53 protein-coding genes and 2 pseudogenes (1 of these 55 cut by a window edge) are annotated in these 56,446 nt (G+C 68.4%); 22 read left to right on the top strand and 33 right to left on the bottom strand.

Annotation, left to right across the window (positions count from 1 at the left end):
• The 3 genes in view from ACFVJ3_RS39440 to ACFVJ3_RS39430 are tightly spaced (at most 12 nt apart) and all read left to right on the top strand, a layout consistent with a single transcriptional unit that may run on beyond the window.
• On the top strand, positions 1-653 hold the 3' portion of the coding sequence (locus ACFVJ3_RS39440; RefSeq protein ID WP_378457226.1) for an NADPH:quinone oxidoreductase family protein. It extends 319 nt beyond the left edge of the window; 653 of the gene's 972 nt are visible here — the last part of the coding sequence; its start codon lies off the left edge, out of view; its stop codon occupies positions 651-653.
• Between the two features lie 12 nt (positions 654-665).
• Positions 666-1,448: an enoyl-CoA hydratase gene (locus ACFVJ3_RS39435; protein ID WP_378457225.1), complete on the top strand. Its 783-nt coding sequence runs from the start codon at positions 666-668 to the stop codon at positions 1,446-1,448.
• Positions 1,449-1,457: 9 nt separating this feature from the next.
• Positions 1,458-3,017 (top strand): long-chain-fatty-acid--CoA ligase, encoded by a 1,560-nt coding sequence (locus tag ACFVJ3_RS39430; protein WP_378457224.1) that lies wholly within the window; start codon positions 1,458-1,460, stop codon positions 3,015-3,017.
• On the opposite strand, the gene ACFVJ3_RS39425 is transcribed toward ACFVJ3_RS39430, so the two are convergent.
• The 8 genes from ACFVJ3_RS39425 to ACFVJ3_RS39390 all read right to left on the bottom strand — a co-directional run bounded on the left by ACFVJ3_RS39425 (position 3,014) and on the right by ACFVJ3_RS39390 (position 12,137).
• Positions 3,014-3,955, bottom strand: a complete 942-nt coding sequence (locus ACFVJ3_RS39425) for an alpha/beta hydrolase (RefSeq protein ID WP_378457223.1) — start codon at positions 3,953-3,955, stop codon at positions 3,014-3,016. The two genes, ACFVJ3_RS39430 and ACFVJ3_RS39425, sit on opposite strands and share 4 nt — an antisense overlap.
• A gap of 104 nt (positions 3,956-4,059) precedes the next feature.
• Complete coding sequence (locus ACFVJ3_RS39420) at positions 4,060-4,503, bottom strand: SRPBCC family protein (RefSeq protein WP_378457230.1); 444 nt, start codon at positions 4,501-4,503, stop codon at positions 4,060-4,062.
• A gap of 2 nt (positions 4,504-4,505) precedes the next feature.
• On the bottom strand, positions 4,506-6,059 hold the full coding sequence (locus tag ACFVJ3_RS39415; protein ID WP_378457222.1) for a succinic semialdehyde dehydrogenase: 1,554 nt from the start codon (positions 6,057-6,059) through the stop codon (positions 4,506-4,508).
• Between the two features lie 79 nt (positions 6,060-6,138).
• Complete coding sequence (locus ACFVJ3_RS39410; RefSeq protein WP_378457221.1) at positions 6,139-6,534, bottom strand: low affinity iron permease family protein; 396 nt, start codon at positions 6,532-6,534, stop codon at positions 6,139-6,141.
• Positions 6,535-6,576: 42 nt separating this feature from the next.
• Positions 6,577-7,935: an L-serine ammonia-lyase gene (locus tag ACFVJ3_RS39405; RefSeq protein WP_378457220.1), complete on the bottom strand. Its 1,359-nt coding sequence runs from the start codon at positions 7,933-7,935 to the stop codon at positions 6,577-6,579.
• Positions 7,932-9,173 (bottom strand): amidohydrolase, encoded by a 1,242-nt coding sequence (locus ACFVJ3_RS39400; RefSeq protein WP_378457219.1) that lies wholly within the window; start codon positions 9,171-9,173, stop codon positions 7,932-7,934. Before ACFVJ3_RS39400 ends, ACFVJ3_RS39405 begins: the two co-directional genes overlap by 4 nt.
• Before the next feature lie 35 nt (positions 9,174-9,208).
• The gene (locus ACFVJ3_RS39395; RefSeq protein WP_378457218.1) at positions 9,209-10,636 is read right to left on the bottom strand and encodes an amidohydrolase; all 1,428 of its coding nucleotides are present in this window, start codon (positions 10,634-10,636) and stop codon (positions 9,209-9,211) included.
• 34 nt (positions 10,637-10,670) lie between these two features.
• Positions 10,671-12,137, bottom strand: coding sequence for an MFS transporter (locus tag ACFVJ3_RS39390; RefSeq protein WP_378457217.1), 1,467 nt, complete (start codon positions 12,135-12,137; stop codon positions 10,671-10,673).
• A gap of 102 nt (positions 12,138-12,239) precedes the next feature.
• Here ACFVJ3_RS39390 and ACFVJ3_RS39385 point away from each other — a divergent pair, with 102 nt between their 5' ends.
• Both ACFVJ3_RS39385 and ACFVJ3_RS39380 read left to right on the top strand, forming a co-directional pair.
• Positions 12,240-13,253, top strand: a complete 1,014-nt coding sequence (locus ACFVJ3_RS39385; RefSeq protein ID WP_378457216.1) for an Lrp/AsnC family transcriptional regulator — start codon at positions 12,240-12,242, stop codon at positions 13,251-13,253.
• Positions 13,254-13,345: 92 nt separating this feature from the next.
• Positions 13,346-13,726, top strand: coding sequence for a hemophore-related protein (locus ACFVJ3_RS39380; protein ID WP_378457215.1), 381 nt, complete (start codon positions 13,346-13,348; stop codon positions 13,724-13,726).
• 6 nt (positions 13,727-13,732) lie between these two features.
• On the opposite strand, the pseudogene ACFVJ3_RS39375 reads toward ACFVJ3_RS39380, so the two are convergent.
• The 8 genes and pseudogenes from ACFVJ3_RS39375 to ACFVJ3_RS39340 all read right to left on the bottom strand — a co-directional run bounded on the left by ACFVJ3_RS39375 (position 13,733) and on the right by ACFVJ3_RS39340 (position 22,535).
• Positions 13,733-14,712: pseudogene (locus ACFVJ3_RS39375) on the bottom strand (2-hydroxyacid dehydrogenase).
• The gene (gene gudD / locus ACFVJ3_RS39370; RefSeq protein WP_378457214.1) at positions 14,712-16,049 is read right to left on the bottom strand and encodes a glucarate dehydratase; all 1,338 of its coding nucleotides are present in this window, start codon (positions 16,047-16,049) and stop codon (positions 14,712-14,714) included. Before gudD ends, ACFVJ3_RS39375 begins: the two are co-directional and overlap by 1 nt.
• Positions 16,050-16,170: 121 nt before the next feature.
• Complete coding sequence (locus tag ACFVJ3_RS39365) at positions 16,171-16,887, bottom strand: sulfite exporter TauE/SafE family protein (protein ID WP_005256537.1); 717 nt, start codon at positions 16,885-16,887, stop codon at positions 16,171-16,173.
• Entirely contained in the window at positions 16,884-17,900 is a 1,017-nt protein-coding gene (locus tag ACFVJ3_RS39360) for an ABC transporter ATP-binding protein (protein WP_378457213.1), read from the bottom strand. Before ACFVJ3_RS39360 ends, ACFVJ3_RS39365 begins: the two co-directional genes overlap by 4 nt.
• Positions 17,893-18,921 (bottom strand): ABC transporter ATP-binding protein, encoded by a 1,029-nt coding sequence (locus ACFVJ3_RS39355; RefSeq protein WP_378457212.1) that lies wholly within the window; start codon positions 18,919-18,921, stop codon positions 17,893-17,895. The genes ACFVJ3_RS39360 and ACFVJ3_RS39355 overlap by 8 nt, the downstream gene beginning before the upstream one ends.
• Positions 18,918-19,946, bottom strand: coding sequence for an ABC transporter permease (locus ACFVJ3_RS39350; RefSeq protein WP_378457211.1), 1,029 nt, complete (start codon positions 19,944-19,946; stop codon positions 18,918-18,920). Before ACFVJ3_RS39350 ends, ACFVJ3_RS39355 begins: the two co-directional genes overlap by 4 nt.
• A gap of 12 nt (positions 19,947-19,958) precedes the next feature.
• Positions 19,959-20,885 carry an ABC transporter permease gene (locus ACFVJ3_RS39345; RefSeq protein WP_378457210.1) on the bottom strand — a complete coding sequence of 309 codons (927 nt, stop codon included), beginning with the start codon at positions 20,883-20,885 and terminating at the stop codon, positions 19,959-19,961.
• Positions 20,886-20,951: 66 nt separating this feature from the next.
• A complete protein-coding gene (locus ACFVJ3_RS39340; protein ID WP_378457209.1) occupies positions 20,952-22,535 on the bottom strand; it encodes an ABC transporter substrate-binding protein in 1,584 nt (527 codons plus the stop codon).
• 352 nt (positions 22,536-22,887) lie between these two features.
• On the opposite strand from ACFVJ3_RS39340, the gene ACFVJ3_RS39335 reads away from it, so the two are divergent.
• From ACFVJ3_RS39335 to ACFVJ3_RS39310, 6 genes are all read left to right on the top strand, one after another.
• Positions 22,888-23,892 carry a 2-hydroxyacid dehydrogenase gene (locus ACFVJ3_RS39335; protein ID WP_378457208.1) on the top strand — a complete coding sequence of 335 codons (1,005 nt, stop codon included), beginning with the start codon at positions 22,888-22,890 and terminating at the stop codon, positions 23,890-23,892.
• Positions 23,889-24,284: a universal stress protein gene (locus tag ACFVJ3_RS39330; RefSeq protein WP_378457207.1), complete on the top strand. Its 396-nt coding sequence runs from the start codon at positions 23,889-23,891 to the stop codon at positions 24,282-24,284. Before ACFVJ3_RS39335 ends, ACFVJ3_RS39330 begins: the two co-directional genes overlap by 4 nt.
• 85 nt (positions 24,285-24,369) lie before the next feature.
• Positions 24,370-25,266 carry a hypothetical protein gene (locus tag ACFVJ3_RS39325; protein ID WP_378457206.1) on the top strand — a complete coding sequence of 299 codons (897 nt, stop codon included), beginning with the start codon at positions 24,370-24,372 and terminating at the stop codon, positions 25,264-25,266.
• 50 nt (positions 25,267-25,316) lie between these two features.
• Positions 25,317-25,772 carry a hypothetical protein gene (locus ACFVJ3_RS39320; protein WP_378457205.1) on the top strand — a complete coding sequence of 152 codons (456 nt, stop codon included), beginning with the start codon at positions 25,317-25,319 and terminating at the stop codon, positions 25,770-25,772.
• Between the two features lie 169 nt (positions 25,773-25,941).
• A complete protein-coding gene (locus ACFVJ3_RS39315) occupies positions 25,942-27,015 on the top strand; it encodes an alkene reductase (protein ID WP_378457204.1) in 1,074 nt (357 codons plus the stop codon).
• Positions 27,016-27,381: 366 nt separating this feature from the next.
• A complete protein-coding gene (locus ACFVJ3_RS39310; protein WP_378457203.1) occupies positions 27,382-27,771 on the top strand; it encodes a hypothetical protein in 390 nt (129 codons plus the stop codon).
• A 28-nt stretch (positions 27,772-27,799) separates the two neighbouring features.
• On the opposite strand, the gene ACFVJ3_RS39305 is transcribed toward ACFVJ3_RS39310, so the two are convergent.
• Both ACFVJ3_RS39305 and ACFVJ3_RS39300 read right to left on the bottom strand, forming a co-directional pair.
• Positions 27,800-28,063 carry a hypothetical protein gene (locus ACFVJ3_RS39305; RefSeq protein ID WP_378457202.1) on the bottom strand — a complete coding sequence of 88 codons (264 nt, stop codon included), beginning with the start codon at positions 28,061-28,063 and terminating at the stop codon, positions 27,800-27,802.
• A 152-nt stretch (positions 28,064-28,215) separates the two neighbouring features.
• The gene (locus ACFVJ3_RS39300; RefSeq protein ID WP_378457201.1) at positions 28,216-28,812 is read right to left on the bottom strand and encodes a TetR/AcrR family transcriptional regulator; all 597 of its coding nucleotides are present in this window, start codon (positions 28,810-28,812) and stop codon (positions 28,216-28,218) included.
• 127 nt (positions 28,813-28,939) lie between these two features.
• On the opposite strand from ACFVJ3_RS39300, the gene ACFVJ3_RS39295 reads away from it, so the two are divergent.
• The 3 genes from ACFVJ3_RS39295 (at position 28,940) to ACFVJ3_RS39285 (ending at position 32,467) form a co-directional block, all read left to right on the top strand.
• A complete protein-coding gene (locus ACFVJ3_RS39295; protein ID WP_378457200.1) occupies positions 28,940-30,445 on the top strand; it encodes an APC family permease in 1,506 nt (501 codons plus the stop codon).
• Positions 30,446-30,449: 4 nt separating this feature from the next.
• On the top strand, positions 30,450-31,349 hold the full coding sequence (locus ACFVJ3_RS39290; protein ID WP_378457199.1) for a carbon-nitrogen hydrolase family protein: 900 nt from the start codon (positions 30,450-30,452) through the stop codon (positions 31,347-31,349).
• A 71-nt stretch (positions 31,350-31,420) separates the two neighbouring features.
• Positions 31,421-32,467: a diguanylate cyclase domain-containing protein gene (locus tag ACFVJ3_RS39285; protein WP_378457198.1), complete on the top strand. Its 1,047-nt coding sequence runs from the start codon at positions 31,421-31,423 to the stop codon at positions 32,465-32,467.
• Positions 32,468-32,500: 33 nt separating this feature from the next.
• Here the strand turns inward: ACFVJ3_RS39285 and ACFVJ3_RS39280 are convergent, their stop codons facing one another.
• Positions 32,501-33,475, bottom strand: a complete 975-nt coding sequence (locus ACFVJ3_RS39280) for an Lrp/AsnC family transcriptional regulator (protein ID WP_378457197.1) — start codon at positions 33,473-33,475, stop codon at positions 32,501-32,503.
• Between the two features lie 153 nt (positions 33,476-33,628).
• Between ACFVJ3_RS39280 and ACFVJ3_RS39275 the strand changes: the two genes are divergently transcribed.
• Together ACFVJ3_RS39275 and ACFVJ3_RS39270 are read left to right on the top strand one after the other, a co-directional pair.
• Positions 33,629-35,065 carry an MFS transporter gene (locus ACFVJ3_RS39275; RefSeq protein ID WP_378457196.1) on the top strand — a complete coding sequence of 479 codons (1,437 nt, stop codon included), beginning with the start codon at positions 33,629-33,631 and terminating at the stop codon, positions 35,063-35,065.
• 35 nt (positions 35,066-35,100) lie between these two features.
• A complete protein-coding gene (locus ACFVJ3_RS39270; RefSeq protein WP_378457195.1) occupies positions 35,101-36,318 on the top strand; it encodes a M20 family metallopeptidase in 1,218 nt (405 codons plus the stop codon).
• Here ACFVJ3_RS39270 and ACFVJ3_RS39265 read toward each other — a convergent pair.
• Positions 36,251-37,219, bottom strand: coding sequence for a DMT family transporter (locus tag ACFVJ3_RS39265; RefSeq protein WP_378457194.1), 969 nt, complete (start codon positions 37,217-37,219; stop codon positions 36,251-36,253). The two genes, ACFVJ3_RS39270 and ACFVJ3_RS39265, sit on opposite strands and share 68 nt — an antisense overlap.
• A gap of 74 nt (positions 37,220-37,293) precedes the next feature.
• Between ACFVJ3_RS39265 and ACFVJ3_RS39260 the strand changes: the two genes are divergently transcribed.
• Together ACFVJ3_RS39260 and ACFVJ3_RS39255 are read left to right on the top strand one after the other, a co-directional pair.
• On the top strand, positions 37,294-38,196 hold the full coding sequence (locus ACFVJ3_RS39260; protein WP_378457193.1) for a LysR family transcriptional regulator: 903 nt from the start codon (positions 37,294-37,296) through the stop codon (positions 38,194-38,196).
• A gap of 229 nt (positions 38,197-38,425) precedes the next feature.
• Positions 38,426-38,935, top strand: coding sequence for a hypothetical protein (locus ACFVJ3_RS39255; protein WP_378457229.1), 510 nt, complete (start codon positions 38,426-38,428; stop codon positions 38,933-38,935).
• Positions 38,936-38,961: 26 nt separating this feature from the next.
• Here ACFVJ3_RS39255 and ACFVJ3_RS39250 read toward each other — a convergent pair whose 3' ends face one another.
• The 11 genes and pseudogenes from ACFVJ3_RS39250 to ACFVJ3_RS39200 form a co-directional block, all read right to left on the bottom strand.
• The gene (locus ACFVJ3_RS39250; protein ID WP_378457192.1) at positions 38,962-39,918 is read right to left on the bottom strand and encodes a dioxygenase; all 957 of its coding nucleotides are present in this window, start codon (positions 39,916-39,918) and stop codon (positions 38,962-38,964) included.
• A 95-nt stretch (positions 39,919-40,013) separates the two neighbouring features.
• Positions 40,014-40,214, bottom strand: a complete 201-nt coding sequence (locus ACFVJ3_RS39245) for a hypothetical protein (protein WP_378457191.1) — start codon at positions 40,212-40,214, stop codon at positions 40,014-40,016.
• Between the two features lie 155 nt (positions 40,215-40,369).
• A complete protein-coding gene (locus ACFVJ3_RS39240) occupies positions 40,370-40,954 on the bottom strand; it encodes a hypothetical protein (protein WP_378457228.1) in 585 nt (194 codons plus the stop codon).
• 158 nt (positions 40,955-41,112) lie between these two features.
• The gene (locus tag ACFVJ3_RS39235; protein WP_378457190.1) at positions 41,113-42,246 is read right to left on the bottom strand and encodes a DUF3500 domain-containing protein; all 1,134 of its coding nucleotides are present in this window, start codon (positions 42,244-42,246) and stop codon (positions 41,113-41,115) included.
• Between the two features lie 54 nt (positions 42,247-42,300).
• Positions 42,301-43,935 (bottom strand): annotated as a pseudogene (locus ACFVJ3_RS39230) (FAD-dependent oxidoreductase).
• Positions 43,932-44,777, bottom strand: a complete 846-nt coding sequence (locus ACFVJ3_RS39225; protein WP_378457189.1) for a fumarylacetoacetate hydrolase family protein — start codon at positions 44,775-44,777, stop codon at positions 43,932-43,934. The pseudogene ACFVJ3_RS39230 and the gene ACFVJ3_RS39225 overlap by 4 nt, the downstream one beginning before the upstream one ends.
• A gap of 41 nt (positions 44,778-44,818) precedes the next feature.
• Complete coding sequence (locus ACFVJ3_RS39220) at positions 44,819-46,093, bottom strand: MFS transporter (RefSeq protein WP_378457188.1); 1,275 nt, start codon at positions 46,091-46,093, stop codon at positions 44,819-44,821.
• Between the two features lie 136 nt (positions 46,094-46,229).
• Positions 46,230-46,907, bottom strand: coding sequence for a FadR/GntR family transcriptional regulator (locus ACFVJ3_RS39215; protein ID WP_378457187.1), 678 nt, complete (start codon positions 46,905-46,907; stop codon positions 46,230-46,232).
• Between the two features lie 51 nt (positions 46,908-46,958).
• Positions 46,959-48,029, bottom strand: coding sequence for a quercetin 2,3-dioxygenase (locus tag ACFVJ3_RS39210; RefSeq protein ID WP_378457186.1), 1,071 nt, complete (start codon positions 48,027-48,029; stop codon positions 46,959-46,961).
• Positions 48,030-48,129: 100 nt separating this feature from the next.
• Entirely contained in the window at positions 48,130-48,969 is an 840-nt protein-coding gene (locus tag ACFVJ3_RS39205; protein WP_378457185.1) for an alpha/beta hydrolase fold domain-containing protein, read from the bottom strand.
• A 73-nt stretch (positions 48,970-49,042) separates the two neighbouring features.
• Entirely contained in the window at positions 49,043-49,717 is a 675-nt protein-coding gene (locus ACFVJ3_RS39200) for a TetR/AcrR family transcriptional regulator (protein ID WP_378457184.1), read from the bottom strand.
• 143 nt (positions 49,718-49,860) lie between these two features.
• Here ACFVJ3_RS39200 and ACFVJ3_RS39195 point away from each other — a divergent pair, with 143 nt between their 5' ends.
• A complete protein-coding gene (locus tag ACFVJ3_RS39195; protein ID WP_378457183.1) occupies positions 49,861-51,144 on the top strand; it encodes an MFS transporter in 1,284 nt (427 codons plus the stop codon).
• Positions 51,141-53,846 (top strand): family 78 glycoside hydrolase catalytic domain, encoded by a 2,706-nt coding sequence (locus ACFVJ3_RS39190; protein WP_378457182.1) that lies wholly within the window; start codon positions 51,141-51,143, stop codon positions 53,844-53,846. Before ACFVJ3_RS39195 ends, ACFVJ3_RS39190 begins: the two co-directional genes overlap by 4 nt.
• On the opposite strand, the gene ACFVJ3_RS39185 is transcribed toward ACFVJ3_RS39190, so the two are convergent.
• Together ACFVJ3_RS39185 and ACFVJ3_RS39180 are read right to left on the bottom strand one after the other, a co-directional pair.
• Positions 53,809-54,597, bottom strand: a complete 789-nt coding sequence (locus ACFVJ3_RS39185; protein WP_378457181.1) for a pirin family protein — start codon at positions 54,595-54,597, stop codon at positions 53,809-53,811. The two genes, ACFVJ3_RS39190 and ACFVJ3_RS39185, sit on opposite strands and share 38 nt — an antisense overlap.
• 52 nt (positions 54,598-54,649) lie before the next feature.
• Entirely contained in the window at positions 54,650-55,159 is a 510-nt protein-coding gene (locus ACFVJ3_RS39180; RefSeq protein WP_378457180.1) for a VOC family protein, read from the bottom strand.
• Positions 55,160-55,259: 100 nt separating this feature from the next.
• On the opposite strand from ACFVJ3_RS39180, the gene ACFVJ3_RS39175 reads away from it, so the two are divergent.
• Both ACFVJ3_RS39175 and ACFVJ3_RS39170 read left to right on the top strand, forming a co-directional pair.
• A complete protein-coding gene (locus tag ACFVJ3_RS39175) occupies positions 55,260-55,721 on the top strand; it encodes a MarR family winged helix-turn-helix transcriptional regulator (protein WP_378457179.1) in 462 nt (153 codons plus the stop codon).
• A 17-nt stretch (positions 55,722-55,738) separates the two neighbouring features.
• The gene (locus tag ACFVJ3_RS39170) at positions 55,739-56,215 is read left to right on the top strand and encodes a carboxymuconolactone decarboxylase family protein (RefSeq protein WP_378457178.1); all 477 of its coding nucleotides are present in this window, start codon (positions 55,739-55,741) and stop codon (positions 56,213-56,215) included.
• Positions 56,216-56,446 lie beyond the last annotated feature (231 nt).

Here is a 56,446-nt window from a genome sequence, read left to right as displayed (position 1 = left end):
CCGATTCGGTGTCGCTGGAGGCCGGCGCGGGCTTCCTGATGAACTACCTCACCGTGCACTTCGCCCTCGACGAGCGCGCCCGCTACCGGACCGGCGAGACCGTGCTGGTGCACGGCGCCGCAGGTGGTGTCGGGGTCGCCGCACTGCAGGTCGCGGCCGCGCTGGGGCTCGAGACCATCGCCGTGGTCAGCACCGAGGAGAAGGCCGGCATCGCGAAGGCCAACCGCGCCGATCACGTCGTCCTGCTGGACGGCTGGAAGGACCGGGTCCGCGACCTCACCGGAGGCCGCGGAGTCGACATCATCCTCGACCCGGTCGGCGGCGACCGTTTCACCGACAGCCTGCGCAGCCTCGCGCCCAACGGGCGACTGGTGGTCCTCGGCTTCACCGGCGGCGAGATCCCCACCGTCAAGGTCAATCGCCTTCTCCTGCGTAACATCTCCGTCCTCGGGGCCGGTTGGGGCGAATACGTGCGCACCAATCCCGGATACACGAGCAGGCAGTGGGCGACATTGGGCCCGCTCCTCGAATCGGGTGCGCTGCAGATCACCGAACCCACCGTCTACTCGTTCGAACACGCCGGCGACGCACTGCGGACGCTCGAAACCCGTTCCGCCACCGGCAAGATCGCCCTCTCCGTCCGTCCTTCCTGACAAAGGATCCTCATGAGCTCCGACATTCCCGGCGTGGACACGACCGTCGACAACGGCGTCCTCCGCGTCACTCTCAACCGCACCTCCCGCATGAACGCCGTCACCACCGAGACCCTCGACGCCGTCGCCGACGCTTTCGACAAGCACGCGGGCGACGCGCAGGTCCGGACCGCCGTCCTCACCGGCACCGGTCGCGCGTTCTGCACGGGTGCGGACCTGGGTGGCGAGAAGACGTCCGGTCCGCCGTCGGCCGCGACGATCGACGCCGCGAACCGCACGGCGGCCACGATCCGTGCGTTCCCCCGGCCCGTGATCGGCGCGGTCAACGGTCCCGCCGCCGGCGTCGGGGTCTCCCTCGCCCTGGCCTGCGACCTCACGATCGCCACCGCGTCGAGCTACTTCCTGCTCGCGTTCACGAAGGTCGGCCTGATGCCGGACGGTGGTGCCACCGCGCTCGTCGCCGCGTCGATCGGTCGCGCCCGCGCACTGAAGATGGCGCTTCTGGCCGAAAGACTGCCCGCTGCCGAGGCTCTCGCTGCCGGGTTGATCGCCGACGTGTACCCCGACGACGAGTTCGCCGCATCGATCGAGGCCCTCGCCCGACGTCTCGCCGACGGACCGTCGGAGGCCTTCCACTTCACCAAGGACGCCGTCAACGACGCCACCCTCACCGAACTGGACAACGCGTTCGCCCGCGAGCGCGCAGGCCAGCTCGACCTCCTCGCCGCCCCCGATTACAAGGAAGGCGTCGCGGCGTTCCTGGAGAAGCGTCCCGCCGTGTTCGGCCGAGGCTGAGGACCTACCTTGACAGCAACGTCGCACGCTCAGCCCTTCGCCTCCCGGCGCACGCACTGGGCCAATCATGTTGCCCGGCATGCCTTCGCGAAGCCCGATGCCGTGGCGCTCCGATACCGGGGGGCCTCGACCACCTGGCGTGAGCTCGAGGACCGCAGCGCGAGGACCGCCGCAGTCCTCGCTGCCCGCGGTGTCGGCCGCGGCGACCGTGTCGTGCTACTGCTGACCAACCGTCCCGAGTTCCTCGAGGTGATGCTGGCCGCCACTCGCCTGGGTGCGATCGCGGTCCCGGTGAACTTCCGGCTCAGTCCCGGCGAAGTGCGGTTCATCGTCGCCGACAGCGACGCCACCGTCGTGGTCGTCGAGGATTCACTCACCGGTCTCGCCGCGGAGGTCGACGACAGCGTGCCGGTCCTCGTTGTCGGCGACGCCCCCGACGACGTCTCACTCGAGACGCAGTTGCGCGCAGCCGACCCCGACGTCCCGATCGCGGACGTGGCGGAGGACTCCCCCGCCGCCATCATGTACACGTCCGGCACCACCGGGCGTCCGAAGGGCGCGGTGCTGTCGCACCTCAATCTGCAGGCGCAGGCGCTGACCCTCATCCGGGGATGGCGACTGTTCGACACCGAGTCCGAGGTCAACCTGGTCTCGTCCCCGCTGTTCCACATCGCAGCCCTCGGCAGCGTCGGGCCGTTCCTGCTGATCGGCGCCACCATCGTGATCCACCCGACCGGTGCGTTCGATGCGACCGAACTACTCGACGCGCTCGAGCGCGAGCGGGTGACCAGTGTGTTCATGGTGCCCACCCAGTGGCAGGCCATCCTCGACGACGCCGGCCCCGAGGGCCGGGATCTGGCCTTGCGGGTGTTGGGATGGGGCGCCGCGCCTGCCACCCCGACACTCCTCGACCGGCTGAACGCCGCATTCCCCGACGCCGAGATCGTGGCCTTCTTCGGGCAGACCGAGATGTCGCCGGTGACGTGCATGCTCGACTGCAAGGATGCCGTGCGCAAGATCGGCTCGGTCGGGAAGCCGATCGACACGGTCGCGATGCGCGTGGTCGACGAGGCGATGAACGACGTGCCGCAGGGCGAGATCGGTGAGATCGTCTACCGCGGACCGGGACTCATGGAGGGATACTGGCGCAACCCCGAGGCTACCGCGGACGCGTTCGACGGCGGCTGGTTCCACTCCGGCGATCTGGTGCGCGTGGATTCCGAGGGATTCGTGTACGTGGTGGACCGCAAGAAGGACATGATCATCTCGGGCGGGGAGAACATCTACTGCGCCGAGGTCGAGAATGCCCTCGCCGCTCACCCGGACATCGTCGACGTCGCCGTGATCGGGCGGGCCGACGAGCGGTGGGGCGAGGTTCCCGTCGCGGTCGTGGTCCCGCGGGCCGGGGCCGCGCCGGGGGTCGACGCCCTCGCGGACTGGCTCGACGGCCGGGTCGCCCGGTACAAGCGGCCCAGGTTCGTCGAGGTCCTCCCCCAATTGCCCCGCAACGCCAGCGGCAAGGTCGTCAAAGGTGTTCTGCGCGAACAGTTCGGCACCGTGGGCAGTTAGGGTGTGCGGAGGTGGCGGGCGAGGAATTCGGTCTCGTCCGCGACCACCCGCTCGAAGAGTTCGCCGAAGTAGGGGTCGAAATGACCGCCCGGATACACGTGCACCTCGGCGCCGGGGGTCTTGGCCGCGGCCTTCTGCGCACTGCGGGTGAAGGTGACGACGTCGTGGTCGGCGATGGCGAAGAAGACGGGGCAGGCGATCTTCGCGACCGTCGTCGTCGGCCGGTACAGCGCCGCCTGCAACGCCACCCGCCCCGGTGTTTCGTTGCGCCACGTCGAACCGGGCGGATCCATCCCGTGATATCCCGCCTCCGCGTCGGGTGTGGTCATCGCCGCGAACGAGCCCGGTGGCCCGACGACGGGAAACATGTACGGCGGCCGGTGTCGCACCTGCGCATACCGGTCCCGCAGGTAGGCGATCGCCATGCGGCCGAGGCCGGCCATGCCGAGCCGCGGAAGGTTCGTCAGACCGTCGACGTACGGAACCTGTGACACGACCGCGGCCACGCGCCGGTCCCGTGCGGCCGCCGTCAGGACGAGTCCGCCGGACAGTGACGTCCCCCAGAGCGCGACCCGGCTGGAGTCTATGTCCGGGCGGCTGCGCACGAACGCGACGGCGCTGTCCCAGTCGTCGAGTTGACTGTCGATGTCGAGCAGCTGGCGGGGTTCGCCCTCGCTGGCACCGAAGTAGCGGTAGTCGAATACCAGCGCCGTGACTCCCGCGGCCGCGAACCGCTCCGCGAACGCGTCGAGTCTCTGCTCGCGCACCCCGCTCCAGCCGTGGGCGAGCACCACACAGGGTGCTGCCGTGGGAGTTTCGGATCGGCGCCGGTACAGCCAGGCGGCGCAACGCTGTCCCCGCGAGGAGAACCACACGTCCTCGCGGCGGACGTCAGGGCACGACCGACCAGCTTCGACGGGTGTCGGCCGAGGATTCATGGGACGCGCCTCCGAGAGGTGTGGACAGCGTCCAGTCTCGGGCCCTGCGCGCGGCGGCGGAAGCCACCCTAGGGTGACGAATCGGCACCCCAGGGTGGAAGAGATCAGCGCTCGAGGGCGGCTTTCATGCGCTCGAGGGTCTGCCGCATCCCGTCCTGCATCAGCTGGTCGCGGTTGCTGCCCAGCACCTTCGATTTCTGCACCAGCCGCACCCACCATACGGGTGTCGCGTAGATCTCCCGGGTCTCGGTGACGAGTGTGCCGGCGCCGGACGGCTCGAGGTGATACGTCCAGCGCGCCTTCGGCTCGTCCGCCTCGAACGAGAATTTCTGGCCCGGAACGATATCCACGACGGTGCAGTGCGTCTTCCACCGCGCCGCCCCGTGCCGGTTGGCGCCGACGAACCGCGACCCGACCGTCGCCGGGGAACCGGACGTCCAGCGCGCCCCGGTGTTCTCGGGGCTGAACCGGCCCATGCCCGCCACGTCGGTCACCACGTCCCACACCATGCCGGGCGGGACGTCGATCTGGATGCTCGCGCTGTCCACGTCTAGCGGCCCGGAATCCACTGCAGCGCCTTCACGAAGGGCGGCATGATCTTGGCCCACACCTTCGGCGACAGTCCACGCGGACCGCCGAGGTTGAGGATGCGGGTGGTGGCGATGGTCTGCGGTTCGGTGTACTTGACGATCCCGTCGTCGCCGTGGCGGCGCCCGACGCCGGAGACTCCCATGCCGCCCATCGGCGCACCGGTGCTCCCCCATGCCGGGGCGTAACCCTCGTCGACGTTGACGGTTCCGGCGTGGATCCGTGCGGCTATGGCCTCGCCCTCCGCCTTGGTTCCCGCCCACACGCTGGCGTTCAGGCCGTACTCCGTGTCGTTGGCGCGTTCGATCGCCTCGTCCACGTCGGCGACGGGGTAGATCGAGACCAGCGGTCCGAACGTCTCGTCGCGGTAGCACTCGGCGTCCTCGGGAACACCGGTCAGGACGGTCGGCTCGTAGAACAGGGGTCCGAGGTCGGGGCGCGCCTTGCCGCCGGCGACTATGGTGGCGCCCTTGACGACGGCGTCGTCGACGTGGCTGGACACGGCCTTGACCTGCGCCTCGGACACGAGGCTGCCCATTTCGATGCCGAAGTCGTAGCCGGCGCCGAGCTTCATGTTGCGGACGCGCTCCCCGAACATCCGGGTGAACTCGGGTGCGATGGACTCCTCCACGTAGATCCGCTCGATCGAGATGCACAGCTGCCCGGAGTTGGAGTAGCAGGCGCGGACGGCGGCGTCGGTGACCTCACGGAGGTTCGCGCCGGCGGTGACGATCATCGGGTTCTTGCCACCGAGTTCGGCGGAGAAGCCGATGAGACGGCGACCGGCCTGCTCGGCGAGGAGCTGACCCGTGGCCGAGGACCCGGTGAACATCAGGTACTCGGTGTTCTCCACGAGGGCGGTGCCGACCACCGAGCCCGGCCCGGGGACAACGGCGAACAGGTCACGCGGCAGGCCCGCCTGATACAGCAGGTCGACGCAGGCCAGGGCGCAGTACGGGGTCTGGCTGTCGGGCTTGAGGACGACGGCGTTGCCGGCGAGCAGCGCGGCGACGGCGTCGGACACCGCGAGGGTCATGGGGTAGTTCCACGGCGAGATGACGCCGACGACGCCCTTCGGCTGGTACCGCACGACCGTCTTGGTGAGGCCGGGCAGCATGCCGGAGATGCGGCGGGGACGCAGCAGCTTGGGGGCGACACGCGCGTAGTGGCGGGCGGTCATCGAGATGTCGAGGACCTCCTCCTGCGCCGCTGCGCGGGACTTGCCCGTCTCGGCCTGAGCCATGTCCATCAGGGCGTCGCGGTTCTCGAGCACCAGGTCGCGGTAGCGGTGGAAGATCGCGGCGCGTTCCGTGACGGGACGCTTGGCCCATTCCTTCTGCGCCACCCGGGCACGTGCGATCGCGTCCTGGGCGTCCTGAGCGGTACCGACCGGGACGGTGGCCAGTTCCTTACCCGTGAACGCCTCGACGACGGACCGCGTCGGGCGATCCGCCGCATCCGGGATGGCGATGAGGTCGGCGAGCCGCGCGAACGTGGCGGCGGACGGAACAGGCATTTCGTACCCCTACTGGTTAGTAGTTTTTGCGGTTACACATAACTTACCTGTTCGGTGGGCTGTGTCACAGGGGCCGGTGTCAATGCCGTTCCTCGAGCCCGATGGCCTCGCGCAACTTCTTCTCCGCCTCATTCAGGTCGGGATCCTCGCGGGCGGAGGATTCGAGCAGCGCCGCGAGCGCCTCGGCGATCACGTTCAGCTTCTCCTGGAGCGCCTCGGTGGCACGACGGTTGGCGTTCTCGAGCAACACGACGAGCAGCAGGGTGAACACCGCACCCACGGTATGGATGGCGATCTGCCATTCGTGGAGGTCCTTCCACAGGGGAATGCTGACCACCCACAACGCGACAACTCCCGCGCACACCCCGAAGAAGGGCGCCTGGCTGACCTTCACCTCGATCTGTGCGACAAACCTGTCGAACAGCGAACGGTGATCACCCTGGCGACGACGTGCAGCCTTCGCGCTGCGCTCCATGTACGGAGTCTAGGCGCAGGTCACACCTCCGAGGCGCCCCTTTCAGCAGATCACGACGTTGAGCGCGAGACCTCCTGTCGACGTCTCCTTGTACTTGTCGGACATGTCGCGGCCCGTCTGCCGCATCGTCTCGATGACGGTGTCGAGGGAGACGACGTGGCCGCCGTCGCTGTTCGACGCCATCCGGGCCGCGCTCAGTGCGGTGACCGCCGCGATCCCGTTCCGCTCGATGCAGGGAATCTGCACCAGCCCGCCGACCGGGTCGCAGGTCAGGCCGAGGTGGTGTTCCATCGCGATCTCGGCGGCGTACTCGACCTGCGCCGGCCTGCCGCCGAGCACCGCGCACAGCGCCCCGGCCGCCATGGCGCACGCCGAACCGACCTCACCCTGACAGCCGGCCTCCGCGCCCGAGATGGAGGCGTTCGCCTTGACCAGTGATCCGATCACGGTGGCGGTGAGCAGGAACGCCCGCATGTCGGCGTTGCCGCCGGCGAGGAACTGCTCGTAGTACCGCCCGACGGCCGGGACGATTCCCGCGGCCCCGTTCGTCGGCGCCGTGACGACACGCCCGCCCGCGGCGTTCTCCTCGTTGACGGCCATCGCGTACGTCTGCAGCCAGTCGATCGCCTCGTGGCCTCCGGAGCCGGCTGCGCCGAGTCTCCGGTACAGACCGGGGGCCCGCCGCACGACGTCCAGTCCACCGGGAAGCCGGCCCTCGGTGGACACGCCGGCGTCGATGCACGCCACCATGGCCGACCAGATGCGGTCGACCGCCTCCGGCACACGATCGGCACCGATCAGCGCGGCCTCGTTCGCTTCGGCGACATCGGCGATGCTCATCCCGGTCGACTCGCAGATCCCCAGCAATTCTCCGGCGGTCGTGAAGGGGAACGGCACCGGCCGGTCGTCGACATACGACGGTGCCGCGTCCTCGGGGACGACGAACCCACCGCCGACCGAGTAGTACACCCGGTCGGCGACGGTGGAACGGTCGCCGTCGAGAGCTCGCAGGCGCAGAGCGTTGGTGTGCAACGGCATTCGGGTGAGCGGCGCCAGCACCACGTCCTCGGTGCACATCACAACCGGGTGCGTCCCGCCGAGGGCGACGGTGGCGCCGTCGCCGAGCTTCCGCCATGCGCCCCGAACGTCGTCGGGGTCGCATGTCTCCGGCCGGGCGCCGGTCAGCCCGGCGACGACGGCATCGGGGGTTCCGTGACCGATGCCGGTCGCCGCCAGGGCGCCGTAGAGAACGCACTCGACCCGGTCGACCCGGTCGAGCCGACCGGCCGCGTGCAGCCCGTCCACGAAGTCCGCCGCCGCGCGCATCGGACCGACGGTGTGTGAGCTGCTGGGCCCGATCCCGAGGGAGAAGAGCTCGGTCAGGGATATGTAAGCACTCACGCCCAGTTCGCCGTCCGGGTGGACCCCTCCGGCCGTTCCGCCTGCAGGCGCAGCAACTCGCCACGGACCTCGGCGTCCAGAGCGACGTCGAGGACCGTCCACGCCAGCGCCGTCGCACCGTCGAGGATCGCAGCATCGGCCGCGGGACTGGCAGCGGCGTCGGCGAAGTCGGCGTTGTGGGGGATCGCGGTGCTGCCCAGTACCGCGATCGCGGGATGGATGGACGGCACGACCTGCGACACGTTGCCCATGTCGCTGGAGCCTCCGCCGAGTGAGGCGGACGTCAGTTCGCGACCGGTGGCCCGCAGGTTCTCGTCCCAGATCGCCGCGAGCGCCGGGTTCTGGACCATCGGCGCATACGGCGGCTCCGTGGCCGCGTACGTCCACTCGCATCCGGTGGCGAGTGCTCCCGCCTCGAAGCAGGCGAGCACACGCTCTTTCACCTCGCGCCACTCACCGATCTCCGGCGCCCGCACCTCGACCTGCACGACTGTCCTGGCCGGAATGATGTTGGTGACGTCGCCCCCGTGCGAGACGAATGCGTTGACGCGTGTCTTTGCCCGGAACTGCTGGCGGACCAGTCCGATGGCGTTCAGCGCGATCGTCGCCGCGGCACCGGCGTTGATCCCGTGCTCGGGCGCGCCCGCGGCATGCGCGGCGCGGCCGGTGAACGTGACCTCGAACCGGTCGACCGCCTGCATCCACAGCGAGGCACAGGGCATGTCGGTCCCCGACGCACCGTGGACCATCAGGGACAATGCCGCATCCTCCCACGCACCGGCTTCGAGCATCGGGATCTTGCCGCCGCCGTGCTCCTCGGCCGGTGTGCCCAGCAGTGTGATCCGGAGACCGGCGTCGTCGGCGACCGCCGCGAGCGCGAGGGCCGCGCCGACCCCGGCGGCCGCGATCATGTTGTGGCCACATGCGTGCCCGACTTCGGGCAGCGCGTCGTATTCGGCGCAGATCACGACGGTGAGGTCGCCGGTCCCATAGACCGCTTCGACGGCCGTGTCGAGTCCGTAGACGCCGACGGTGGTGTCGAAGCCCGCTTTCCGGAGTGCGTCCCCGACGAGAGCGGCGGCGCGGTGCTCCTCGAACGCGATCTCGGGGGTGTCGTGAATGCGGTGGCTGAGTTCGAGCAGTTCCTTCTCGCGATTCCGGACTACCTGTGCTGCAGTGTCCTTCAGTGCTGCTGCGCGCGTCGCGGTGGTGTCGCCGACGGGGGTGGCGAGCGTCATGTGCGGGTTCCTTCCAGGTGGTTTCGAATGGGCGGTCAGACGGTGCCGCGCAGCGGCGGGGCGACGACCCCGTCGGGAAGCGGTGAGTCGTACGGGGTCTCGGAGGTGCGGGAGGTGAACTCCTTGCGCGCCGACGCCAGCAGCTCGGCGTCCGTCAGGAGGTCCGCCGCGGTCGCGGCCATGATCTTTGCGGCGTGGATCATCCCCTTGTGTGCGGCGGGAAGCTTGCCCTGGGCGACCATCTGCCACGAGTGGGCGGCAGTGCCGACGGCGACGCACGCCGTGGCGCACTGTACGAGGGGTGTCACCCAGCTGACGTCGCCGAGGTCGCTGGAGCCGGTCATCGTCGGCCGTGATGTCCGCGCGTCGAACGTGACGATGTCGGTGTGCAGAGCGCTTCCGTCGCCCTCGAACTCACCGCCGAGAGTGCTCGCCGTGCGTCCCGATGCCGGCACGGTGACGAACGCCGACGCGGACTCGAGGTCGGTGGCGTCGAAGGGAACCGGTCCGAGCTCGCGGAGCCGCTCCTGCATCGAATCCTCGAGGACGACGTTGGGCAGGATGTCCGAGCATCCGCCGTCGATCTCGATCTCGACCGTGGTCTCGGTCATCAGCGCGGCGCCCTCGGCGATTTTCGTCACGCGGGCGAACAGTTCGCGCATGCCGGCCACGTCCGGCGACCGCACCAGGTAGTACGCCTCGGCGCTCGCCTGGACCACGTTGGGTGAGCGACCGCCGGTGTCGAGGATCGCGTAATGGATCCGGCAGTCCGACGGCATGTGTTCACGCAGGAAGTTCGTGCCGACGTTCATCAGCTCGAGCGCGTCGAGAGCGCTGCGACCGCGCTCGGGGGACACACCGGCGTGCGACGCGATACCGGTGAAGCGGACGTAGGCCTGGACGTAGGCGAGCGTCCGAATCCGTTGCACGGTGGTCGTGTCACCGGGGTGCCACGACACGGCGGCGTCGACGTCGGCGAACGCACCCTCCTTCACCATGAACGTCTTTCCGGCGGCGGCCTCCTCTGCGGGGCAGCCGTAGTAACGGACGGTTCCGGGGAGGCCGTTCGCGTCGAGGTACCGCTTGACCGCGGTCGCGGCCAGGAGCGAACCACCACCGAGAAGGTGATGTCCGCATCCCTGCCCGTTCCCGGTCTCGTTGCCGGGCTCCGGTTCCGGCGTGGCACTTCCCGATTTCTGACTCAGCCCGGCGAGTGCGTCGTACTCGCCGACGATCGCGATCACCGGCGCGCCGCTTCCGGCTTCGGCGCTGAACGCGGTCGGGATATCGGCCACCGCCCGGGTGACCGTGAAACCCTCGGCCTCCGCGACGGCGATCTGCGCATCGACGGAAGCGTGTTCTTCCCAACGCAGTTCGGGGTCGTCCCAGATCGCATCGCTCAATGCGGCGTACTGTGCGCCGAGTTCGTCGATGGTGCCGAGGAGGTATGGATCGACAGACACTTCGATGTCCTTTCGTTCGGTGTTTCCAGGGATGTCAGGCGTGCACTTGCTCGTCGTCGGCAAGTGGGGTCTTGTCGTTTTCGGTGACGGTCGCCGGCGAGCGGAGTTTCAGTGCCAGAAGAGCTGTGAGGGCGCACAGTGCCGCACAGACGGCCCACACCACGTGATAGGCGCCCACGGAGGGGATCTGTTTGGCGCTGCCGGTGAGCGCGGGAGTGATCATCGACGACATCACGAGGGCGAACACGGCGCCGGCCACGGCTCCCGACGCGGTTCGGGACGTGTTGTAGAGGCCGGATGCGATGCCGACCGAATCCGGTGGGGCCTGCTGCACGATGACGGCGGGCAGTACTCCGACCACCACACCGCCACCCAGTCCCGCGACGACGAGCCACAGCGCAAACAGCGCGGCGTCACCCGGGACGACGATCATCAGGATGTAGGACGCCGCCGAGAGGACCGCACCCAGTGCGAGCGATCCGGCCACGGTGAGGGCGGAACGGGCGAGCCGGTCGCTCATGGACGCACCGACGAACATCGCGAGCGCGAACAGCGCCAGGATCAGCCCGGTCATCGAGGCGGTGACGCCCAGCCCGTAGCCGTTGGTTTCCGGCGTGGCCCGGAGGAAGAGGGCGCTGGGGGTCTGGACACCGAACAGTTGGGCGCCGAACAGCATTGCCATCAACATGGGCACGCGCATTCCTCGTCCGACCACGTCGAGGTCCACGAGAGGATGCCGGACCCGTCGTTCCACGAACACCCACACGACGAGAACGACGGCCCCGACCCCGATGGCCGTCCACGTCAGGACGCTCGTCCAGCCCCAGGTGCCGGCGTTGGAGACACCGCCGAGCACCCCGAGCAGACCCACCGTCAGCAGGACCGCGCCGGTCCAGTCGACGGTGCCCGTCTTGCGCACCGTCGTCTCCGGGACGAGGAAGTACACCACCGCAAGGCAGATCGTCATGAGGACGGCGGGCACGAGCAGCACGACGCTCACGTCGCCGATCACCGAGTCGAGGAGGAATCCCGAGAGCAGGCCGCCGACGGCGGCACCCAGTGTCAGCGACCCGACGAGTCGCCCGATGCTCCGGCCCGCAGTGGCCGGGTTGCGGTCCCGCACGATCGCGAACTCGAGCGGAAGGAACGCCGCGAGCGGCGCCTGCAACGCCCGGCCAACGAGCAGCAATTCGAACGACGGTGCGAACGCGACGAGGAACGAACCGAGCGCAACGGACGCGGTCGCGACGACGAGAAGCCGTTTGTGCCCGAAGAGGTCACCGAGTTTGGCGATCAGCGGGACGCAGGCGGCCGTTCCCAGCAGATACATTGCGCTCACCCAGTTCAAGGCGGCGGACGACGCGTCGAAACGTTCGCCGATGGCGGGCAGCAGCGGGGAGAACCACCCCTGCAACAGGCCGCTGGCGAACTCCATGACCACGAGGAATCCGACCGCTGCCGTGGCAGCGTCGCTTCCCTGGAGGTGGCGCGAAGAACTCATGTGGACTCCAAGAGGATCAGCGGACAGTGACTGATGGAAGAGTGACCCGATGTGAATTCCGTCGTGTAAAATTGCAGCTTTCTCGGCACAAGAGGACGAATCATGCAGGATTACGAGCCAGATGATGTCGACTTCGGTCTCATGCATGCACTGCAGATCGAGCCGCGGGCATCCTGGAAGGCGCTCGCACCGATCCTGGCCGTCGACCCCGTGACGTTGTCGCGGCGGTACCAGCGGCTCCGCGACACCGGTCTGATCTGGATCACCGGCTACGACGCCGGGACGCCGGGACGCGGCGCGCTGATCGAAATCGAATGCGCACCGGGACAATCCGTCGCAACTGCGCAGGCGATGTCGGAAGATCCGATGGTCGCCGGCGTCGACTTCACGGCGGGCGGCCGCGACCTCCTGCTCACGCTGATGGCGCAGGATTCGGCGGACACGTCGCGGTTCCTGCTCCATCGGCTCGGGGAGTATCCGGCGATCCGGCGAGCCCGGACCCACCTCATCACCGAGGTGCTCTTCGAGGCCGGGAACTGGCGGCTGCGCACGCTGTCCGCGGCGCAGGCCGGCCGGGTTCCCGGCGCCCGGCCGCCCCGCCCCCGGGCCGCGCGGACGGTCTCACCCGACCTGAAACGCGTGATCCATTACGAACTCGGCATCGACGGCCGCGCGCCCACCACGGCGATCGCCGAACGCGCCGGCGTCAGCAATCAGCGCATCACCGACGCGATCGCGACGATGCGGCGAGACGGATCCCTCCTGCTGCGCACCGACATTGCCCGGACCTACTCCGAATGGCCGATCTACGCCTGGTACTTCATGCAGGTTCCCGCGCCGCTGATCGAACGGCTGAGGACGTCGCTGGGCCGGATCGAGGAAGTGCGGCTGGCGGTACTCGTGGCCAGCGAATACAACCTGATCATGGCCGTCTGGTTGCGCACCCTCAACGACGTGCACCGGTTCGAACTGCTTCTCGAGAAGCTCCTGCCCGGGTCGCGGGTGGCGGACCGGTCGGTGGTCATGCAGATCGGGAAACACCTGGGGCACATCCTGGACGACCGCGGACGGGCCACGGGTCCCGTGGTTTCCATGATCTCCCCCGCCGGGACGTGACCGGGCCGCGATTCTCAGACGGTCCTCAGAAAAGTCACAACTCGGGCCCCTATCGTTGCCCCGGCAAACCAACCGACATGGGAGGACTCGTCATGAACGTTTCACGAGCACGTCTGCAATTCGGTATCGCCGCCGTCGGCGCGATCTCCGCCGCCCTCGTGATCCCGGGCATCGCTTCCGCTGATCCGGCCGACTCCGACTCCGCCCGCCTCGTGAACTCCACCTGCAGCTTCGCGCAGATCGATGCGGCGATGCACGACGTGACTCCGCAGCTCGCCGCACGCCTGGACCAGGCACCCGAGCGCAAGGCTCAGCTGGCGGACTTCTTCTCGAAGACCCCGGCCGACCGCCAGGCCGTTCTCGACGCGCACCCGCAGCTGAAGAGCCGACTGGACACCGTCCCGACCGAGGGACCGGCCGTCGAGTGGCGCGCAAAAGCCCTGACGATCGCCGAGACCTGCGGTAACTACTGACGCACGCTAGGCGGGGCGGACGGTGCGCAGGACCGTCTGCCCTGTGTCCAGCCGGCGGATGTTGTCGGTGATGTCGCGAACACGGCCGACGAACGTGTGGTCGGTGACGCCGGACGAGTGCGGGGTCATCAGGACGTTCGGCAGGTCGCGGAACGGCAGCGCGCTCGGGGCGCCGCGACCGCCGGCATCGGGGTAGGAGTACCACACGTCGATCGCCGCGGCCGCGATCCGGTGCGACGCCAGCGCGTCGTACAGCGGTTGTTCCTGGACGAGCGGGCCGCGCCCGACGTTGATCAGGATGCCGTCGGCGCCGAGCGCGTCGAGTTCCGCGCCGCCGATCATCTGCGGGTGTGATCGTTCAGGGGCGCGGACACCACCACCACGTCGGACTCCGTCAGGAGCCGGAGCAACGACGTGTTGTCTCCCGCCCAAGCGAGGCCTTCCGCGGCGGCGTCGAGACTTCCCCGCCCGGTCACGGCGCAGCCCTCGGCACCGAACGCGCGCAGCAGGTTCCACGACCGCCGGCCGATGTGACCGAAGCCGACGAATCCGACCCGCGCGCCCCGCATCGACCGGGACTGCGCGATCGCGTCGTCGTAGACCGACGTGGCCCACACGTCGCCGCGGAGGGCGCGATCGTGTCGGAGGAATCCGCGTCGCAGCATCAGCGCCGCCGACACGATGTACTCGGCGATGGAATCCTCGTGGTGAAAGGTGTTGGCCACCAGAGTGTCGGCAGGGAGGGCGTCGAATTCGACCTTGTCGGTGCCCGCGCCGGCCACGTGCAGCAGGCGCAGCTTCGGTGCTGCGGCCGCCATCGCGGCGGTGAACCGGCCGCCCACGTACACGTCGGCGTCGGCCAGATCGGCGACGATCTCCGGTTCGTCGAACGTCCGATGCCACGACACCGTCGCACCGGACGGCAGCCCCGACTCGAACAATTCGCGATGCGGCAGCAGGTTCCGGTCGCCGACGACGATCTTCATCAGGCGCGCACCAGCGCGGGCCGCTTGCTGTCGAACGTCCAGTTCGGCACCAGGAACTGCATGCCGATCGAATCGTCGCGGGCGCCGAGCCCCTTCTGCAGATACAGCTCGTGGGCGGCCTCGACGCGGTCCATGTCGAGTTCCACCCCGAGGCCGGGGGTCGACGGCACCGTGAGGTAGCCGCCTTCGATCTCGTACGGGTCCTTGGTGATCCGCTGACCGTCCTGCCAGATCCAGTGGGTGTCGATGGCGGTGATGTCGCCAGGAGCCGCGGCCGCGACGTGGGTGAACATCGCGAGCGACACGTCGAAGTGGTTGTTGGAATGCGAACCCCACGTGAGGCCCCACGCATCACAGAGCTGGGCGACGCGGACCGATCCGTTCATCGTCCAGAAGTGCGGGTCGGCGAGCGGGATGTCGACGGCGCCGGAGCGGATGGTGTGCCCCATCTCGCGCCAGTCGGTGGCGATCATGTTGGTGGCGGTCGGCAGTCCGGTGGCGCGCTTGAATTCGCTCATCACCTCGCGACCGGAGAAGCTGCCCTCGGGGCCGACGGGGTCTTCGGCGTACGCGAGAACGTCTTTCAGTCCGCGGCAGGTCTCGATCGCGTCCGACAGCAGCCAACCGCCGTTGGGGTCGAGGGTGATCCGGGCGTCGGGGAACCGCTCGGCCAGTGCCGTGACCGCGGCCGCCTCCTCGTGCGGTGCGAGGACGCCGCCCTTGAGCTTGAAGTCCGCGAAGCCGTACCGCGCCTGGGCCGCCTCGGCGAGTAGCACGACCGCGTCCGGTGTCAGCGCCTCCTCGTGCCGCAGTCGCAGCCAGTCGTCGGACTCCGCCGCACCCGACTGGTAGTCGAGGTCGGTCTTGTTGCGGTCGCCGACGAAGAAGAGATAACCGAGCGCCTGCACCTTCTCGCGCTGCTGACCCTCGCCGAGCAGGGCCGCGACGGGAACGCCGAGGTGCTGCCCGAGAACGTCGAGGAGTGCCGACTCGACGGCGGTGACGGCATGGATCGCGACGCGGAGGTCGAACGTCTGGTTGCCGCGGCCTGCGGCGTCCCGGTCGGCGAACGTGCGCCGCAGATCGGCGAGAACGCCGTTGTACTCGCCGATGCTGCGCCCCGTCACGATCGCGCGGGCGTCCTCGAGGGTACGGCGGATCGGTTCACCACCGGGCACCTCGCCGACACCGGTGTTGCCGTCGGAATCGGTGAGGATCACCAGGTTCCGGGTGAAGTACGGGGCATGCGCACCGGACAGGTTCAGGAGCATGCTGTCGTGTCCCGCGATCGGGACCACTCGCATGTCGGTGACGATCGGGGTGCTCGTTGTACTCATCTCCGAAAACCTTCCTTCACAGCGCAGCGCCGCCCGTGAGGCGCCTCACAACCAAAACTCTAAGTGGCCCGATCGATACATGTCCAAGACTTGTTGAGCATCGATCGATGCAGACACTGCATCAGAGAAGCTGCTGACCGATCAGCATCAACGCACCCACACAGGACACCGTGATGGACGCCCGGCGCAGGCGCGCCGCGTCCAGGTGACGATTCACGAACCGCGACGCCACATAGCCGAGCACCGTCGCCGGGATCAGCAGCAGGAACATCACCGCCGACTCGCGGTGCACCGACCCCGTCGCGGCGAGAACGGCAACCGACAGTGTGGAGCCGACCAGGAAGAACGCGCTCATGTTGCCGCGCAGCTGCGCCCCCTTCGACCCCTGCATCACCAGGGCCATCGGCGGTCCGCCGATCGACGTGGCCGTGCCGAGCAGACCCGACGCGGCCCCGGCGACGGCGAGGTTCCGGCGTCGCGGCGGCGGTGCCCAGCCCAGCGTCGCGAAGACGACCCCGGCCAGCACCACGGCCGCGAGCAGCAGCGACAGTCCCCGTTCCGGCAGTACCACCAGCAGCAACGCACCCGCGATCGTGCCCGGCACCCGGCCGGCCAGCGCCCACCCGGTGCCCGACAGATCGAGGGCGTCGCGTTCCCGCCACACCACCATCACCGTGACGACCGTCGCCGTCATGATCAGCGTCCCGGGCAGCAGGCCCGGGTCGACGAGCGCGACGACGGGTGCCGCGAGCATGCCCATCCCGAATCCGATCGACGCCTGCATGCACGAGGCGAGGAAGACGGCGAACGCGATGATCGCGAACTCTGCCCCGCTCACCCGACCGCGACGGGGACCGGGACGCCGAGTTCGACCGGACGCCGGGGATGGTGGCATTCGGCGACGTGGCCGCTCTCGCGCTCGTCGACCGCTGCAGGTGGCACGGTGCTCGCGCAGATGTCGGTCGCGTGGGCGCAGCGGGTGCGGAACCGGCAGCCCGACGGCGGGTTCAGCGGCGACGGCACTTCACCGTCGAGGATGATCCGCTTGCCGCGGGATGCGGCGTCCAGTTTCGGTGCCGCCGACATCAGGGCCTCGGTGTACGGGTGGGCGGGACGGTCGAAGACGGCGTCCGTCGCACCTGTCTCCACGATCCGCCCGACGTACATCACGGCGACGCGGTCGGCGACGTGCCGGACCACCGACAGGTCGTGCGAGATGAACACGTACGAGATGCCGAGCTGCTTCTGCAGGTCGTTCAGCAGGTTGAGCACCTGGGCCTGCACCGACAGGTCGAGTGCCGACACGGGTTCGTCGCAGATGACGACGCTCGGGTTCAACGCCAGGGCGCGGGCGATCCCGAGTCGTTGCCGCTGACCACCGGAGAACTCCTGCGGGTACCGGTGCTCGTCGCTCGGCCGCAGCCCCACCAGATGCAGCAGTTCCCGCACCCGCGCCGCCCGGTCGCGGCTCGTCTTGTACATCGTCTTGTGGGTGCGCCACGGCTCGGCGATGATGTCGGCCGCCGACATCCGGGAGTTCAGCGACGCGTACGGGTCCTGGAACACCATCTGCACCCGGCGGCGCAGGGCGAGCAGGTCCTTGCCCTTCAGCGAGAACGGGTCGACGCCGTCCCACGTCACCGAACCGGAGTCGGGGCGCTCGAGCATCATCAGCGTGCGGGCGAGAGTGGACTTGCCACAGCCCGATTCGCCGACGAGCCCGAGCGTTTCGCCGCGGGCGAGGTCGAGGTCGATGCCGTCGAGCGCGCGCAACTGATTCTTGCCTGCCGCGTTGGCTGGCACCTTGAACGTCTTGGTGAGGCCCCGCACCTTCAGAATCGACTCAGACATGTGAGATCTCCTCGGGGAAATGGCACGCCGAGCGGCGACCGGGTGTGGCGACGTCGGCGAGCGGCGGGCGGGTGGTCCGGCACAGGTCGCGGGCCAGCGGGCAGCGCGCCTGGTAGACGCAGCCGGACGGAATGGAGTGCAGGTCGGGCGGGGTGCCGCCGATGGACTTCAGGTCCTCGCCGCGGACCGCGTGCACGGGGACCGAATCGAGCAGGCCCTTCGTGTACGGGTGCTGCGGCGACGCGAAGACCTCGGCGACCGGGCCCGTCTCGACGACGTTGCCCGCGTACATGATCGCGACGCGGTCGGCCTCCTCCGCGACGAGGGCGAGGTCGTGGGTGATGAGGATGACGGCCATGTCGTGCTCGGTGCGCAGATCCCGCAGCAGCGACATGATCTGTGCCTGCACCGTGACGTCGAGTGCCGTCGTCGGCTCGTCGGCGAGCAGGACCGTCGGGCTCAGTGCGACGGCCATCGCGATCAGCAGGCGCTGCCGCATGCCGCCGGAGAACTGGTGTGGGTAGGAGTCGACGCGCGATTCGGGCTCGGGAATCCCGACCCTCTGCATCAGCGAGATCGCCTCCCGCCTCGCCTCTTTCGCGGACAGCTTGCGATGGATCCGGAACGGTTCGGCCAACTGCTTGCCGACCGTGTAGACGGGATTGAGCGCGGTCAGCGCGTCCTGGAACACGATGGCGAGTTCGGTAGCGGCGAGGGTGCGGCGGGTCCTGGCTTTCGCCGTCACCAGGTCGACGTCGCCGAGACGGACCGAGCCGTCGGTGATGTCGGCGATCGGTTCGAGCAGGCCGACGAGGGCCTGCGCGGTCATCGACTTGCCGCACCCCGACTCACCGAGCAGCGCGAGGGTCTCCCCGCGTCGCGCGGTGAACGACACGTGGTCGACGGCCCGGACCGTGCCCGAGGGGGTGCGCAGGTCGACGGTCAGATCCGCGACCTCGAGGGCGACGCGGTCGTTGTCAGCGACGTCGAGCGATTCGACAGCCGGTGCAGGTGCACTCATGAGACGACCTTTCGGGTGGGGAACAGCCGGGAGCGACGCGACCGCGGGACGGTCAGACGCCAGCGCTGGGCGGGGTCGGTGGCGATCCGGGCCCACGCCGCGAGCACGGTCGCCGACACGGTGGTGATGACGATGGCGAGGCCAGGGAAGAACGACAGCCACCACGCCGTCTGCAGGTACGTCCGGCCCTGGGACACCATCAGGCCCCAGCTGATGTCCGGCGGCTGGATGCCGATGCCGAGGAAGCTCAGCGACGACTCGGCGAGCATCACGTAGCAGAAGTCGAGGGTGGCGACTGTGAGCAGCGTCGGCAGCAGGATGGGGAACACGTGCCGGCGGATGACGGCCCCGCTGCGGGCGCCGAAAGTACGGGCGGCGTCCACGAACAACCGGCTCTGCAGTTCCGCCGACTCCGCACGGGCGGTGCGGAGGTAGATCGGGATGCGGGTGATCGCCAGGACCAGGACGATATTCGCGGCGCTGGGCGAGAACACGTACAGGACGACGACGGCCATCAGCAGCGACGGGAAGCTCATGATGACGTCGGCAACGCGCATCGCCGTCGTTTCCCGCCAGCCGCGGTGGTAGCCGGCCCACATGCCGACGAGAGACCCGGCGATGCAGGACAGCGCGACCGCGGGCAGCGCCACCAGGAGGGTGGTGCGGCACGCGACGATCAACCGGGCCAGCATGCTGCGTCCGAGCGGGTCGGTGCCGAGGATGTTCATCCACCCGTTCGCGACGTGGAACGGTGCGAGGTTGGACTGGTCGAGGTTCTGATCCGTCGCAGCGTCGCCGACGAGCCACGGGCCGAACACGGCGACGAGGAACACGAACACCAGGATCGCCGCCGCGACCGTCGCCATCCGGTCCCGTAGGAGCAGTCGCCACAACGGCGCCTTGCTCCGGGAGGCCTTCGGTGCCGGAACGGTTTCTTCGACGGGGGCCGCGACGGCCGGCGTCTCGTCGGGGCCCGGGTAGACGTCGCCGGCTCCGTCCAGGCGGGGTGCGTTGTCTATGGACATGTCGGCGGCCTCCTAGACCTTGGACTTCTCACGGACACGCGCGTCGAGAAGTGCGTAGCCCGCGTCGATCAGGATGTTGAGGACGAAGATGCTGACCGCGGTCAGGAGCACCGCCGCCTGCAGGACCGCGAAATCGCGCTGCAGAATCGCGTCGATCATCAGTTTGCCGATGCCGGGCCACCCGAAGATCGCCTCGACGACGACGGCGCCGTTGACCAGTCCGACGGTGAGGTCGCCGGCCACCGTCAGCGCCGGAGCCGCGGCGTTGCGGAGCGCGTGATGGGTGACGACGCGCAGGTCGCCGGCGCCCTTGCTCCGGGCCAGTCGTACGTATGGTGCGGACAGCGCCGACACCATCGCGCCGCGGACCACCTGGGTGAGAACGCCGAGCGGGCGGATGAGCAGGGTGGCGATCGGCAGGATCCACGACAGCGCGCTTCCGGTCCCCGAGGTGGGCAGCACCCCCAGCACCACCGCGAAGATCCACACGCCGGTGATGGCGAACCAGAAGTCGGGGATGCTGGCCGCGGTCATCGACAACAGGCTCGAGATCCGGTCGGCCAGCGAATTCGGCCGGTACGCCGCCCAGCAGCCGATCACGATGGCGCCGATGATCGCGAGCAGCATCGTGAAGAACGCGAGCTGCAACGTTGCCGGGAACGCCCGCAATGCCATGGTCGCGGCGGATTCACCGGTGCGCAGCGACTCCCCGAAGTCGAGGTGGGCGACCCCGGACAGGTAATCGACCATCTGGCTCAGGACCGGCTTGTCGAGGCCGTTCTCGGCCGCGAATTCGGCGCGCTGATCCGGTGTCGCGGAGACCGGGAGGTAGAGGTTGGTCGGGTCGCCGGTGAGGCGGGCGAGCAGGAACACACCGAAGAGGACGACGAGGAGTGGAATGAGGCTGGTGTAGACGCGTCGGCGCAGGAAGGCGAACATGACTTACCGCCTTCGAATCGGGTTCGGTTGGGACATCTCAGTTCCTCCGGGGGCTGGGAAGAGGGTTTAGCCGTTCGCGGATGTGTCCGCGTGGGTCATCTCGCTCAGGCGCATCTCGTCGCCGGTCGCGGAGTTGGGCGCGTACTGCACGGTCGGGGACTTGGCGAGCACCGCGTTCATGTGGGCGATGTACGCGAACTGCCGGATCTCCTTCGGTTCGTTGGCGAGCACCGAGGCGAACGCGTCCTGGCGGGCGTCGCCGACGAGTTTCTCGGCGGCGTCGATCTGCGCGTCGTATCCGGCCGAGCCGAAGTAGCTCTGATATCCGTCGCTGCGCATGTACTGGTCGACGGTGAACTGCGCGTCACCCGCCTGGTTGCCGTGCTGGATCATCAGCAGAATCGGTCCGGTGCCCTGCGGGAACGGCCGGATCTGGTACTGCATCTGCCCGGCCGTGTCCATCATCTCGATCTTCACGTTCAGGCCGGCCTTACTCAGCGAGTTCTGGATGACCTCGATGGTCTCGTTGATCTTGGGGAACTGGCCCGTGCGCCCGATCAGGCGGATCTGGTTGTCGACGGGAACGCCGTCGGCCTTGGCCTCCGCCACCAGTTGCGCGGCGCGATCGGAGTCGTAGGGGGTCGGCTGAAGGTCGGGGTCGAACCCGACGATGCTGCTGCCGACGAGTTGCCCGGCCGGCTCGCCGAGACCCTGGAACAGCGCCTTGACGATCCCCGCCCGGTTGACGGAGAGGTCGATGGCCTCACGGACGCGGTAGTCGTCGAGCGGCGGTTCGGTGGCCATCATGCGCAGCGCCGTCGTCTCGTTGTTGGGGTAGGCGACGCCGAGGTCGCCTGCGCCGTCCTCCGGACCGAGGTACGTGGCCAGTTCGGCCTCGTCGTTGGTGACCATCGCGGCGCGGACGCTGCCCTCGGTCCGCCACTGGTAGATCGCCCGCGTGTACTCGGGCGCCGTGCCCCAGTACGTGTCGTTGCGGACCAGCGAGAGTCGCTGCCCGTGATCCCAGTAGTCGATCTTGTAGGGGCCGGTGCCGATGGGATCGCGCACCTTGTCCTGGGCGTCGGTGGTGGAGGGCACCATCTCCACGAACGAGATCCGTAGCGGAAGGATCGGGTCGGCGGCGGGGGTCTGCACCGTCACGGTCGACGGGTCGATCGCGTTCACCACGAGTTCGTCGTCGCCGAACACGTACCCGTCGACGTCGCAGCCGATGGTCGAGTTGACGGTGCGATCGATCGAGAAGGCGGCGTCCTCGGCATCGAACGCGCTGCCGTCGCTGAACGTGACGCCCGGACGGATCCGGAACGTCCAGACCGTGTCCGACGTCTGCTCCCACGAGTCGGCGAGCTTCGGTTCGAGATCGCCGGTATCGGCGTTGCGTTCCACCAGGGGCTCGGTGATGTTGGAGCGGACGACGACTCCGGTAGAGGTGAGTGACGCGTCGCAGGGTTCGAGCGTGGGCGGCTCCTGGGGGAGCACGATCCGCAACGTGTCGGGGCTGGCGGCGTCACTGTGGCTCGAATTGGCCACCGAGCAACCTGTGACCAGAGCCGGCACCGTCAGTGCAGCGGTGGCCACGACGACGGCGCGGTAACGGGTTCCCTGCTGCAGCGAACGTGCAGGGCTCATGGTGTCCTCCGTAAGGATGTGTCGCGTACTCGACGCGAGTGAAGAGGGCCCGCCTGTGACGGTAGACACACGCTATGAGCGGCCCGGACGACGCGTCAACAGGGGGTAACGGCAGAAAACAGCTCGTGAGGGCCGTCACGAGCCCGTTTGGATGAGACTGCAATCACTCCAGCAGGCCCCTGACCGGCGCATACCGGGAGTTTCGAGATCTGCGCACGTCAACGCGCCGCCAACCGATGCCGTTTCAGTATCGATCCATGTTATTTACGTGTTGGACAGGTATCCGAGCGCCGCTTAACGTACGGGTAACCGGTGACGCGGAGAGTCGCGGCACCACTCGTCAGGAGGCACGATGGTGACCGCAGAGTCGTCCGTGAAAGAAGCTGCTGTACAGACTGTTTCGGGAGGACGCGTCCTGAAGGTCGGGCCACTGAAGCCGTCCCTCACCGCGACACTCTCCGGGAAGTACGACGCACTCGACCTCCCGCTCGGCGACGACCGCACCAGCTTCCTCGCCGAGCACGGCGACTCCGTCACCGCAGTCGTGACGTCCGGTCGCACCGGAGTCGACGCCGCGCTGATGAAGGAACTGACGAACCTCGGCGCCATCGTTCACTTCGGAGTCGGTTACGACACAACCGATGTCGTGCTCGCCGAGGAACTCGGAATCGGTGTGAGCAACACTCCCGACGTCCTCACCGACTGCGTCGCCGATACCGCCGTCGGATTGCTGATCGACACGCTCCGCGGCTTCTCCGCCGCCGACCGCTTTTTGCGCGACGGCCGCTGGCCCGCCGAGGGCAACTTCCCCCTCACCCGGAAGGTGAGCGGCACACGGGTCGGCATCATCGGGCTCGGGCGCATCGGGTCTGCCATCGCCGCCCGCCTCACCGGCTTCGGCTGCACGATCTCGTACCACAATCGTCGCGAGGTTCCCGGCTCCCCGTTCTCGTACGTCGGCTCGGCTGCCGCACTCGCCGCCGGGGTCGACGTGCTGATCGTCGCCGCAGCAGGTGGCAAGGGCACCGAAAAGCTCGTGGACCGAGAAGTTCTCGAAGCACTGGGACCCGACGGCTATCTGATCAACGTGGCGCGCGGAAGCGTCGTCGACGAGGAGACGCTCGTCGAACTGCTCACCGAACGCAAGCTCGCCGGTGCCGGACTGGACGTGTTCGCCCGGGAACCACACGTTCCCGAAGCGCTCCTCGCGCTCGACACCGTCGTTCTCCTCCCCCACGTCGCGAGCGGCACGACCGAGACCCGGGCCGCCATGGAGGCTCTCACCCTGCAGAACCTCGACGAGTACCTCGCCCAGGGAACCCTGACCACACCCGTACTCGAGCCGAGGTCACGATGAGCGTCATTCTCAGCTACGTCCCGACAGTCGAAGGTCGTGGCGCACTGGCTTTCGGATTCGCCGAAGCCCGCATGCGCGCAACCGATCTCGTGGTGATCGCCGACGGCGACAGCGCCTCGGCTCCCGGCTTCGGGGCCGAACTGCACTCCGCCAGGGAGGAAGCGGACGCATCCGGCGTCGACTACCGCATCGCGCGGAACGAACCCGACCGCTCCCACGCCGACAACCTCATCGACGCGTCCTACGACGCCACCGCCGAACTCCTCGTCCTCGGCATGCGGCGACGCTCCCCCGTCGGCAAACTCCTCATGGGCAGCGTCGCCCAGCGCGTGCTCCTCGAGGCGCAGTGCCCGGTGGTCGGGGTCAAGCCTCCCGTCGCCGCTGAGGTCTGAGCCGCACGGACGTCGTGCCCGAACCCCGGCGGATCGCGCTGTGACGGTTGTATTCTTCCGGGCACGGGCCACGAGAGGACTGCCGATGCGCCGATCACCGTTCACCCGACTCGTCCGTCGGGCGGTCGTCACGACCGGCGCGCTCATCCTCGCCACCGCGGTGGCCGCCGCGCCCGCCGTTGCGGCACTGCCTGCCACGGACACTCTGTACGTGACCGAGAACGGTACCGGTTCCGTTCTGTCCCTTCCCGCCGCGGGCGGCACCCCCAGCGCCGTGGCCACCGGCATCGCCGGACCGGGCGGGATCGCGGTGTCGGGCGACACGCTCTTCGTCACCGCAGGCACCTCGGTCGTGTCGGTGCCCGCCGCGGGCGGTACCCCCACCACCCTCGCCACCGGCTTGGGCAACGCGTTCGATGTGGCGGTGTCGGGCGGGACGCTCTACGTCACCGAGTTCGATTCCGGCAACGTGGTCTCCCTGCCCGCCGGCGGCGGAACCCCCACCCCGGTCGTCACCGGTCTCCAGCAACCGGTCGGGGTTGCCGTCTCCGGCAGCACCCTCTATGTCACCGTGGCCGGCGCGGGGACCCCCGGCACAGGGTCCGTGATCTCCGTGCCCGTCACCGGCGGCACCCCCACCGTCCTCGCCGCCGGCCTGAATCTCCCGGCGGGAATCGACGTCTCCGGCGGCACCCTGTACGTGGCCGTCGCCGGTGACGGATCCGTCGTCGCCCTACCGGCGACCGGTGGCATCCCCACCGTCCTGACGACCGGTCTCGTCCGCCCGTTCGGTCTCACGGTCTCGGCGGGCACTGTCTACGTGGCCGCCGCAGGCGACGTCGGTTCGAGCAACGGCACGGTGGTCTCGCTGCCCGTCACCGGTGGCACCCCCACCGTCCTGGCCGCCGGACTCGACCAGCCGTTCTCTGTCGCGGCCGCGGCGACGTGCACGGGTTCTCTGTGCATTCCGTTCGGCAGTTAGGGTCGCGAGCCCGGCCCCATCCGCAACCCTGGCGGCGCCGAATACCTGCCATGATCGACGGGCCTCAGCACGCCGACGGCGCGCAACTGGGCGGTCGCCTCCTGACCTTGGTCGGCGACCGCGACTTCCAGGCGCTCGCACCCGAGATCTCCCAGATCGCGTGCGACCACGGCAGCGACCGGTCGGCGTTCACCGCGGTCGTGACGTGGATGGTCACCACCATCGCCGACCTCATCGCGGATCCGGCCTCGAGCGTCAACGACGCCGTCGACAGCTTCATCAGCGTCGTCCCCGTCGTGCACGACACAGCCGAGCTGAACGAGGAGTTGCCCGCGCCCGCCGAGTGGCTGTTCACCGCCGTCGTGCGGCACCTGCAGAGCAGGCACCGGGCAGGATCCGATCCCCCGCCGCCCGTGCCTGCCGACACCGCACTCACGCGCATGCAGGCCCTCGTCGAAGCGGTGCTCTGGCTCGATGCCCTCCTCGAGTGCGACCACAGCCTGTAGGCGAGCGCAAACTCGACATTTCAGGTCCAAGAGTGGCGTGCCCGCAGTGACGGCCGTCTCGAGTCGGAATAGCGCCGCCCGTGTGCCCGTTGCCCCAGTGGATCCCGATCCTGCGCGGCGACACCGAGAACGGCGCTGCCGAACACGACCTACGGAAAGACCGATATCTGTGAATCTCTTCTCCCCCTTGACACTCGGCGAACTCGAACTGCCCAACCGGGTCGTGATGGCACCCCTGACCCGCGTCCGCTCCGGGCGTGACGGCGTGCCGGGACCGCTGGTGGTCGAGCACTACCGGCAGCGTGCCTCTCTCGGTCTGATCGTCAGTGAAGGCACCTACCCCAGCCACGCCGGCCAGGGCTTCCCCGGCCAGCCCGGGCTGGTGACACCGGAGCAGGTTGCGGGCTGGAAGAACGTCGCCGACGCCGTGCATGCGGCCGGTGGACGGATCGTCGCCCAGGTCATGCACGCCGGCCGTGTCACCCACGAGGGAACGACCGGCGGTCGCGAGGTCGTCGGTCCGAGTGCCGTCGCCATCGACGGCGAGACCCGCACCTACGACGCGAAGGAGCCGTACCCGGTACCCCGCGCGCTGGGCACCGAGGAACTCCCCGCCGTCATCGAGGAGTTCGTCCAGGCGTCGCGGAAGGCGGTGGCAGCCGGGATGGACGGCGTCGAAATCCACGCCGCCAACGGCTACCTGTTGCACGAATTCCTCTCCCCGGCATCGAACCTGCGCGTGGACGCGTACGGCGGCTCACCCGCGAACCGGGCGCGCTTCGTCGTCGAGGTGTTCGAGGCCGTGGCAGACGCCATCGGCGCCGGCCGGGTGGGTATCCGCATCTCGCCCGAACACAACATCCAGGACGCCCTGGAACTGGACGCCGACGACGTTCGGGCCACCTACGGCGTGCTGGTCGACGCCATCGCTCCGCTGAAGCCCGCCTACCTGAGCATTCTGCACAAGGACCCGTCCGGACCCCTCGCGCAGGACCTGCGGACGCGATTCGGCGGCCCGGTGCTGGTCAACAGTGGTTTCGGGGAAGTCACCACCCGCGACGAAGCGCTGGCAATCCTCGACGACGGCCACGCCGATGCCGTCGTCGTCGGGCGTCCCGCGATCGCCAACCCGGACCTCGTGCGGCGCTGGCAGGAAGACCTGCCGCTCAACACCCCGGACCCCCAGACCTTCTATTCGGAGGGCGCGAAGGGCTACACCGACTACCCGGTGTTGCAGCACTGAGCTGCCCCGCAGGCCGACACACTGTGGCCCATGACGCCAGGTCATGGGCCACAGTGCTATCCGACGGACCACCCCGTGTCGCGTATCCGGGTCCGGCACCGTACGGTAAGTCGTAGTTGAGTACACAGCTACCGAGTTCACGGGCCGCCCGGCGTATCCGTGCTCCAATCGGGCGTACCCAACTGTCACGCGGTGCCAGGACGCCCACCTCGAAGGTGGCCGACAGCGAGACGCAGCCGAAGCTCCCGACGAACAGCTTTACTTCTATCTTCTCGTGACCTGTCGGAGGATTTGCATCTTCGGACCATCGATCTCCGAGGCTGCCCTGCCACCCCGACGGTCACAGAAGTTGAAAGGTGATCGTTCATGCCACTCACCGTGGAGCACACCACCCGCTACGCCGACGCCCTCATGACGCTGGCCCTGGCCGCGCGCCGCCCGGCCACCGTCGTCAACACCGGCACCGGATACGCCGTCCGGGTCGATTTCGAGCACAGCATTCATCTGCTCGCCACCAACGCACCGGGGGATCTCAGTTCCGATCCGGACGCGCAGAACCCCTGGGTCGTGCGTTTCTTTCAGCGACAGCCCGACGCCGAGGACACTCAGCTCGTGGAGGTGACCGGTGAATGGCTCGTCGACGCGTTCGACCAGGCCCTCACCGTGATGCCGATTGCCGGGGTCGGTGACGACCCGACTGCAGAATCCGGCGAGCAGCACCCCACCGAACCGGGGACGCTCGGACTGGCCCAGTAACACGGTCCGACGGGCCCACCTCGGCTCGTCACCGGCCCGCCGCAGACCGTCTACCTCCACCGGGTAGGCGGTCTGCGAGTCTCCCCAGCCGCTCGACCGCGGGCAGAGCCTGTGCGATCTTCTCCGCGTCACGGGCAATGATCTCGGCGCTCTGGTCGATGCCCTTCGCGCTGACGGCGAGCCCCTCTGCGGTCTCCGCGATCTGTTTTGCGGCGTCGAGCAGTTCGGACAGGTCGTCGAGGGCGGGCCCCAGACGGTCGATCAGCACCCCGATCTGTCGTACTCGGAGCATCACCGTCGCGGCGGCGCGTTCCCACTCGCGGATCTCGCTCGAGGCGCTCTGCAGGATCTTGATGGGGACTCCTAGTCGGTGTCGGTGCTCGGCGGCCGGGCCTGGCGATGCGCATCCAACCTATCTGTTACTCCCAGTTTCCCGTATTCGGCCTAGCCGCTCAGATCGTGACCGGTGGCCGCGCGCGCGTAGGAGTGCAGGCTGGCGATCACCTCGGTGCGGCTGCGACGGCCGGCCAGCACCTCCATCTGGTAGCCGTCCTCCATGGCCACGAAATTCGCGGCGAGCAGGCGCGGCGGGTCGGTGAGCATGAAGTGCCCCTGCGTCTGACCGATGACGAGAATGCCGGAGTAGACGGCGATTTGACGCTCGGTCAGGGAGCTGTCGAGGGCTGCCACCTTGGCGTCGCGGAGCGATCTCGGCCAGCACTCGAACAGCAGTCGAACCAGTTCGTCGTCCGGCCCGCTGGCGACACCGTGGTCGATGCAGGCTCGGAGGCGGTCGCGCGCGTCGGGGAACTGTTCGGCGACGCGTTCACGCTCCTGGCTGAAGCGCTCGATCGCCCGCTGATACGTGTCGTAGATCAGGGCATCCAGGTCGCCGTAGTAGAGCACCGCCGCAGGGGTGACGCCGGCCTGCTCCGCGATGTCACGAAGACGCACTCCCTCCAGGCCGCGCGCGAGCACCGCACGCTGGACGGCCGCACCGAGTTCGGCCCGACGGGCCCCCTGATCCTTCTTCCGCGCCACTGCCGTCGCCCCTGTTCGCCTAGTTCTTATACGGATATTTAGACAATACCTGCCCAGCTATTGACAGGTAGATCACACTTCTCTTAAATTTTTGTTTAACGAATCCGTTTCGAACTCAGGAGCCACCGTGTCGACCAACCCCACCGACGCCGAGACCAGCCTCGACCCACCACCAACGCCCACCGGGAAGGGACTCCGGGGCGGCTCCGTCGGCCTGCTCGCCGCGGTCGCACTCGGCCTGTCCTCGGTCGCGCCGGCCTACAGCATCGCGGTCACGCTCGGTTTCGTGACGATGGTCGTCGGCAACCTCGCGCCCGCCGCCCTCCTTCTCGGGTTCGTGCCGATCCTCCTGACGGCGTTCGCCTTTCGTGAGTTGAACCGGGAGATGCCGGACTGCGGCACCACCTTCGTCTGGACCACCCGCGCGTTCGGCCCGCACACGGGATGGCTGTCCGGCGGCTGGGTGGTGCAGATCGCGACCCTCATCGCGATGACGGCACTCGCCCGGGTCGGAGCCGGGTACCTCCTGGCCTTGCTGGGCCTGGACTCGTTGGCGTCCAACAATGTCGCTGTCATCGTCACGGCCGTCCTGCTCGTCGCCGCGGTCACCACCATCGCCTACCGCGGGCTGCAACTCGCCGCATCCGTCCAATACGTGCTGCTGGGCCTGCAACTGGTCGCCCTGTTCGGGTTCGGAGCGGCCGCGTTCGCCCGCACCGGCGCCTCCGCGCCGAGCCTGTCCTGGCTGAACCCGTTCGCGTTCGGTGGCTTCGGCCCCTTCGCGGAGGCGGTGCTGCTGTGCCTGTTCATCTACTGGGGATGGGACGCGTTGATCACCGTCAACGAGGAAACCCGCGACAGCGACCGCATCCCGGGTCAGGCCGCGGTGATCTCCACCCTCGTCCTGCTGGGCACGTATCTCTTCACCGGATTCGCCGCGATCAGCTTCGCCGGCATCGGCACCGACGGGCTGGGTCTGGGCAACCCGGACAACGCGGGAGACGTACTCGCCACGCTCGGGCCGCCGGTACTCGGCGCGGGCCTGTCGAAGGTGGTCGAACTCGCCATCTGCGTGTCGGCGATCTCGGCGCTGCTCACCTGCGTTATCGGGAGCTCACGCGCCACTCTCTCCATGGGCGCTCACGGCGCACTGCCCCGCGCCTTCACCCGAATTCACCCCACCTATCGCACCCCCGCGTTCGGCACCGTGTTCTTCGGGGCGACCGCCGCAGTCCTGCTCACCGCCCTCACGCTCGTCTCCGGCAACTTCCTCGGCGACGCCATCCTCTCGATCGGCCTGCTCATCGCGTTCTACTACGGCGTCACCGGTCTCGCCTGCGTCTGGTACTTCCGCCACCGCCTGAACGACTCCCCGCGCGACCTGTTCCTCCGCGGCATCCTGCCCGCACTGGGCGGGACGATCATGCTCGCCGCTTTCGCACGCAGCGCCCACGACATGCTCGACCCGGACTACGGGGCAACCTCGTTCCACGGCATCGGCGGGGTGTTCCTGCTCGGTGTCGGTTCGATCGCCGTCGGCGCCGTGGCGATGGTGCTCGTCCGCACCCGCTTCCGCCGCTTCTTCCGAGACGGCCGCACCGCCGTCACCGAACTGACCGTCACAGAGGACTGAACCCATGCGCACACTGACCATCGCCGCCATCCAGACCGCCCCGATCCCGTTCGACGTGGAGGCCACCTGGCTGCGGTTCGCCGATCAGGTCCGCGCGGTGCGCGACACGTTCCCCCATGTCGAGCTCGTCGTGGTCCCCGAACTCATGCTGGCCGCGGAGGCGCCCCTCCTGCAGGCCCGCGCCGACTGGATGGACCGGGTGGCACTGCCACTCGCCGGCCCCCACATCGACCGGATCTGCGCACTCGCCGAGGAGACCGGCCTGTGGCTGGTGCCGGGAAGTCTCTACGAGCGCGGCGACGACGACAAGGTCTACAACACCGCCGTCGCCGTGTCGCCCCTCGGCGAGGTCGTGGCCCGCTACCGCAAGGTCTTCCCCTGGCAGCCGTATGAGCAGACCGCACCCGGCAGCGAGTTCGTCGTCTTCGACATTCCCGGCACCGGCCGGATCGGCTTGGCCATCTGCTACGACGGCTCGTTCCCCGAGACCGCCCGCCAACTGGCCTGGCTCGGCGCGGAAGTGATCATCCAACCCACCCTCACCACCACCCGCGACCGCGAGATGGAACTCGTCTGCTCCCGCGCCAACGCATGGACCAACCAGGTCTACGTCGTCAACGTCAACGGCGCCGACCCGGCCGGAGTCGGTGCCAGCGTCGTCGTCGACCCCGAGGGCATCATCCGGCAGCAAGCAGGGTCGGGAGAAGAAGTCCTCGTCGACACCCTCGACCTCGACGCCGTGACCCGGGTCCGCACCTACGGCACGTTCGGCCTCAACCGCCCCTGGGACCAGATCGCCCGATACGGCGCAGGGATTCGACTCTCGATGTACGACGGCGCGGGCATCCACACCCCGCCGTGGCACGACAACGCCGCGCCGATTCCCGCGTCCACGCCCAGCTGACTCGCCCTCCCGGGAGGGGCGGTCGCGAGAGACCCGCCCCTTTCCGGGAGCGGTCCTGGATAATTGCGAGAGTGAGGCCCCTCGCTGCTTCGTCCGTCGACACGGTCCTACAGGACTATCAGCCGCGCATCCTGCGCCGCTACCTGTGGATCACGACTGCGCTGCACCTGTCGGGGTTCGTCCTGCCTCCCATGGTCGGGTTGTCGATCCGGCCGGAGACCGTCGCCGCTCGCTCGGCGGGCGTCCTCCTCGGAGTGTTCGCACTCGTCGTGCTGTACCGGGGCGGGCGCAGGCCGAGTCGACGGGTCTACCAGGTCAGTACGGCGGCGACACTGCTCGCCACACCGATCGTGATGTCCGGCCTCGTTCTCGCCGTCGCCCAACTGCTCTGTGCGATCGCGGCGATGTTCCTGGCGATGTATTTCGTCGTGTTCTATCCGAAACGGCAGTCGAGGCTCCTCGTCGGATGCCTCACCGGGTTGATGGTGGTCGGAGTCGTCGTCGCACCCACCGCCTTCACGCTGGTGCCGGTCGAGGTGGACACGGTGACCGTGAAGGCCGCCGTTCTCGTCGTGGCCATCACCTGCGTACTCGGCGCGGCCGAAATGTTCGGATCCCTCACCCGGACCCTGATCGAATCGGCCAGCACCGACGGACTGACAGCCCTGCTCAATCGCGCCGGTTTCGAGCTCGCGTTCCGGCATGCGCGCGAAACCGCCGGCTCGGGGCAGGTCGCCGTGACGTTGGTGCTCATCGACGTCGACCAGTTCAAGTCGACCAACGATCACTACGGCCACGCCGTGGGCGATGCGGTTCTCGTCGACCTCGCGAACTATCTCGCCGAGCACATGCCACGCGGTGCCCTCCTCGCCAGGGTCGGCGGCGACGAATTCGTCAGCTGCATGGTCGGCGATCACCACGCCGAGCTCCCCGGCGTGATGGCGCACCTCGCCCGGCAGAGCCCTACCCCGTTCAGCTTCGGCGCGGCGTCGTGCATCGGCGACGTCGACCCCCTCACCGGGCTCTATCGGCAGGCCGACCGCGAGCTGTACACGGCGAAGCAGAGACAGCACCCACCCGAGCCACCCGCCGACGAACAGTCGCTGAGGACGGGATGAAACGCCTGAGCAGACGGGCCGGAATCCCGGCATTCACATCAGCACACCTGCCGACTTGTAGGTGCGCACGACGAACGCGGTCTGCACCTGCCGGACGCCGTCCATGCCGCCGAGCACCCGGCCCGTGAAGGCGTACAGGTCCTGCGCGTCGAGATGCCGCGAGTAACCGAGAACATTGCTCCGGCCGGTCGTCGTCACCAGGTGCCGGACGCACGGTTCCGACGCGAGCCGCCGCACTGCTGCGTCGAGGTGACGATGCTCGACTTCGAGTTCGAGGCGCGCCTCCACGGTGAATCCGAATTGTGCCGGATCGACGAACAGGCGCAGATGCAGGACGTGCGAGCTTTTCAGACGCGCCAGCCTCCGGCGGGCGGTCGACTCACCGACGTTGAGTTCCTTGGCGAGCCTGCTCATCGGCATCCGGGGATCGCGCCGTAGAAGGTCGGCCAGAAGGCGGTCCAGGTCGTCCACGTCGATCGGCTCGGGAAGCGGCACCCCCTCTGCGGCGAACCGGCGAATCGCCGTGGGCTCGCTGTCGAACGGCGCCCAGTCCGCGGCGGTGAGCAGCAACTGCAGGATCACGGCGGAATGCACGTCGAGGACGCCGCCGAGCCTGCCGATGGAGCCGTCGATGAGGACCAGGAGCGCATCGTTGTCGGCGACCGTGGCTTCGACGTGGATCTGCAGGCCACCGGTCGTCACCTCGACCGCGCGGGTCTCGGGCAGTCCCGCGAGGGCCACCGCCACGTCGTCGAGTCGGCCGGGGGCGCACCGGACAGCGAGGTCGACCGACAACCCCTCGCCCAGGTATTCCGGGATGAGGCCCGCAGTGAAGCGAACGGCACCGGTCTCGGTCATCCGTTCGAGACGCCGCGCGACCGTGCGCTCGTGACACCCGAGACGGGCACCCACGTCGGCGAACGACGCCCGTAGATCACGTGCGAGAACCTGCACGATCGCGCGATCGAGTGTGTCGAACACCGTCGACGACCCGTCTGTTTCCGCCATTCCGATCCTCCTCGAGCCGGAATCCACCAGAGGGCCCGCCACTGTGCCAGATCCAGCCTATTTCTCGCCGGACTGTTGCCTGATTATCGGCCTCTGGCGGAAATTCATGTGCAGAATCCGCCGCGGATTCCGTCCGAGCAAAGGTGCACAAGTATGACTCGAGCAGACACGTCGACCGCTTCCGCGGTCGGCTCCCACGTTCGGACGACACCGGGGGCGGCCATCATCGTCTCCGTCGTCCTGGTGGAACTCACCAGCGGAATCACCCAGGGCTTCCTCTCCCCGGTCCTGCGCAGTCTCACCGAGGTATTGCACGTGACCGCGGCGGATCTCAACTGGATCAGCATCGCCAACCTGCTGGCCAGTGTGGCCTTCACCCCGGTGCTCTCCCGGATGGGCGACCTGTACGGGCACCGGCGGATCCTCCGGTGGAATCTCGCGATCGTCCTGCTCGGGTCACTGCTCGTCGGGACGGCACAGTCGTTCGGTGTCCTTCTCCTCGGGCAGGTCCTGCAGGGTGCGTTCGCCGGCTTCTTCCCACTCCTGGTCGGCATCCTGCGCAACCGCAGCGGTGACGCCGAGAGCCGTCGGGGCATCGGCTTCATGGTCGCGGCACTGCTCAGCGGGATCGGGGTCGGCATGGTGGCCAGCGGCTTCGTCGCCCAGCACGTGGACGCCCCCACGGCGGCGCTGTGGGTGCCGGCGGTCGCCGTCAGCCTCGTGCTGCTCGCCACGTGGCCGCTGCTGCCCGAATCCGAGCACCGGCCCGGCGGTCACCTCGACCTCCGTGGCGGACTGCTGCTCTGCGTCGGGCTCGTCGCGGTCCTGCTCGGCCTCGGTCAGGGCGGCATGCCCGGCTGGGAATGGACCTCCGCGCGGACCGTGGGGTGCCTGGCCGGTGGCGTGCTCGTCGTCGCGCTGTGGACATGGGTCGAGTTGCGGTCCGACGCGCCGATGATCGACGTGCGACTGTTCCGCCACCGCAACGTCACCGTCGTCTCACTCGTCGCGGTCACGTTCTCGTTCTGCCTGATCGGCCTGCAGGTCGCCAACGCCATCTTCCTCGCAACCCCGCGCGAGCAGTTCGGGTACGGCCTCGGTCTGGCCCCACTGCACATCGCGTTCGCGATGCTCCCGAGCATGGCCGCAGTCGCGATCGCCGCGGTGTGCGCGCCCACGCTCGCCGAGCGGATCGGTGACCGCGCGACACTCGTCCTCGGCTCGTTGATCATGGCAGCCGGCTACCTCGGCAACCTGGCATTCCACAGTTCCCTCGCGCCGTACCTGCTCGTCGGTGTGGTCTCGTCCGTCGGTGCCGGCCTGCTTCAGCAGTCCACACGCTCGCTGGCCGTCGAATCGGTACCGCACGACCAGGCGGCGGTCGGCTCGGGCATCAACGAGCTGCTGATCAACATCGGTGGTTCGCTCGGCGCCGCCTGCGTGCTGTCCTTCACTGCGGCGGCGACGCCCGCCGGGTCGCCGCTCCCGACGTTCTCGGCGTACGCGGCGATCTGGACGACCACCACTTTGGTGTCGATGGCCGGTGCCGGTGCCGCGCTGTTCCTGCGCCGCACCGCCATTTCCGCCTGACATCTGTTGTCTTCCCACCACTCTCGAAGGAACCCATGACCACCGGAATCCAGAACATCCGCGAGCACGCCCGCGCCGTCGTCACCGACCGCCGAGACGATGTCATCGGTTTGAGCCACAGCCTGCACGCCGAACCCGAACTCGCCTACGAGGAATTCCGCTCGGCACGCAAGATCGCCGACCTCGTCGAGCGCGCCGGATTCGAGGTGACCCGCGGAGCGTACGACCTGCCGACGGCGTTCTGCGCCACCGCCGGACGCGGCGAACTCGTCGTCGCGATCACCGCCGAGTACGACGCACTGCCCGGGATCGGGCATGCCTGCGGACACAACGTCAACGGCGCCTCGGCGGTGACTGCAGCGCTCGCCCTCGCGCCGTTCGCCGACGACCTCGGGATTCAGGTCAAACTCCTCGGCACCCCGGCCGAGGAGTACGGCGGCGGCAAGGTCGACATGCTCGACGCGGGCGCCTTCGACGATGTCGCCGCCGCCATGATGGTGCACGCCGCACCGACCGACGGCGTCGGCATGGGTTCGCTGGCCATCGGCAGCTGGAACGTCACCTACACCGGGCGGCCGTCCCACGCCGCGGCGATGGCGCACCGCGGCGTCAACGCCGCCGACGCGATGATGATCGCCCAGGTCGCGATCAGCGCCTACCGGCAGCAGATGCTGCCCGGCGGTGTCGTCCACGGCATCGTGACCTCGGGCGGTGAAGCGCCCAACGTCATCCCCGGGCGCACCACGGCCGCCTACGATTGCCGGGCGGAGTCCGCCGAGGATCTCACCGAACTCCAGGCCCGGATCCGCGCCTGCTTCCAGGCCGGCGCCCTCGCCACCGGCGCCGAACTCGCCCTCGAGGCCGTCGGCAACGACTACGCCGATCTGCGCCAGGACCTTGCGCTGTGCGGGATCTACCGCGACGCCGTCACAGCGCTCGGACGCACCGTCGACGACGGCACCCCCACCCGGCAGGGTTCCACCGACATGGGCAACGTCTCCCACCTCGTACCCACGATCCACCCCACCGTCGGGTACGACTGCGGCGACACGATCATGCACAACCCCGAGTTCACCCGCTACGGCGTCACCGCCCACGCGGACCGCGCGGTCCTCGACGGCGGCTTGGCGATGGCCTGGACGGCGATCGGGCTGGCCACCGACGAGGCGCACCGCGCGGACCTGCTCACACGCCTGGCCGCACGGCCTCGCAGGTCGGCACCGGGCGACGGTCCGCCGGTCTCACGTGGGTGACCATCCACACCGCGGCGACGACCAGCGCGCAGCCGGCGAACTGACCGATGCTGGGACGCTCGTGCACGATCACGATGGAGAACAGCATCGCCAGGACCGGCTGGAGCAGCAGCAACGTGGCGCCCACCTCGGCGGCGAGCCTCGGCAGGGCGAATCCGATGAGGACCCAGCCGAGTACCTGGCTGCTCAGCGACAGTGCCGCCAACCACCCCAGCGCGGGCCATCCCGGCGTGAGGTCCACCGTCCCCCACAGTGATCCCACTGCGGTCCCGACGACGCCCGCGGCGATCGTCGACACGAACACCTGCGACGACGCCCGGTGTGCGGACCCGGCGCGGCCGATGACGAAGATGTAGATCCCGTAGGCCACGCCCGCCGCCAGCGACAGCAGAGTTCCGAGGAACAGCTGGTCGCCCTCGCCGCTGCCGCCGAGGATTCCGCCGGCGAGAGCGACACCGGCGAACAGGAAGGGAACGGCCACGACGAACCGGACCGGCACCCGCGCGCGGAAGAAGACCCACGCGAGCAGGGGCACGACGACGACTTGCACGTTGACGACGACGGTGGAGATGCCGGCGCCGATCAGGTGGATGGATCGCGCCCACAGTGCGAAGTCGACGCCGAGCATCATCCCGCCGAGCACCTGGGCCGCGATCACCCGCCGCGGGATCCCGCCGTATCGCCGAAACTCCTGCAGGGCAAGGAGTCCGAGGATGGGCAGCGCCAGCACACACCGGAAGAACGTCGACGTGGCCGGCTCCACCCCGGACAATTTGATGAGACTGCCGGTCAGCGACGTCGCCACCGCACCCGCCAGAACCAGCAGTCGCGGATCCATGGACGCGACGTTGAACGAGGGGCTGACGAGGGCACGGGGGCGTAAACGGAGGGCGGTAGTCACACCGAGAATTCTCCGAGGCCCCAACCATTACAACAAGTGAATAGTCGTGTCATGAAAGCAGTAGTATTACTACTATGTTGAGTGTCGATCGCCTTCGCGCGCTATGTGCTGTCGCCGAACACGGATCGATCGGCGCCGCAGCCCGCGCCCTGCACGTGACGCCGTCCGGGGTCTCGCAGCAACTCGGCAAGTTCGAACGGGAGGTCGGCGTCGAACTCCTGGTGCCCGCGGGCCGCGGCGTTCAGCTCACCGATGCGGGCCGGCTCCTGGCCCGTCGCGGGCAGGAAGTGATATCGATTCTGGCGCAGGCCGAATCCGAGGTCGTCTCCCTCGACCGCGATGTGGTGGGAGAACTGCGAATCGGGTCCTTCTCGTCCGCGGGCAGGGTGGTCGTGCCGACCGCCGTGGCGACGCTGCGCACGCGCCACCCGCAGCTCGGGGTCAGCTTCTTCGCCGGCGAGACCGAGGACCTCATACCGGCGATCGTGCGCCGGGAACTCGACCTCGCCGTCGTCGACAGCTGGGTCACGATGCCGCTGCACCTGCCCGAGGACGCAGTGCACACCCTGGTGCACCGGGACTCGGCCGACGTCGCACTGTCCCGGGACCATCCGCTGGCATCGCGCGACCACGTCGATCTCGACGAGATCGCGGACATGCCGTGGACGACGTGGAAGAAGGGCGCGGTGTACCACACCTGGCTGGTGCAGACGTTGCGCAACCGCGGCGTCGAACCGGATATCAGGTACGAAGTGCCCGAATTCGCGGCTCAACTCGAATTCGTCGCGCACGGACTCGCCGCCGCTCTCGTGCCACGCCTGGCCCGCGTCTGGGTGCCGGACAACGTGGCGATCGTCCCGGTGCGTCCCACACTCGAGCGCGAGATCTACGCGCTCCGCCGCGCCGACAACGACCGCCCCACGGTCCGGGCGGGGATCGAGGCACTGACCGAAGCCTTCGCCGGCATCGGTGCGTGACGGCCCGGATCGAGATCTGTCGCGAAGCGTCTGACCCGGCCACACCGGCCGCGCACGAACACCTGCCAGAAGGCCCTACACGTGCAGGCGTTTCGGTTGCACAATGGTGGTGGGCAACCACCGGAGGTGCGCGATGAGCCAAACGTGTGCAGCGCCGATACGCCTGTGGCGTCTGGGTCCATGGAGCCGCAACCCACTCATGCGGGGATGCGACCGGCTCCGATCGGTGATGGTTCTCATCGGGGTGGCCTTCGTGCTCTTGATGGTTCCGCTGGCCGCGGCCGTCGGAACCGAGACGTACTCGCGACTGGACCGGCAGACCCAGGCCGAACTCGCCACCCAGCACCCGACACCCGCCACACTCGTCGAGGATTCCCGCACCGGGAGCGCAGGAGAACCCCTGCCCGCCTCACCCCAGTATCAAGCCCACGCACGGGTGCAGTGGTCGGCGAACGGGCAGACACGCACCGCCGACGTTCCCACCGAATCGGGCGCGAAGGCCGGCCAGACCGTCACCGTCTGGCTCGACCCGAACGGCGGTCTCGTCTCCGCACCGGAGACCGGATCGCAGAACGCCGCCACGGCGGTCAGCGTCGCGTGCGGGATCTGGGTGACCGCGACCGGCGGCTACTGCGTCCTGTTCCTCGTCGTCCACTGGATTGCGTCCCGCCGCCAGCAGGCTCAGCTGACCCGTGAATGGAACGAACTCGACAGACCACCCGGGTGGCACGTCAGCTGACGGACGACGGAACCGACCCGCGACGGCTACCGGCCGGGCGCCCCGTTGGGCGGCTGTCCGCCACCCCCACCGGGACTGCTCGGCGCGGACTGCGCGTTCGCCGACTTCTCCGCGACACCGATCGTGATCGCGATCGTCATACCGGTGGCAGGTTCGCCCGACACGGTCGCCAACTCGGCATCCCAGCCGTCCCCGAACACGTTGTCCGAGTCCAGGGAAACCTTCGATAGATTACCGACACTGTTCGCGTAGCCGCTGTCGTAGGCGAAGACCGTGGTGCACGCGTCCTGCGGCACTGCGATCTGAGACGTCAACCGGGCGTCCTCGCCCGCCACCGCAGATTCCAGCGAGTCGAACACCTCGAAGTGAATGTGCGGCCAGCGTCCCGAGTAGCAGGCCGGGAAGATCGACGTGAACGACACCTTGCCCGCGGAGTCCGCCACCTGAACGCCGCGCAGGTAGTTCTGCTCGGTGATGCCCTGGCCGTAGAGCGAGTACTCGCCGTCCCGGTCGCAGTGCCACAGGTAGACGGCCATTCCTGCGCCGGCCGCGCAGTCCTTCGTCAGGTCCTGCAGGTTCAGTTCGATGGTCGTCGCGACACCCTCCGCCGTCCCGGAGTACGCACCGAAGCTGCTGCGGATGTCTTGACGCACGATCCCCGACTCGACCAGCACGTTCGGCCCGTTGGATCCGTCGCCGGGATATGGTCCGGCCGTTTCCTGCGGCGCCGCCGCCACGCACGTGCCGTCGCTCACCGTCTCCGCCGTGGTCCCTGCCGCCTCCGTCGACGACGAGGACGACGAGGACGACGAGGACGACGACGCCGTGGATCCCGCCGTCGAGCACGCGGCCAGCGCGGTCGCACCCGCCGCGCCGAACACGAACAATGCGCGGCGACGCGACAACATCGATTTCAGGTCGTGACTGAGGCCGCGATCGTGCTCGTGCACTTCGTCGGCGTGGTGACGGGGGCTGTTCGTCATGAGGACCTCTCCGTGGGCTGTTCGGGTTACATCCCATACAAGCGGTCACCGGTGCGGGCACCCTCGAGCTTCGCTGTGGAGTGGCTGTGAACGGCTCACACGGATTCGGCACCGGCTGTGCCGGAGAGTGACTCGTTGTCGTGATCGCGCACGAGGGGGATGCCGAGTGCAGCGAGCAGCATCCGGCAGTCTTCGGCATCGATCGAGTGGTGGGCGACGGTCCGTTGAGCGTTACGGACGGACTGTTCGTCGAGCTCGCGTTCGCTCTCGAATATAGAAGCATCCCTGTCGGACATGGCTCCCACCTTTCCTCGGCATCACCTGAATAGCCCGGAGTGCGGCCACCGAAACCGACACCGGACAGCGCGATCGGGTGTCGTCCGAAGCGGATTCACATCCGCCTGAGGTGAGGTACGAGGCCGTGCCGAACCGGGCCTACAGGGAGGAAGGATCAGCGACTGTAGGTCGCGAACAGCCTGCGGATGCTCTCGTCCCAGTACTGCTGGCGGCGGCGTTCGACGGAGCGGGCACACATCGCCCACACCGCACCCAGCAGCAGCGCGCTCGCGGCGAGGGTGATGAGCACTGCCGCGACCGCGGCGCTGACGACGTCGGAGGTCGTGATCCGCGGGCCGGCCCAGCTTCCGTCGTCGCCGACGGCGATGGTCTTCGCGGTGCCCGCCGGGGTCCCCGAGGGAACCTCGATGCTGTCGGTGCGGGACTCCGAGCCCCACGCCCACGTCGCCTTCACCATCGGAGTGGTCCGGACCGAGCCGCGGGGCGACAGGGTGACGGGGGCGTCGGTGCTGGTGACGGCCTCGACGAGGGTCGTGGTGGCGCGTTGTTGCGCGGCCCGCGCACTCGCCTGGTGGTATTCCCAGGTGCCGATCACGGCGGCGAGCACGATCGCGAGACCCGCGAGTGTGACGATGACGGATTTCAGGGTGGCCGCGAAGCGATCGACCGGTCGAGCGAACGGGTTGGACGGTCGACCCGACACCGAGTACACCACGGTTGCCTTCGAGCGCCCCAACACAATCCACCTCATTGTTTCGTCCACGTTAAATGTCTGCTTCACCAGTGTCGCCACTGATCAGGCAACAGGGAAACCGAAATGGACAAACTTGACGAGTCTCACACTCCAGGGCAAGCCGGAGTCGGCCCCGCACAGCGATGTGCGGGGCCGGGTGGCACTCAGGGTTCGAGTTGCGGATCGGACTGTTCGCTCGACACCGTCCGGCTGCTCAGGTGCCCGCCGCCCCACTTCGAGTCGGTCCCGGCGTGGAGTGCGAGCAGGTCGTGTCCGAAGTCGTTGTCGAAGTCCCGCAGCACGGTGTGCAGGTGATTTCCACCGCCGACGGCGTTGACCGCTTCGATCAGGTATCGGTCGGTGTGGACGCGGAAGTAGTGCGGAGCGCCGCGCTTCTGCGCACCGGCCCACGCGAAGAACACCCGGTCGATGCCCCCGTCTCGCAGCGCCCGCCGGTGGCGTTCGCCGGCTTCCTCGGGCAGTCGTTCGAGGTAGCAATCCACGAGTCCCAGCAGCACTTGCTGCTGGTCACCGGACAATTTCGCGCCGCTGATGCCCGAGGGCCGGTCGCGGACGAACTTCAGGGCGACCCGGTCGGCGTCGGTGATGGTGTAGCCGGGCATGCCGAGGTCGTAGTGGTCCGGGTACTCGTAGGCCCCGATCCGCGGCACCTGACGGGTCACGAAGTCAGCCGGTGCGACGTCGTGGATGACGGCGTGGCCGCGCTGCTCGTCGTCCAGGGAGGCCAGCAGATCGAAGGCCAGGCCCTCGTCGTCGGCGAGCGGTTTGAGTACCCCGTCGTACTCGGTGGGCTGCGCGCCCAGCGCGACCGGAGTGGCGGAGATCCACCGCTCGTCGACGATCGTCAGGTTGAGGCAGACGTGGTGACCGAGGAAACGCATCGTCCAGGTGTCCTCGAATCCCGGCCGGCCGAAGAACGTCAGGAAGTACGAATCCGACGTGCGCCAGGTCTGCAGTGCCGGTCCGAGGAAATCCTGCTCGTAGTCCCGGAGCACGTGCTCGAGTTGCGGAATCGACAGCACCTTCGTGAAGGTGCGCAGCGGCACGGCCGACCGGATCAGATCCCACACCAGCACCTTCTGGTGACGGTCCAGCTGGTGGAGCGGGATGCCGGTGCGGTCCGGCTTGGGGATGATGTCCCAGTTCAGCCGCCGCGGATCGTCGAAGTCGTCGATGATCGCGGTCGCCCGCTGCTGGGGGTCGAACGTATCGATCAAACCCATGGCGGTCACGAGCAGCTTGGTCGCCGTCTGGGGCGCCTCATGGAGAGCAGACACGTGAATCTTCCTTCTCGAGTGTGGAGGTGGAGCGTTCGGCGAGGGGAGGTTTCGTCACCATCCCGCCGCGATGTCGATCGCCTTCTCGGCGCTCGCGAGGTCGCCGCCCCGCCACGCCACGTGCTGGTCGGGTCGGACGAGGACGAAGGGGGCGCCGAGGAGACTGCCGAGAGTTCCCCCGGTGTCGGACAGCCGCAGAACCGTCAGAGGGACGGCGAGTTCCGCTGCCTTCGCCGTCAGCGCGTCGAGTTCGGCGGTGTGCCGCGCGGATCCCACGGCGTCCAGCACGACGAGGGTGTATTCCGGGCCGAGCGCGTCGTAGAGCGAACGATCGTCGCCCAACCACGCGTGCGGCAGTAGCGCTCCGGGGCACGCGGTGGCCACGTACTCGACGGGATCTTCCGCCGGCGGCGGCGATCCGTCGGGAACGACGACGGGTGAGTCGGTGTACGCGTAGCCGAGAACGAGTCCGAGCGAGTGGAATTCGCTCTTCTTCACGGCGAGCGCCTCTGCGGTACGGCGGCGCGCCTTCTCCGCTGCCGGACCGTCCTGGCCGATCTCGACGGTGGAGAAGTGGTGCGCCAGAGCCCTTTCCTGCGCTCCGGCTTGGTCGATGGTGCGGGCGGCGACGGGCCGGCGTTCGGCTTCGTAACTGTCGAGCAGCTGCGGCCCGGCCCAGCCGCGCAGCGTCGCCGCGATCTTCCACGCGATGTTGACGGCGTCACCGATGCACGTGTTGTACCCGTGCCCGCCCCACGGCGGATTGAGATGAGCGGCGTCGCCGACGAGGAACACCCGACCCTTGCGGTAGCTGTCGGACAGCAACATTCGTGCCACCCACGGGTCGGTGGCGATGATCTCGACCGGGACCGGCTCGCCGATCAGGCTGTGCACGAGCGCGGTGGCGTCGATCTCCCCGTCCCGGACGTCGACGCCCTGCACGATCGCCCACCAGGTGTCCGCCAGATCGAGCCGGCCCACGATGCCCGCCGCCCCGGGCGCCATCACCCAGTGGTGGACGGCACCGTCGAACGGCACCCGCTCGGCCAGGCCCGGCGCACGGAACAGGATGCTGAGGTTGGGGCGCTCGCCGGACGTGCCCTCGAACCGGGCGCCGATGGACTCGCGCACGACGCTCGAGCCGCCGTCACACCCGAGGACGTAGTCGGCCACGACCGTTCGGGTCTGCCCCGGCCCCTCCACCGTGGCACGGACGGTGCCGTCGGGGAGTTCCTCGAGCTACGCGACTCGGGCGCCGAGCTGCAGGGTGGCGAGTTCGCTGCGCTGCACCGCCGCCCGCAGCACGGTTTCCACGACGGGTTGTGGTGCCTGCTGGCCGCGTTCGGGCGCCAGTGTCGGGGTGGCGACATCGAGCTGGAAGCCGTTCTCGAACCGGGTGATCTCGTGGCCCAGCAGAGTCGAGCAGAACACGATGTCCTGCGCCCACTCGACGGGAAGAGGCGACGCGGCACGCACCTCGTCGGCCAGTCCCCACCGCCGCAGGTGCGTCATGGTGCGGGCGTTGGTGGTCTTGGCGCGGGGGCGTTCGGCATCGACGTCGACCCTCGCTTCGACGACCAGGCTCGCCACCCCGTGGTGGGCGAGTTCGAGCGCGGCCGCGAGTCCGGACGGGCCGCCGCCGGCGATCAGTACCGGTGTCCGGTCGACACCGGACGCGACGTCGGTCATGCGCCCTTCCTTCCGCTGGCATCGACGATCGGGGTCCGCAGGACGCCGAGCTTGTCGATCTCCACCTCGACGATATCGCCGGGCCCGAGCAGCCACGGCGGGTTCCGCACGTAGCCGACGCCCTCCGGGGTGCCGGTGGCGATGATGTCGCCGGGGTGCAGGGTGAACGTCTCACTGATGAGGGCGATGATCTCGCCGACCGAGAAGATCAGGTCCCGGGTGTTGCCGTCCTGCACGACCGTTCCGTTGACGCGGGTCTGCACCCGCAGACCGTCGGACAGATCCCCGACCTCACCGGCGGGAACCAGCGGGCCCAGGGGTCCGGACCGGTCGCCGTTCTTGCCGAGCGTCCATTGCGCCGTCAGCTTCTGTGCCTTGCGGGCGGTGAGGTCGTTGAAGCAGGCGTAGCCGAGCACTCCGGCCTGGCCGGTGGCCGCGTCGACGCTTTCGAGCCGGGTGCCGATGAACGCGGCCACCTCACCCTCCCAGTCCAGGCCTGCCTCGTTCGCCGGCACCGGCGTCGGGGCTCCGTCGACGCTCAGCGACGGCGTCCACCGCCCGAACAGCGTCGGGTAGGGCGGCGGGGTGAAGCCGCCCTCGGCGGCGTGGGCCTTGTAGTTGAGGCCGACGCAGATGACGCGGGCGGAGTCGGGAACCGGCGGCACCACGCTCACGAGCGTGACGTCGACCTCGGGCGCCTCGAGGTGTTCCGCCCGTGCCACCCAGGCGGCGGCGTCGCTCCAGAATTCCTCGAGTGGGGCGAGCGGTCGCACGAAGCCGTCTCGGAGGACACCCACGGTCACGGCGTCCTGATCCTTCTTGCGGTAACCGACAATCTTCATCTATTTCATCCTTTTCGTCCGCCACCCTTCGGTGGCGAGTTCTAGCGGGAAATTTCGGTGCTGCGCGGGGTTGCCACTTCGAGGCGGTTGTCCGCGTCGGCGGGTGTGGTGCGGGGGCGTCTCGGGAGGGTCGCCATCACAACACCGCCGATCAGCGCGGGCACGGCGAACGCCAGTGAGCTGACGATGACGGCTCCGCCACCGGCGACGAAGAACGCGCCGTACGTGGGGCCCGCGATCGCGCCCGCCCGTCCGATCCCGAGTGCCCATCCGAGTCCGGTTGCCCGGAACCGGGCCGGGTAGAACGTCGCGATGTGATCGTTGAGCATGTTCTGGGTGCCGAGGCCGCCGAATCCGGCCAGCGCCACCAGCAGCATCAGGACGGCGGTCGGCGGGTGCGTACCCAGCAGCGCGAGAGAGACTGCGGCCGTGGTGAACCCGGTCAGGACCAGCGGTTTGGGCCCGAACCGTTCGGCCAGCACGGAGGCGAGCAGCGTCCCGACGATGGCGCCGGCGCTGTAGACGAGCAGGAACGTCACCGCCGAACCGATCGGGTAGCCGGCATTGCGCATGATCTGCGGCAACCAGGTGGTCACCCCGAACATGGTGAGCATGCTGCAGATAGCGACGAACCAGATGCCGACCGTCGCCCGCCCCATCCCGTCGCCGAACAGCTTGGCGACCGGCGACTTCGACGCCCGGTCCCCGGAGGATTCGACGGCGAACGCCCGCGACTCCGGCAGAAACGCGAACGCCAACGGCAGCAACGTGATCAGCGGAACCGCTCCGAGCGCGTAAACCGGGCGGAACCCGAACTCCTCGAGCAGCAGCAGAGACGCCGTCGACGCGAGGACGCCGCCGAACGCCGGTCCGGTAAGCACCATGCCGAGGATCCGGGAACGGTAGGCCGGGGACGCGAACTCCGCCGCCATCGCGATGGCGGTGGGCATCAACCCGCCGATCCCCAGGCCGGCCACCAGCCGGGTCGCGGCGAAGATCTCGAAGGTCGGGGCGACCGCGGTGACCAGGGTTGCCGTCGAGAAGAGCGTCAGGCACGCGAGGAACAGGCGGCGGCGGCCCAGGATGTCGGTGAGTGTCCCGGCGGTCAGCGAGCCGATGAGGACACCGACCAGGGCGGCGCTGCCCACGGTGCCTGCCGCCCCGGCGGTGATGAACCACGGGGCGTGCCCGATCAGGGCGGGCAGGGTGGCGCCGTAGACGAACAGGTCGTATCCGTCGCTGAGGAGGGCAGCCCAGCAGAGGACGGGCACGAGCACTCTGCCGCGGCCGCCGGGCGAGGACGTGGAGAAATTCATGCGGAACACTCCTGGTCAGTGGGGGAAGGATCGACTCTTCCGATAAACGGTTATAACCGTTATGTGTGATGGTAGCCACAGACCACTGGCCCCTGTCAAGCACGAGGTTCGAGAAAGGGCTTCGAGAAGTGCTTACTCAGTGAGCGTGCGCCTGCGCGGCCGCGCGGGCACGGGCCGGGTCGCCGGACTCGATGGCATCGACCAGCGCGCGGTGCACGTCGATCCGTCGCGCGAAGTACTCGCTGTTGGTGGCGCTTCGTTCGCGGCTCGCGCGCGTCGCGTGCTGCTCCACATAGGTTTCGAGGCTCAGATAGGTTTCGCGCAATACCTGGTTGGGGCTGATCGCCACGATCCGGCGGTGCAGATCCCACACGGTGCGGATGAACGCCTCGGGGTCGCCGGCCGAGTCCTCGAGGACGGTCATCACGTGCCGCAGGTCGGCGACGTCGGCCTCGGTCCGGTGACGGGCGGCCAGCTCCGTCACGAGGGGTTCCAACTCTTCCCGGACGGCGATGGCGTCAGCGACTCCCGCTGCGTCTCCCTCGACGGTCAGCAGGGTGCGGCCGAGCCGGACCACCGAGGACGGTTCGGCGACGAACAGGCCACCGCCGGGCCCGGGCCGGACGGTGATGACTCCCCGATCCTGCAGGAGCCGGACGGCCTCGATGACCGTTCCGCGGGCCATCCCCGACTCCGCCTGGAGTTCCTTGCGGGTGCCCACCCGATCACCGGGCGCGAGTTCACCCGCGGCGATACGGTCCTGGATATGGGCGACCAGGGACTCTGCCCGGGTGACGGTGCTCTGGATCGCCATGGCTCGAGTGTAGAGCTCAGCCGCTCCGGCGGCGTGCGCGCCGGGCGGGTCTCACCGTCCGTCGCCTCGTGCCGGCGGCGGACCGACGACCTCGAGGTCCAGCTCGGCACGCGCCCGCGCGAACCCGTCGGCCGGGAACTGCATGTCGCCGCCCTCGGTGTGCACGTGCGCGTCCGTCGGGACGTTCATGTACTCGAAGAACTTCTCGAACACGCCGGTGGTCAGCAGGCCGAGCATCTGTGTGTCGTGGCCGTCGCACGCGAAACTGTGGATCGTTCCGGCAGGCGCATGGAGGAAGTCGCCTTTGGTCAGCATGATCTCCCGGCCGTTGGCGTGCAGGAGAATTCGTCCCTCGATGCAAAAGAAGTTCTCGGTGTGCTCGCGGTGGAAGTGACGGGGAATGTACGAACTCTTGCCACCCATGGTGTGCATCGCGAAATACGTGCCGCCGGTGTTCCGGGGCCGTGCAAGGTAGGTGTTCAACTGGTCGAGACTCGCCCAGCGGTCGCCTTCGCCCGCCATCAGCACGTAGGGGGACTCCGCGGCGGGCAACGCCGTGCCGGTCACCGCAGGCAGGTCCGACTTCTCGAGATCGTGGAACCGGACACCGAACTGGTCCGCGAGTTCGGATTGCCGCGCGTCCGACAGCGGCGCCGCCTCGGCGTCGAAGACGTGCGATTGGGTGGCCTGACCGATGGCTTGCGACCACCGGTGCCCGTCGCCGACGGTGAGCCAGCTCAGGAACCGTGTCCGGTGCGCGAGCATGCGGTAGGCGTACGGCGTGCCGGCCGGGACGGTGACCGAGTCGCCGGGCACGAGCAGGTGCGATTCCCCGGGCAACCAGATCTGCAGCCGTCCGTCGGTGACGTACAGGAAGCGGTGCTCGCGATCGTGGGCGAGGAACGGCGTTTCGGTTCCCTTGCCGCCGTACACGTATGCGGCACCGAACTGCCCGCCGGTGTCCTCCGGCCGGGCGACGACGGTGATCAGTTGCCCGCCGAGTTCATGGCGCTCGCCTTCACCGGCGGCCATGGCGTAGGGCACGCAGCGGCCGGGGAGGGTGTCGAGTTGCGGAGCGGCAGCGTGGACCTCGTCGAGGACGGGAATGTCGAAAGTAGTCATGGTGTGGATGTTCCTGGTTTCAGTGTGTGCGAGAAGAAGGCTTCGACCGCAGCGAACGAGGCGGAGGGGTACCTCTCGGTCAGTGCGCGGCCGAAGTCGCTCACCGCGCGGGTCGAGGCCTGCGCCTGCGGATCTCGTTCGAGATGCCCTTGGTCGAGGGTCTGGTCGGGGCCGAGTTCGAGGACGTGGCCCGGGTTGAAGAACCCGTGCCGAAGCCCTCGATCAGGTAGAGAATGGCGTCGTTGCCGTGAGCGACGAGCGCGTCGAACAACGCCACGCTCTGCGTGAACGGCACCAGATTGTCGCCGAGACCGTGCATGACCAGAAACGGCGGTGCTCCGGGCGCCACCTGCAGCGCGGGGCTCGCGGATCGCGCCGCGTCCAGTCGGTCCCGGATCGCGCCGCCGAGCAACGACGCTTCCGGGGAAGCGTCCTCCCCCGGTGTCCGTTTCGCGCAGAGGTCGACGAGGCCGGGCAGGTCGGCGGGCCCGTAACCGTCGACGACGGCCTGCACCGAGCTGGCGACGGTCGTGGGTTCTTCCCCGGGCAATCGTGTTGTGGCCGAGTGCACTCCGGTCAGCGCGGCGAGGTGCCCGCCGGCCGACGATCCCCACACACCGATCCGGTCGGGGTCGATGCCGTGGTCCGCGGCGTTGGCGCGCAGCCAGCGCACCGCCCGCCGGACATCGAAGAGCTGGCCGGGGTGGCCGGTCTCGGGCGCCAGGCGGTAGTCGATGCTGACCATGACGTAGCCGTGTTCTGCGAAGTGTTGCACCAGATCTGGGCATGCAGTGCGGTCTTGAAGCCGCCAACCACCTCCGTGTACCCACACGATCGCAGGCAAGGGATGCTCTGCTTCGGCGGGGCGGACGAGATCGAGTAGCAGATCGGGGGCGTACTCGACGGTGGATCGGCGGACGACGGTCGAAGCCGTGTCCAAGGGATTGAACTCCTTCGGATGCAGGACCCGGGCCTGGGTCGCCGCTCGCGCGGTTGTAAGGCCCTTCCTTAGGTCACTGCCTGTCGGGCACAGTAGCAGCTTCGGCAACCCGAACGGAAGACCCGGATTCTTCCTCCGCCGCGCCGGTCAGCGCGGCAGTCAGCCGCGCGGCATGTCCGCGGACACCCTCGACGATGTCGACGGCCCCGTCGCTGAGCACCCACTGCAACTGCAGGCCGTCGCTCACCGCAATGCATTCACGCGCGAGCGCCGGGAAGTCCAGCGATGCCGGCAGCCCGTCTCGGCGCACCCCCTGACGCAGCCGAGCCGCGAGGGCCTCGACGGCGCCGTCATAGCGCTGCGCGAAGACGGCGTGGGCGGGACTGCTCGGATCGGCCGCCTCCGCGCTCACCAGCACGAACAGTTCGATGAGACCGGGCTGTCCGACGAGTCGCCGCGCCGCGTCGACCATCGCATCGAGGGTCGCGAGACCCGACGCCTCGGCGGGGAGGGTGTCCCACCACTCGGCCGACGTGTCGAGGCGGTACTGCGCAACGGCCAGAAGCAGGTGCTTCTTCGTCGGAAAGTGGTGCAGCAGACCGCTGTCGCTGATTCCCGCATCGGCGGCGATGCTGGCCATGGTGGTCGCGTGGTACCCCTCCGCCGAGAATCGCCCGGCGGCCGCCTCCACGATTCGCGTGCGCCGCTCGATGCCCACCGAGTAGCTGCCACGCGCCCGTTTTCCCATGTCGCCACGATACGACAGCACGATTCTCGAATTGAAAACCGGATACACCCGGTTTTCGTGTACGGTGCTGTGCATCACATTGCGATGTCCGCTGCGCCCCACCTCGCCGCGCGGATCTTCACTTCACGGAAGGCGGAACGCCGATGGCTACCGTTCGCTCCACACACCCGTCCCCCGCACAGCTCGGCCACCCGTCCGCGGTCACCGCGCCGCGACCCCGCTACGTCGTCCCCGCCCTGGTCGTCGGCGCATTCGGGGTGTACTTCGGCAGTCTGACCCCGACGATCATCACGCTGTCGATCCGCATCTTCGGCGTGGACGCCGAGGGCAAGACACTCGGGCTGTCTACGGTCGTGCTGATCGGCGCCCTCGTCGCACTCGCCTCGATACCGCTGTTCGGATCCCTGTCCGATCGCACGACCAGCCGGCTCGGCCGGCGCACCCCGTGGCTGATCGGCGGTGCTCTCGTCGCGTTGGCCGGTCTCACCGCGATCGCGCTGGCGACGAACGTCGCGGCGATCGCCGCGGGCTGGGCACTCGCACAACTGGGTTACTCCGCGGCGCTGGCCGGGTTCGTCGCGCTCATCCCCGACTTCGTCCCCGACCATCTGCGCGCCCGGCTGTCGGGCATGATCGGCTTCGTCACGGCGTTCGCCGTTCTCGCCGGCGTCACGCTCGGGAGCCGCCTCGCCGACCACCCGGTGCCGATGATGGTAATCCCCGGCATTACCGCCGTCGTGTGCCTGTCCGTCGTCGCCGTGGTCATCCGAGGCGCCGACTCGGGTGTAGATCCGGAAACGCTGCAGCCCTATAGCTTTCGCGAGTTCGCGTCGAGCTATTGGATCAACCCGATCCGGCATGCGGACTTCGCACTCAACTGGATCAGCCGGTTTCTGTTCGGGCTCGCGATGGTCGGGCTCACCACCTACGCGACCTACTTCCTGGTCGACGCGGCCGGACTGAGCATCAAGGACGCGGCCGCCGAATACGCCCACGCCACCGCCGTCACCACCCCCATCTCGATCGTGTCGTTCCTGCTCGCAGGATTCCTCTCCGACAAGCTGGGCCGGCGCAAGGCCTTCGTCGCGGTCGCGTCGTTCCTCACCGGCGGTGCGCTCGTCTACGTGGCCGTGAACCCGCACGTCAGCGGGTTCCTGCTGGCCTTCGTCGCCTTCACGATCGGTCAGGCGTGCTACCTCACAGTCGACATCGCGATCGCCGCCACGGTCATTCCCGACGTCCGGCAGACGGCCAAGGCGATGAGTGTGTACCAGGTGGCGGCCACACTCCCGTACGCCGTCGTCCCGATCATCGGCGCCGTGCTCCTTCCGCTCACCGGCAACAACTATGCGCTTCTGTTCTGCGTCCTGGCGGCCTGCGCCGCTGTCGCCGGCGCAGCCGTTCTCTTCGTGCGGTCGATCCGATGACGACACCGACACACCTGCGTCTCGACAACCTCCGCCCCGGGGAACCCTGCGGCACGACCCACCCGCGACTGTCCTGGCGGCTGCCCACCGGAAGCACCGGTCAGCTGGCGTACCAGATCCGGGTCGCGGGCATCTCCGGCCGCACGTCGCGCACCCTGTTCACCACCGACGTCATCGAGGAACGCGACCACGTCCTCGTGCGACCCTGGACTGCAACGCATCCGGTGCCGACCGCAGGCGAGGAACGCACCTGGCAGGTGCGGTGCTGGACGGATCTCGGACCGCGCGACTGGTCCGAGCCCGCTCCGTGGGTCACCGGTCTCCTGCACGGCGGCGACCTCACAGCGGCCGACTGGATCGAACCGTACGAGCCGGACGTTCCCCCGCTCGGTCACCGTCCCGCATACCGGTTGCGCGCCTCCTGGCGACCGCGGGCGGAGATCACCCAGGCCTCGCTCTTCGCGACCGCTCACGGCATCTACGAGTTCTTCGTCAACGATGTCCGGGTCGGTGATCACGAGCTGACCCCCGGCTTCACCTCCTACCGAACGCACCTGCAGGTGCAGCATTTCGACGTCACCGACCTGCTGCGCCCGGGGCAGAACGAACTCGGAATCCTGCTGAGCGACGGGTGGTTCCGTGGCCGTCACGGGTTCGAGCGCCACGGCGACGGTTTCGGTGATCGGGTTGCCGCGCTCGCGGAACTGCACGTCCGATATTCGGACGGCACGTCGGAGCGCTTCGGTACCGGCGACGGCTGGACCAGCGCACCGAGTGAGATCGACGCCGCCGACCTGATGGACGGCCAGCGGGTGGATCTGCGCCGGGTGCCCGCCGGCGAGATACACCACCCCGCCGTGGTCGTTCGCGGTGGACTCTACGACGATCGTGCCCGGTTGACGACCGGCGTGGCGCCCCCGGTGCGCCGGATCGAAACCCTGGCGGCGGTGGCCGTCACCGAGCCTAGACCCGGGACGTACGTCGTGGATTTCGGACAGAACGTCAACGGATGGGTGACCGCGGCCGACCTCGGCGCCACGCACGTGACCCTCACCCATGGCGAGTCTCTGGCCGCCGACGGGAGCGTCGACACGGATCATCTGCGTGCCTTCGAGTTCGCGACCGGCACCAGTTTGCCTGCCGGTCAGGTCGACCACGTCGTGTCGTCCGGGCGCCCCTGCGAGACATTCGAGCCGCGCCACACCACTCATGGGTTCCGCTACGTCCAAATCGACGGGCCCACGACGAAACCGCGGGCCGACTCGATCACCGCCGCCGTCGTGCACACCGACCTGGAAGAGGTGGGGAGTTTCGGGTGCGACAACGATCGCCTCGAGAAACTCCACACTGCTGCGGTGTGGAGTTTCCGCGGCAACGCCTGCGACGTCCCGACCGACTGCCCCCAGCGCGAGCGGTCGGGCTTCACCGGCGACTGGCAGATCTACGTCGAAACAGCCTCCTTCACACACGATGTCGCGGGTTTCAGCGACAAATGGCTGCGTGATCTCGCCGCCGACCAGTGGCCGGACGGCACGGTACCCAACATCGTGCCCAACCCGGCAGGCAACCGGCCGTCGGGTAACCATTTCGCCGACATCGCCAACGGCTCGGCCGGTTGGGGCGACGCCGCCGTCATCGTCCCGTGGCAGCTGTGGCGACTGTACGGCGATGTCGAAGTCCTGCAACGCCAGTATGATTCCATGACGCGGTGGGTCGAGCTGGCCGCCGGCTCGGCCCGGGACCACCGCCATCCCGACCGCGCACTGGTGCGCCCCACACCGGATGATCACGAAAAGTATTTGTGGGATACCGGTTTTCACTGGGGAGAATGGCTCGAACCCGACGAGATTCCCGCCCCCGACCCCACCCGCGATCACAGTGTGGTCGCCACGGCGTACCTTGCGCGGTCGGCCGGACTGCTCGCGCAGATCGCCGGCGTACTCGGTCGCGACCGGGATGCGTGCCGTTTCGCCGCGATCGCCGCGGGAGCCGTCCACGCCTGGCAGCGTGAATTCATCGCGCCGGACGGCACTCTGACCCACCCGACCCAGGCGAACTATGTCCGCGCCCTGGAGTTCGACCTCGTTCCGGCCGAGGGGCGCGGGCGGTTCGCCGACGAACTCGCACAGTTGCTCGCCGACAACGACTATCACCTCGGCACCGGTTTCCTGGCCACCGGAATGCTGCTGCCCGCACTCGCGCGCAACGGGCACCTCGACACCGCCTACCGGGTCCTTTTGTCCACGGGTAACCCGTCCTGGATGGAGATGATCGACCGCGGGGCCACCACCATCTGGGAGCGGTGGGACGGGGTCGACGAGAACGGCCGCGCCACCGCCTCACTGAATCACTACGCCAAGGGCGCGGTCATCTCGTTTCTCCACCAATTCGTCGCAGGCCTGCGCCCGGCCGAGACCACCGGCGCCGACACCGTCGGCTATCGCCGATTCGTCGTCGATCCGCGCCCCGGCGGGGACATCAATGCTGCCCACGCCGAGCACTGCAGTCCCTACGGCAACATCGCGGTGCGCTGGACGATCACCAACGACCTGTTCACCCTGAACCTGACCGTGCCGGCAGGCAGCGAATGCGAACTCCGATTGGGAGATACCACGGAACTCCTTCGGTCCGGGACCTACACCCGCACCTGCCCCGCGGCTCGCGTCATCCGGCGATCGTCGCGTGCATTTCCCATACGATGATCTCGGCGCCGGTGTCGGTGGTCACCTGCTGGCCACCGCCACCGCTGAGCCGGACGGCATCACCCTCGGCGAGGATGCCGACGCCTTCCATCGACGCCTCGCCGCGCGCGACGAACACATGAAGGAACGGGGCGTCGGGCAGGGTGATCGGCGCCTGCCCCGGCTGCAGGCGTGCGACATGCATTGCGGCGTACTTGTTCTTGATCCGGATCGCCGAGTGGTCCGCGTAGTGCGGCATGCCCGACGCGACGGGCACCAATCCCCCGGCGAGCAACTCGTGGTCGATTTCGAGTTGCTCGTAACCGGGTGTGATGCCGGCTTCGTCGGGCACGACCCACATCTGGATGAAATGGACCGGATCGGTGTGCTCGTCGGCGTGCTCACCGGTGACGCCGTCCAGTCGCCACGAGTCGTTCTTCTCCGAGTGCAGGATTCCGGTTCCCGCGCTCATGCGCTGGGCCAGTCCGGGGTAGATGACGCCGGAGTGGCCCATCGAATCCTGGTGCACCAGTGAACCCTGGAGCACCCAGGTGACGATCTCCATGTCCTGGTGGGGGTGGGTGTCGAAGCCCTGACCCGGGATGACGATGTCGTCGTTGTTGACCATGAGCACCCCGTGATGGGTGTTGGCCGGGTCGTAGTGGCTGCTGAACGAGAAGGAATGCTTGGAATCCAGCCAGCCGATGTCGGTCTTGAACCGGTCGTCGGCTCGGCGGACATCGAAGCGGGGCGGGGTGATGGCGGCAGTCATGAGCGAATCCTTTCCGGGTTTCTCAGAGCCAGGGTTCCCAGAGTCAGGGTTCTCACAGAACGTGTGAGCCGTACATTTCGCCGAGCGGGTCGGCGATGAGTTCGAGGCGGGCTCCGTCGGGGTCGCGGAAGTACATCGACACCGCACTGTGTTCGACGAGTTCGACGCCGGCGTCGATCAGTTTCGTGCGCAGGTGGTCCCACCGGTCGGGTTCGACGCTGATCGCGATGTGGTGGAGTCCGCCGAGGACTTCCTGGTACGGGCCGATGTCGAGGCCCGGGAAGTCGAAGAACGCCAGCAGATTGCCGTTGCCGATGTCGAAGAAGAAGTGCGACGACCCGGCGTAGTCCCGGTTCTCGATCAGCTCGGTCAGCGGAAACTCGAGCAGGTCCTGATAGAACCGGACGGTGCGCTCGACGTCACTGCTGATCAGTGCGGTGTGATGGAGTCCGCGGGCCGAGGACGCGGGCCGCGACGACACCGGCTTCAGATGCTCGGCGCGGATCCGGTCGCGGTGTTCCGCGAACCTCTGCGACCGCTCCTGCTCGTCTGTGGTGCTCATTGCCCTGCCCCTCTCCGCGGAGCGCAGTGATTGCGCTTTCAACTAACTTCAGACTACAGCAAGTCGTTGCGCTGTCAACTACTTGGGCTATGCTGGTGCCGTGGAACCGACCCGATGGCTCAGTGCCGACGAACAGAACACCTGGCGCGCCTATCTGGACGCCTCCCGCCTCCTCCTGCAGGCGCTCGATCGGCAGCTCACCCACGACGCCGGCATCTCGTTCACGGACTTCGAACTTCTCGTCGTGTTGTCGGAGGCGCCGCAGCGGCAACTGCGGATGCGTGAACTCGCCGACGCGGTCACCACCACCCGCAGCGGCGTGACCAGGGCGATCAGCCGGCTGGTCGACACCGGCTGGGTGCGCCGCGTCGAATGCGAAGACGACAAGCGCGGAACACTGGCCGAGCTGACCGATGCCGGCGTCGAGAAGCTCGCCGCCGCCAGCCCCGGACATGTGACGGAGGTGCGCCGCAACATGTTCGACCTGCTCAGCCCCCGCGACGTCGGCATCCTCGGTCACGACTTCAGCGAAATGCGCTCCCACCTGCTGGAAAACCCCTGAGCCCGGAAAGGTCGGCCATGAGCAGCACGTCACCCGAGAACGATTACGTCCACATCGACAAGCAGAGTCCGGCCGTCTATCAGGCGCAGATCGGCGTCGCCAAGGCCATCCGTCACGCGACCATCGAGGCCGGGATGGACCGGCGATTCGTCGAGTTGATCAACGTGCGCGTCTCCCAGATCAACCGCTGCGCGTACTGCCTGGACGTCCATGTCGCCGCGGCGCTCGCGGCCGGCGAGACCCAGCAGCGCCTCGCGGTTCTGCCCGCCTGGCGGGAGACGACGCTGTTCTCCGACCGTGAGGTCGCGGCGCTCACCCTGGCCGAATCGATCACCACCCTCCCGGACGCGCATACCCAGGAGGCCGACTACGCCTTCGCACGGCGGTTCCTGTCCGAGCAGGAGATCTCCACGGTGAGCTGGATCGCCGTCACCATGAACGCCTTCAACCGGATCTCCATCGTCAGCCGCCATCCGGTCCGGCCGAAGCAGTAACACCGCAGTTCACCTGCGTTTCGCAGAATTTAGTTGACTTCGCAACCACTTCGCTCTAAGGTAATAGTTGCAGATTCAATTACCTCGATTCGAGTGCCCGTTCGCCAACCCAAGGAGTTTTCATGACCACCGCCATCGCCACCCTGCCCAACCTCACCGCCGGAACCTGGGCCATCGACACCGTCCACTCCACCGTCGGCTTCTCCGTCCGCCACCTGATGGTCAGCAAGG

Source organism: Rhodococcus sp. NPDC127593, from assembly GCF_042671975.1.
GTDB lineage: Bacteria > Actinomycetota > Actinomycetes > Mycobacteriales > Mycobacteriaceae > Rhodococcus_F.
Note: the sequence above shows the minus strand (reverse complement) of the source record. Positions and strands in the feature narration are given on the sequence as shown.

Coding starts and splice junctions, on each gene's coding strand:
- ACFVJ3_RS39435 (WP_378457225.1), top strand. CDS start 666: ATGAGCTCCGACATTCCCGGCGTGGACACGACCGTCGACAACGGCGTC.
- ACFVJ3_RS39425 (WP_378457223.1), bottom strand. CDS start 3,955: ATGAATCCTCGGCCGACACCCGTCGAAGCTGGTCGGTCGTGCCCTGAC.
- ACFVJ3_RS39415 (WP_378457222.1), bottom strand. CDS start 6,059: ATGCCTGTTCCGTCCGCCGCCACGTTCGCGCGGCTCGCCGACCTCATC.
- ACFVJ3_RS39410 (WP_378457221.1), bottom strand. CDS start 6,534: ATGGAGCGCAGCGCGAAGGCTGCACGTCGTCGCCAGGGTGATCACCGT.
- ACFVJ3_RS39400 (WP_378457219.1), bottom strand. CDS start 9,173: ATGACGCTCGCCACCCCCGTCGGCGACACCACCGCGACGCGCGCAGCA.
- ACFVJ3_RS39390 (WP_378457217.1), bottom strand. CDS start 12,137: ATGAGTTCTTCGCGCCACCTCCAGGGAAGCGACGCTGCCACGGCAGCG.
- ACFVJ3_RS39385 (WP_378457216.1), top strand. CDS start 12,240: ATGCAGGATTACGAGCCAGATGATGTCGACTTCGGTCTCATGCATGCA.
- ACFVJ3_RS39380 (WP_378457215.1), top strand. CDS start 13,346: ATGAACGTTTCACGAGCACGTCTGCAATTCGGTATCGCCGCCGTCGGC.
- gudD (WP_378457214.1), bottom strand. CDS start 16,049: ATGAGTACAACGAGCACCCCGATCGTCACCGACATGCGAGTGGTCCCG.
- ACFVJ3_RS39360 (WP_378457213.1), bottom strand. CDS start 17,900: ATGTCTGAGTCGATTCTGAAGGTGCGGGGCCTCACCAAGACGTTCAAG.
- ACFVJ3_RS39355 (WP_378457212.1), bottom strand. CDS start 18,921: ATGAGTGCACCTGCACCGGCTGTCGAATCGCTCGACGTCGCTGACAAC.
- ACFVJ3_RS39350 (WP_378457211.1), bottom strand. CDS start 19,946: ATGTCCATAGACAACGCACCCCGCCTGGACGGAGCCGGCGACGTCTAC.
- ACFVJ3_RS39345 (WP_378457210.1), bottom strand. CDS start 20,885: ATGTTCGCCTTCCTGCGCCGACGCGTCTACACCAGCCTCATTCCACTC.
- ACFVJ3_RS39340 (WP_378457209.1), bottom strand. CDS start 22,535: ATGAGCCCTGCACGTTCGCTGCAGCAGGGAACCCGTTACCGCGCCGTC.
- ACFVJ3_RS39335 (WP_378457208.1), top strand. CDS start 22,888: ATGGTGACCGCAGAGTCGTCCGTGAAAGAAGCTGCTGTACAGACTGTT.
- ACFVJ3_RS39330 (WP_378457207.1), top strand. CDS start 23,889: ATGAGCGTCATTCTCAGCTACGTCCCGACAGTCGAAGGTCGTGGCGCA.
- ACFVJ3_RS39325 (WP_378457206.1), top strand. CDS start 24,370: ATGCGCCGATCACCGTTCACCCGACTCGTCCGTCGGGCGGTCGTCACG.
- ACFVJ3_RS39320 (WP_378457205.1), top strand. CDS start 25,317: ATGATCGACGGGCCTCAGCACGCCGACGGCGCGCAACTGGGCGGTCGC.
- ACFVJ3_RS39310 (WP_378457203.1), top strand. CDS start 27,382: ATGCCACTCACCGTGGAGCACACCACCCGCTACGCCGACGCCCTCATG.
- ACFVJ3_RS39305 (WP_378457202.1), bottom strand. CDS start 28,063: ATGCTCCGAGTACGACAGATCGGGGTGCTGATCGACCGTCTGGGGCCC.
- ACFVJ3_RS39290 (WP_378457199.1), top strand. CDS start 30,450: ATGCGCACACTGACCATCGCCGCCATCCAGACCGCCCCGATCCCGTTC.
- ACFVJ3_RS39280 (WP_378457197.1), bottom strand. CDS start 33,475: ATGGCGGAAACAGACGGGTCGTCGACGGTGTTCGACACACTCGATCGC.
- ACFVJ3_RS39275 (WP_378457196.1), top strand. CDS start 33,629: ATGACTCGAGCAGACACGTCGACCGCTTCCGCGGTCGGCTCCCACGTT.
- ACFVJ3_RS39270 (WP_378457195.1), top strand. CDS start 35,101: ATGACCACCGGAATCCAGAACATCCGCGAGCACGCCCGCGCCGTCGTC.
- ACFVJ3_RS39260 (WP_378457193.1), top strand. CDS start 37,294: ATGTTGAGTGTCGATCGCCTTCGCGCGCTATGTGCTGTCGCCGAACAC.
- ACFVJ3_RS39255 (WP_378457229.1), top strand. CDS start 38,426: ATGGTTCTCATCGGGGTGGCCTTCGTGCTCTTGATGGTTCCGCTGGCC.
- ACFVJ3_RS39250 (WP_378457192.1), bottom strand. CDS start 39,918: ATGACGAACAGCCCCCGTCACCACGCCGACGAAGTGCACGAGCACGAT.
- ACFVJ3_RS39245 (WP_378457191.1), bottom strand. CDS start 40,214: ATGTCCGACAGGGATGCTTCTATATTCGAGAGCGAACGCGAGCTCGAC.
- ACFVJ3_RS39225 (WP_378457189.1), bottom strand. CDS start 44,777: ATGAAGATTGTCGGTTACCGCAAGAAGGATCAGGACGCCGTGACCGTG.
- ACFVJ3_RS39220 (WP_378457188.1), bottom strand. CDS start 46,093: ATGAATTTCTCCACGTCCTCGCCCGGCGGCCGCGGCAGAGTGCTCGTG.
- ACFVJ3_RS39215 (WP_378457187.1), bottom strand. CDS start 46,907: ATGGCGATCCAGAGCACCGTCACCCGGGCAGAGTCCCTGGTCGCCCAT.
- ACFVJ3_RS39210 (WP_378457186.1), bottom strand. CDS start 48,029: ATGACTACTTTCGACATTCCCGTCCTCGACGAGGTCCACGCTGCCGCT.
- ACFVJ3_RS39200 (WP_378457184.1), bottom strand. CDS start 49,717: ATGGGAAAACGGGCGCGTGGCAGCTACTCGGTGGGCATCGAGCGGCGC.
- ACFVJ3_RS39195 (WP_378457183.1), top strand. CDS start 49,861: ATGGCTACCGTTCGCTCCACACACCCGTCCCCCGCACAGCTCGGCCAC.
- ACFVJ3_RS39190 (WP_378457182.1), top strand. CDS start 51,141: ATGACGACACCGACACACCTGCGTCTCGACAACCTCCGCCCCGGGGAA.
- ACFVJ3_RS39185 (WP_378457181.1), bottom strand. CDS start 54,597: ATGACTGCCGCCATCACCCCGCCCCGCTTCGATGTCCGCCGAGCCGAC.
- ACFVJ3_RS39180 (WP_378457180.1), bottom strand. CDS start 55,159: ATGAGCACCACAGACGAGCAGGAGCGGTCGCAGAGGTTCGCGGAACAC.
- ACFVJ3_RS39170 (WP_378457178.1), top strand. CDS start 55,739: ATGAGCAGCACGTCACCCGAGAACGATTACGTCCACATCGACAAGCAG.